The organism is Pseudomonas sp. H11T01, from assembly GCF_048515765.1.
Lineage (GTDB): Bacteria > Pseudomonadota > Gammaproteobacteria > Pseudomonadales > Pseudomonadaceae > Aquipseudomonas.
The window spans coordinates 57,672-112,908 of sequence record NZ_JBLYED010000006.1 but is presented as its reverse complement, the minus strand read 5'-3'; the positions used below and the strand labels follow the sequence as shown (position 1 = coordinate 112,908).

The 55,237-nt window shown below is 55.9% G+C and carries 53 protein-coding genes, 3 tRNA genes and 1 pseudogene (2 of these 57 only partly in view); 29 read left to right on the top strand and 28 right to left on the bottom strand.

The features are described from left to right. The 5 genes from ACN1C3_RS09995 to ACN1C3_RS09975 all read left to right on the top strand — a co-directional run. Positions 1–1,214 carry the 3' portion of an FAD-dependent oxidoreductase gene (locus ACN1C3_RS09995; protein WP_419115647.1) on the top strand. It extends 178 nt beyond the left edge of the window, so only the last 1,214 of its 1,392 coding nucleotides appear in the window; the start codon falls outside the window, past its left edge; the stop codon is at positions 1,212–1,214. Next, entirely contained in the window at positions 1,211–2,365 is a 1,155-nt protein-coding gene (locus ACN1C3_RS09990; protein WP_419115646.1) for an NAD(P)/FAD-dependent oxidoreductase, read from the top strand. Before ACN1C3_RS09995 ends, ACN1C3_RS09990 begins: the two co-directional genes overlap by 4 nt. After that, complete coding sequence (gene argE / locus ACN1C3_RS09985; RefSeq protein ID WP_419115645.1) at positions 2,362–3,519, top strand: acetylornithine deacetylase; 1,158 nt, start codon at positions 2,362–2,364, stop codon at positions 3,517–3,519. The genes ACN1C3_RS09990 and argE overlap by 4 nt, the downstream gene beginning before the upstream one ends. A 284-nt stretch (positions 3,520–3,803) precedes the next feature. Beyond that, positions 3,804–5,261, top strand: coding sequence for an NAD-dependent succinate-semialdehyde dehydrogenase (locus tag ACN1C3_RS09980; RefSeq protein WP_419115644.1), 1,458 nt, complete (start codon positions 3,804–3,806; stop codon positions 5,259–5,261). A 40-nt stretch (positions 5,262–5,301) separates the two neighbouring features. Beyond that, a complete protein-coding gene (locus ACN1C3_RS09975) occupies positions 5,302–6,381 on the top strand; it encodes a tartrate dehydrogenase (RefSeq protein WP_419115643.1) in 1,080 nt (359 codons plus the stop codon). Positions 6,382–6,533: 152 nt separating this feature from the next. Here the strand turns inward: ACN1C3_RS09975 and ACN1C3_RS09970 are convergent, their stop codons facing one another. Beyond that, the gene (locus ACN1C3_RS09970; protein ID WP_419115642.1) at positions 6,534–7,460 is read right to left on the bottom strand and encodes a 2-hydroxyacid dehydrogenase; all 927 of its coding nucleotides are present in this window, start codon (positions 7,458–7,460) and stop codon (positions 6,534–6,536) included. A gap of 284 nt (positions 7,461–7,744) precedes the next feature. Between ACN1C3_RS09970 and gabT the strand changes: the two genes are divergently transcribed. The 3 genes from gabT to ACN1C3_RS09955 all read left to right on the top strand — a co-directional run bounded on the left by gabT (position 7,745) and on the right by ACN1C3_RS09955 (position 10,325). Next, positions 7,745–9,037, top strand: a complete 1,293-nt coding sequence (gabT, locus tag ACN1C3_RS09965) for a 4-aminobutyrate--2-oxoglutarate transaminase (protein ID WP_419115641.1) — start codon at positions 7,745–7,747, stop codon at positions 9,035–9,037. Positions 9,038–9,133: 96 nt separating this feature from the next. Beyond that, positions 9,134–9,790, top strand: a complete 657-nt coding sequence (locus ACN1C3_RS09960) for an HAD family hydrolase (RefSeq protein ID WP_419115640.1) — start codon at positions 9,134–9,136, stop codon at positions 9,788–9,790. A gap of 46 nt (positions 9,791–9,836) precedes the next feature. Further along, entirely contained in the window at positions 9,837–10,325 is a 489-nt protein-coding gene (locus ACN1C3_RS09955) for an Lrp/AsnC family transcriptional regulator (protein WP_419115639.1), read from the top strand. Between the two features lie 58 nt (positions 10,326–10,383). On the opposite strand, the gene alr is transcribed toward ACN1C3_RS09955, so the two are convergent. Next, positions 10,384–11,622: an alanine racemase gene (gene alr, locus ACN1C3_RS09950; RefSeq protein ID WP_419115638.1), complete on the bottom strand. Its 1,239-nt coding sequence runs from the start codon at positions 11,620–11,622 to the stop codon at positions 10,384–10,386. 191 nt (positions 11,623–11,813) lie between these two features. Further along, the gene (locus tag ACN1C3_RS09945) at positions 11,814–12,695 is read right to left on the bottom strand and encodes a LysR family transcriptional regulator (protein ID WP_419115637.1); all 882 of its coding nucleotides are present in this window, start codon (positions 12,693–12,695) and stop codon (positions 11,814–11,816) included. Positions 12,696–12,849: 154 nt separating this feature from the next. Here ACN1C3_RS09945 and ACN1C3_RS09940 point away from each other — a divergent pair, with 154 nt between their 5' ends. After that, on the top strand, positions 12,850–13,623 hold the full coding sequence (locus ACN1C3_RS09940) for an SDR family NAD(P)-dependent oxidoreductase (RefSeq protein WP_419115636.1): 774 nt from the start codon (positions 12,850–12,852) through the stop codon (positions 13,621–13,623). A 44-nt stretch (positions 13,624–13,667) separates the two neighbouring features. After that, positions 13,668–14,987 carry an MFS transporter gene (locus tag ACN1C3_RS09935; RefSeq protein WP_419115635.1) on the top strand — a complete coding sequence of 440 codons (1,320 nt, stop codon included), beginning with the start codon at positions 13,668–13,670 and terminating at the stop codon, positions 14,985–14,987. 6 nt (positions 14,988–14,993) lie between these two features. On the opposite strand, the gene ACN1C3_RS09930 is transcribed toward ACN1C3_RS09935, so the two are convergent. Next, positions 14,994–15,218 (bottom strand): hypothetical protein, encoded by a 225-nt coding sequence (locus ACN1C3_RS09930; protein ID WP_419115634.1) that lies wholly within the window; start codon positions 15,216–15,218, stop codon positions 14,994–14,996. Positions 15,219–15,447: 229 nt separating this feature from the next. Between ACN1C3_RS09930 and ACN1C3_RS09925 the strand changes: the two genes are divergently transcribed. Together ACN1C3_RS09925 and ACN1C3_RS09920 are read left to right on the top strand one after the other, a co-directional pair. Continuing rightward, entirely contained in the window at positions 15,448–16,083 is a 636-nt protein-coding gene (locus tag ACN1C3_RS09925) for a hypothetical protein (protein WP_419115633.1), read from the top strand. 58 nt (positions 16,084–16,141) lie between these two features. Beyond that, entirely contained in the window at positions 16,142–16,780 is a 639-nt protein-coding gene (locus ACN1C3_RS09920) for a helix-turn-helix transcriptional regulator (RefSeq protein WP_419115632.1), read from the top strand. Positions 16,781–16,830: 50 nt separating this feature from the next. On the opposite strand, the gene ACN1C3_RS09915 is transcribed toward ACN1C3_RS09920, so the two are convergent. Continuing rightward, complete coding sequence (locus ACN1C3_RS09915) at positions 16,831–18,300, bottom strand: MFS transporter (RefSeq protein ID WP_419115631.1); 1,470 nt, start codon at positions 18,298–18,300, stop codon at positions 16,831–16,833. 142 nt (positions 18,301–18,442) lie between these two features. Between ACN1C3_RS09915 and ACN1C3_RS09910 the strand changes: the two are divergent. The 4 genes and pseudogenes from ACN1C3_RS09910 to ACN1C3_RS09895 all read left to right on the top strand — a co-directional run bounded on the left by ACN1C3_RS09910 (position 18,443) and on the right by ACN1C3_RS09895 (position 21,521). Then, a pseudogene (locus tag ACN1C3_RS09910) lies at positions 18,443–19,355 on the top strand (LysR family transcriptional regulator). A gap of 334 nt (positions 19,356–19,689) precedes the next feature. Beyond that, positions 19,690–19,763, top strand: a tRNA-Cys gene (locus ACN1C3_RS09905). Between the two features lie 194 nt (positions 19,764–19,957). Continuing rightward, positions 19,958–20,044: transfer RNA gene (locus ACN1C3_RS09900), tRNA-Leu, on the top strand. Between the two features lie 160 nt (positions 20,045–20,204). Continuing rightward, a complete protein-coding gene (locus tag ACN1C3_RS09895; protein WP_151213678.1) occupies positions 20,205–21,521 on the top strand; it encodes a tyrosine-type recombinase/integrase in 1,317 nt (438 codons plus the stop codon). A 194-nt stretch (positions 21,522–21,715) separates the two neighbouring features. Here the strand turns inward: ACN1C3_RS09895 and ACN1C3_RS09890 are convergent, their stop codons facing one another. Together ACN1C3_RS09890 and ACN1C3_RS09885 are read right to left on the bottom strand one after the other, a co-directional pair. Then, complete coding sequence (locus ACN1C3_RS09890; RefSeq protein ID WP_057395677.1) at positions 21,716–21,907, bottom strand: hypothetical protein; 192 nt, start codon at positions 21,905–21,907, stop codon at positions 21,716–21,718. A 196-nt stretch (positions 21,908–22,103) separates the two neighbouring features. Continuing rightward, positions 22,104–22,571: a hypothetical protein gene (locus ACN1C3_RS09885; RefSeq protein ID WP_419115630.1), complete on the bottom strand. Its 468-nt coding sequence runs from the start codon at positions 22,569–22,571 to the stop codon at positions 22,104–22,106. Positions 22,572–23,678: 1,107 nt separating this feature from the next. Here ACN1C3_RS09885 and ACN1C3_RS09880 point away from each other — a divergent pair. The 3 genes from ACN1C3_RS09880 (at position 23,679) to ACN1C3_RS09870 (ending at position 25,560) form a co-directional block, all read left to right on the top strand. Beyond that, positions 23,679–24,611 carry an integrase domain-containing protein gene (locus ACN1C3_RS09880; protein WP_057395675.1) on the top strand — a complete coding sequence of 311 codons (933 nt, stop codon included), beginning with the start codon at positions 23,679–23,681 and terminating at the stop codon, positions 24,609–24,611. Then, complete coding sequence (locus tag ACN1C3_RS09875; RefSeq protein ID WP_057395674.1) at positions 24,608–24,895, top strand: hypothetical protein; 288 nt, start codon at positions 24,608–24,610, stop codon at positions 24,893–24,895. Before ACN1C3_RS09880 ends, ACN1C3_RS09875 begins: the two co-directional genes overlap by 4 nt. Positions 24,896–24,963: 68 nt before the next feature. Beyond that, complete coding sequence (locus ACN1C3_RS09870) at positions 24,964–25,560, top strand: hypothetical protein (protein WP_419115629.1); 597 nt, start codon at positions 24,964–24,966, stop codon at positions 25,558–25,560. A gap of 383 nt (positions 25,561–25,943) precedes the next feature. Here ACN1C3_RS09870 and trfA read toward each other — a convergent pair whose 3' ends face one another. The 3 genes from trfA to ACN1C3_RS09855 form a co-directional block, all read right to left on the bottom strand. Continuing rightward, positions 25,944–26,723 carry a plasmid replication initiator TrfA gene (gene trfA / locus ACN1C3_RS09865; protein WP_419115830.1) on the bottom strand — a complete coding sequence of 260 codons (780 nt, stop codon included), beginning with the start codon at positions 26,721–26,723 and terminating at the stop codon, positions 25,944–25,946. Between the two features lie 226 nt (positions 26,724–26,949). Next, complete coding sequence (locus ACN1C3_RS09860; protein WP_419115628.1) at positions 26,950–27,531, bottom strand: NAD(P)H-dependent oxidoreductase; 582 nt, start codon at positions 27,529–27,531, stop codon at positions 26,950–26,952. Between the two features lie 87 nt (positions 27,532–27,618). Then, positions 27,619–28,200, bottom strand: coding sequence for a TetR/AcrR family transcriptional regulator (locus tag ACN1C3_RS09855; protein ID WP_419115627.1), 582 nt, complete (start codon positions 28,198–28,200; stop codon positions 27,619–27,621). A gap of 283 nt (positions 28,201–28,483) precedes the next feature. Between ACN1C3_RS09855 and ACN1C3_RS09850 the strand changes: the two genes are divergently transcribed. Next, the gene (locus ACN1C3_RS09850) at positions 28,484–29,575 is read left to right on the top strand and encodes an IS630 family transposase (protein WP_419115626.1); all 1,092 of its coding nucleotides are present in this window, start codon (positions 28,484–28,486) and stop codon (positions 29,573–29,575) included. 58 nt (positions 29,576–29,633) lie between these two features. Here ACN1C3_RS09850 and ACN1C3_RS09845 read toward each other — a convergent pair whose 3' ends face one another. The 3 genes from ACN1C3_RS09845 to ACN1C3_RS09835 all read right to left on the bottom strand — a co-directional run bounded on the left by ACN1C3_RS09845 (position 29,634) and on the right by ACN1C3_RS09835 (position 30,956). Next, positions 29,634–29,855: a helix-turn-helix transcriptional regulator gene (locus ACN1C3_RS09845; RefSeq protein ID WP_057395672.1), complete on the bottom strand. Its 222-nt coding sequence runs from the start codon at positions 29,853–29,855 to the stop codon at positions 29,634–29,636. An 80-nt stretch (positions 29,856–29,935) separates the two neighbouring features. Continuing rightward, on the bottom strand, positions 29,936–30,646 hold the full coding sequence (locus ACN1C3_RS09840) for a hypothetical protein (RefSeq protein WP_057395671.1): 711 nt from the start codon (positions 30,644–30,646) through the stop codon (positions 29,936–29,938). Positions 30,647–30,791: 145 nt separating this feature from the next. Further along, a complete protein-coding gene (locus ACN1C3_RS09835; protein WP_419115625.1) occupies positions 30,792–30,956 on the bottom strand; it encodes a hypothetical protein in 165 nt (54 codons plus the stop codon). A gap of 344 nt (positions 30,957–31,300) precedes the next feature. On the opposite strand from ACN1C3_RS09835, the gene ACN1C3_RS09830 reads away from it, so the two are divergent. Both ACN1C3_RS09830 and ACN1C3_RS09825 read left to right on the top strand, forming a co-directional pair. Then, positions 31,301–31,409, top strand: a tRNA-Pro gene (locus ACN1C3_RS09830). A 440-nt stretch (positions 31,410–31,849) separates the two neighbouring features. Further along, positions 31,850–32,194 (top strand): dsDNA nuclease domain-containing protein, encoded by a 345-nt coding sequence (locus ACN1C3_RS09825; protein ID WP_419115624.1) that lies wholly within the window; start codon positions 31,850–31,852, stop codon positions 32,192–32,194. Between the two features lie 110 nt (positions 32,195–32,304). Here ACN1C3_RS09825 and ACN1C3_RS09820 read toward each other — a convergent pair whose 3' ends face one another. Then, a complete protein-coding gene (locus ACN1C3_RS09820) occupies positions 32,305–33,072 on the bottom strand; it encodes an SDR family NAD(P)-dependent oxidoreductase (RefSeq protein WP_419115829.1) in 768 nt (255 codons plus the stop codon). A 110-nt stretch (positions 33,073–33,182) separates the two neighbouring features. On the opposite strand from ACN1C3_RS09820, the gene ACN1C3_RS09815 reads away from it, so the two are divergent. Then, complete coding sequence (locus ACN1C3_RS09815; protein WP_419115623.1) at positions 33,183–34,079, top strand: LysR family transcriptional regulator; 897 nt, start codon at positions 33,183–33,185, stop codon at positions 34,077–34,079. A gap of 68 nt (positions 34,080–34,147) precedes the next feature. Here ACN1C3_RS09815 and ACN1C3_RS09810 read toward each other — a convergent pair whose 3' ends face one another. Both ACN1C3_RS09810 and ACN1C3_RS09805 read right to left on the bottom strand, forming a co-directional pair. After that, positions 34,148–34,906, bottom strand: coding sequence for a RibD family protein (locus ACN1C3_RS09810; protein WP_419115622.1), 759 nt, complete (start codon positions 34,904–34,906; stop codon positions 34,148–34,150). 48 nt (positions 34,907–34,954) lie between these two features. Further along, positions 34,955–35,635, bottom strand: a complete 681-nt coding sequence (locus ACN1C3_RS09805; protein ID WP_419115621.1) for a class I SAM-dependent methyltransferase — start codon at positions 35,633–35,635, stop codon at positions 34,955–34,957. 600 nt (positions 35,636–36,235) lie between these two features. Here ACN1C3_RS09805 and ACN1C3_RS09800 point away from each other — a divergent pair. Further along, positions 36,236–36,721 (top strand): carboxymuconolactone decarboxylase family protein, encoded by a 486-nt coding sequence (locus tag ACN1C3_RS09800; RefSeq protein WP_419115620.1) that lies wholly within the window; start codon positions 36,236–36,238, stop codon positions 36,719–36,721. 45 nt (positions 36,722–36,766) lie between these two features. On the opposite strand, the gene ACN1C3_RS09795 is transcribed toward ACN1C3_RS09800, so the two are convergent. Then, entirely contained in the window at positions 36,767–37,681 is a 915-nt protein-coding gene (locus tag ACN1C3_RS09795) for a LysR family transcriptional regulator (protein WP_419115619.1), read from the bottom strand. Positions 37,682–38,349: 668 nt separating this feature from the next. Between ACN1C3_RS09795 and ACN1C3_RS09790 the strand changes: the two genes are divergently transcribed. Further along, positions 38,350–39,378 carry an alpha/beta hydrolase gene (locus ACN1C3_RS09790; RefSeq protein ID WP_419115618.1) on the top strand — a complete coding sequence of 343 codons (1,029 nt, stop codon included), beginning with the start codon at positions 38,350–38,352 and terminating at the stop codon, positions 39,376–39,378. A 169-nt stretch (positions 39,379–39,547) separates the two neighbouring features. Here the strand turns inward: ACN1C3_RS09790 and ACN1C3_RS09785 are convergent, their stop codons facing one another. The 6 genes from ACN1C3_RS09785 to ACN1C3_RS09760 all read right to left on the bottom strand — a co-directional run bounded on the left by ACN1C3_RS09785 (position 39,548) and on the right by ACN1C3_RS09760 (position 46,694). After that, positions 39,548–40,453, bottom strand: coding sequence for a LysR family transcriptional regulator (locus ACN1C3_RS09785; protein ID WP_419115617.1), 906 nt, complete (start codon positions 40,451–40,453; stop codon positions 39,548–39,550). A gap of 115 nt (positions 40,454–40,568) precedes the next feature. After that, the gene (locus ACN1C3_RS09780; RefSeq protein ID WP_419115616.1) at positions 40,569–41,480 is read right to left on the bottom strand and encodes a LysR family transcriptional regulator; all 912 of its coding nucleotides are present in this window, start codon (positions 41,478–41,480) and stop codon (positions 40,569–40,571) included. Between the two features lie 70 nt (positions 41,481–41,550). Beyond that, entirely contained in the window at positions 41,551–42,159 is a 609-nt protein-coding gene (ttdB, locus tag ACN1C3_RS09775) for a L(+)-tartrate dehydratase subunit beta (protein ID WP_419115615.1), read from the bottom strand. Continuing rightward, on the bottom strand, positions 42,156–43,055 hold the full coding sequence (ttdA, locus tag ACN1C3_RS09770; RefSeq protein ID WP_419115614.1) for a L(+)-tartrate dehydratase subunit alpha: 900 nt from the start codon (positions 43,053–43,055) through the stop codon (positions 42,156–42,158). Before ttdA ends, ttdB begins: the two co-directional genes overlap by 4 nt. A gap of 148 nt (positions 43,056–43,203) precedes the next feature. Then, complete coding sequence (locus ACN1C3_RS09765; protein ID WP_419115613.1) at positions 43,204–44,535, bottom strand: carbohydrate porin; 1,332 nt, start codon at positions 44,533–44,535, stop codon at positions 43,204–43,206. Between the two features lie 1,073 nt (positions 44,536–45,608). Continuing rightward, the gene (locus ACN1C3_RS09760; protein ID WP_419115612.1) at positions 45,609–46,694 is read right to left on the bottom strand and encodes an AbrB family transcriptional regulator; all 1,086 of its coding nucleotides are present in this window, start codon (positions 46,692–46,694) and stop codon (positions 45,609–45,611) included. A 127-nt stretch (positions 46,695–46,821) separates the two neighbouring features. Between ACN1C3_RS09760 and ACN1C3_RS09755 the strand changes: the two genes are divergently transcribed. Beyond that, a complete protein-coding gene (locus tag ACN1C3_RS09755; protein ID WP_419115611.1) occupies positions 46,822–47,718 on the top strand; it encodes a LysR family transcriptional regulator in 897 nt (298 codons plus the stop codon). Between the two features lie 36 nt (positions 47,719–47,754). On the opposite strand, the gene ACN1C3_RS09750 is transcribed toward ACN1C3_RS09755, so the two are convergent. Both ACN1C3_RS09750 and ACN1C3_RS09745 read right to left on the bottom strand, forming a co-directional pair. After that, positions 47,755–48,948, bottom strand: a complete 1,194-nt coding sequence (locus ACN1C3_RS09750; RefSeq protein ID WP_419115610.1) for an MFS transporter — start codon at positions 48,946–48,948, stop codon at positions 47,755–47,757. Between the two features lie 250 nt (positions 48,949–49,198). Further along, positions 49,199–50,092, bottom strand: a complete 894-nt coding sequence (locus tag ACN1C3_RS09745) for a LysR family transcriptional regulator (RefSeq protein WP_419115609.1) — start codon at positions 50,090–50,092, stop codon at positions 49,199–49,201. A 190-nt stretch (positions 50,093–50,282) separates the two neighbouring features. On the opposite strand from ACN1C3_RS09745, the gene ACN1C3_RS09740 reads away from it, so the two are divergent. From ACN1C3_RS09740 to ACN1C3_RS09730, 3 genes are all read left to right on the top strand, one after another. Then, entirely contained in the window at positions 50,283–50,957 is a 675-nt protein-coding gene (locus tag ACN1C3_RS09740) for an NADPH-dependent F420 reductase (protein ID WP_419115608.1), read from the top strand. A gap of 176 nt (positions 50,958–51,133) precedes the next feature. Continuing rightward, positions 51,134–52,189, top strand: a complete 1,056-nt coding sequence (locus ACN1C3_RS09735; RefSeq protein ID WP_419115607.1) for a tartrate dehydrogenase — start codon at positions 51,134–51,136, stop codon at positions 52,187–52,189. Between the two features lie 252 nt (positions 52,190–52,441). Beyond that, positions 52,442–52,780: an SDR family NAD(P)-dependent oxidoreductase gene (locus ACN1C3_RS09730; RefSeq protein ID WP_419115828.1), complete on the top strand. Its 339-nt coding sequence runs from the start codon at positions 52,442–52,444 to the stop codon at positions 52,778–52,780. 146 nt (positions 52,781–52,926) lie between these two features. On the opposite strand, the gene ACN1C3_RS09725 is transcribed toward ACN1C3_RS09730, so the two are convergent. The 3 genes from ACN1C3_RS09725 to ACN1C3_RS09715 all read right to left on the bottom strand — a co-directional run. Further along, a complete protein-coding gene (locus ACN1C3_RS09725) occupies positions 52,927–53,703 on the bottom strand; it encodes a glucose 1-dehydrogenase (RefSeq protein ID WP_048392950.1) in 777 nt (258 codons plus the stop codon). Between the two features lie 103 nt (positions 53,704–53,806). Beyond that, positions 53,807–55,039 carry an ABC transporter permease subunit gene (locus ACN1C3_RS09720; protein ID WP_419115606.1) on the bottom strand — a complete coding sequence of 411 codons (1,233 nt, stop codon included), beginning with the start codon at positions 55,037–55,039 and terminating at the stop codon, positions 53,807–53,809. A gap of 33 nt (positions 55,040–55,072) precedes the next feature. After that, a protein-coding gene (locus ACN1C3_RS09715; RefSeq protein ID WP_419115605.1) for a sugar ABC transporter ATP-binding protein crosses the window boundary here: on the bottom strand, positions 55,073–55,237 show its end. It continues 1,368 nt past the right edge of the window; 165 of the gene's 1,533 nt are visible here — the last part of the coding sequence; its start codon lies beyond the right edge, outside the window; its stop codon occupies positions 55,073–55,075.

Genomic DNA, 55,237 nt, shown 5'->3' with positions numbered 1-55,237 from the left:
CCACGCTTTACGGCACCGAGGCCGGCAAGGCCAAAGCGCTGCACCAAAGCTTCGACCGATTGCGCGGGCAGATCGACTACCGTGCGGACACCCTGGTGTGGAACCTGACTCCGGGGCAACTGTGCTGCGTCAGTCAGGGTAAACACTCGACCGTGGAGTACGACGCGCTGATCCTCTGTACCGGCGCCACCGACCGCTTGATGCCGATCGAAGGCTGGCAGTTGGCGGGTACTTACAGCTTGGGCGGGGCGCAGATCGCACTCAAGGCGCAGGCGGTGTCCATCGGCCATAGCGTGGTGTTTATGGGCAGCGGACCGCTGCTCTATCTAGTAGCCAGCCAATACCTCAAGGCCGGGGCCAAAGTGGCGGCAGTGCTCGATACCTCGCCGCTGAGCAAACGGATCGGGGCCTTGCCAAAACTGCTCGCCCGTCCCGGCTTGCTGTACACCGGGATGAAATTGCTGGCGCAGCTCTATCGGGCGAAGATCCCGGTGCATTTGGGCATCGAACCTCTGCAAGTGCAGGGAGATGCTGCCAGCGGCGTCAGTGGCGTGCGCGTGCGCACGGCCCGTGGGGATACCTTGCAGGTCGACTGCGATGCACTTGCCCTGGGTTATCACTTGCGTCCGGAAACTCAATTGGCGGATCTGGCCGGTTGTCGTTTGCGTTTCGATGAGGTGTCGAGCCAGTGGTTGCTGGCGACCGATGAAGAGGGACGAACCACGGTCAACGGCGTGTATGCCGCCGGCGACGGTTCGAAAATTCGTGGCGCCGATGCCGCCGAACACGCGGGACGGCTGGTTGCGCTGGCACTGCTACAGGATCTGCAACAGCCGGTGGATGCCGGGCTGCAGGCCGAGCAGCGTCGCGCCCTGGCGGTGATGGATGAGTTTCGCCTTGGGCTGGCCCAGGCGTTTCCCTGGCCGTCGGCCCAGGCCAAAGCACTGCCTGATTCGGCCATCGTCTGTCGCTGCGAAATGATCAGCGCCGGTGAGTTGCGCCGCACCGTCAGCGAAAAAGGCGCCTGCGAAGTCAACCGGGCCAAGGCCTTCAGCCGCGTCGGCATGGGCCGTTGCCAAGGGCGTTATTGCTCCCAGGCCGGGGCCGAGGTGATTGCCGCCGCTGCGGGTGTCGATGTGCAACAGGTGGGCCGACAACGCGGCCAGGCGCCGGTCAAACCCCTTTCGATGCTCACCGAGGAGGTGTCGTCATGACTGCACAAAAAGCCGATGTGGTGATTGTCGGCGGCGGCCTGATGGGCTCGGCGGCGGCGTTTTTCCTGCGCCAGCGCGGGCAGTCGGTGATCCTGCTCGAGCGCGACCAGATCGGCCAGTACGCCAGTGGGGTGAACTTCGGCAACGTCCGGCGCCAAGGGCGTTTCCTGGGGCAGCTGGAATTGGCCAATCGTTCCTGGGCGTTATGGAAACGCCTGCCGGAATTGATCGATGATGACCTCGAATTCATTGCCAGCGGGCATATGCGAGTGTGCTACCGCGAGGACGAAATCCCTGAGCTGGAGGCCTATGCCGCGGCTCCCGAAGCCCAGCAACTGGACTTGCAGATCTACCGTGGTCAGGAACTGCACAAGCGCTTTCCGTTCCTCGGCCCGGACGTCAAGGGCGGTTCCTATGCGCCTCATGATGGTCACGCCAATCCACGCCTCGCGGCACCGGCGTTCGCTCGGGCAGCACGTCGCGCTGGCGCGCGGATCGAAGAGCAAACCGAAGTGGCCGAGGTACAGAAGGTCGGTGGGGAGTTTCGCGTGATCACCACCGACGGTCGCCAGTTCAGCGCCGAGCGTCTGCTGATTACCGCCGGCGCCTGGGGCCAGAAACTCTCGGCGCAGTTTGGCGAACCGGTGCCGCTGGACACTCATGGTCCGCAAATGGCCGTCACTGAACCGGTGCCCTATGCCTTGCCGACGGTGATCGGCGTGTACACCAAAATTCCCGAGGAGGTGATCTATTTCCGTCAGATCCCTCGCGGCAACATCGTCATTGGCGGCGGCTACCGCAGCAAACCGGACATGACCACGCGCCGGGCCCAGGTCGAGCCGCGCAGCATCCTCAACCAGATTCAGCAGATGCGCCGTTTACTGCCCGGTGTCGGCAACTTGAACATCATCCGGGTCTGGAGCGGCATCGAAGGTTACCTCCCGGACTCCCTGCCCGTGATGGGCCCCAGCGGCACGGTCGATGGCCTGTTCTACGCCTTCGGCTTCTGTGGTCACGGCTTCCAGCTGGGCCCGGGAGTCGGGGATGTGATGGCCGAACTGATCAGCACCGGCAGCACCAGCACCTCGATTGAGCCGTTCTCTATCCGCCGGTTCGCCACTTCATCCGAGCAACGGAGCAAGGCTTCATGAAACCCCGTGTACTGGAAATCCTCAAACGCTTGATTGCCTTCGATACCGTCTCTTCGGAGTCGAACCTGGCATTGATCGACTATGTGCGCGAGCTGCTGCTGACCAAGGGCATCGAGTCGTTGATCGTCAAGGACGAAAGCGGCCACAAAGCCAATCTGTTTGCCAGCACCGGTCCTCGTGAGTTGCCCGGAATTCTGCTGTCCGGGCATACCGACGTGGTGCCGGCGGCCGGTCAGGCGTGGACCGTCCCGGCGTTTCAGGCGACGGTGCGGGACGGACGGATTTACGGCCGTGGCAGCTGCGACATGAAGGGCTTTATCGCCCTGGCCATCGACGCCATGCTGGATGCCGCGGACAGCCCCTTGAGCCGACCGCTGCAACTGGCCTTGTCCCATGACGAAGAGACCGGTTGTGTCGGCGTGCGGCGTTTGCTCGACGTGTTGCACCTGGCGCCGCTGCGACCGTTTTTGTGCCTGATCGGCGAGCCGACACAGATGCAGTTCGTCCTCGGACACAAAGGCAAAGGGTCTTACCGCACCTTCTGTCGCGGCCAGGAAGCTCATTCGTCCTTGGCGCCGCTGTCGGTCAACGCCATTCACGTGGCCTGCGATTTCATCGCCGCGCTGCGTCAGAGCCAGCAGCACTTGAAAGAGCAGGGCGCTCAGGATGCGGACTACGACATTCCTTACAGCACCGTGCATGTCGGGCAAATCGTCGGCGGCAAGGCCCTGAACATCGTCCCGAACCTGTGCACCCTGGACTTTGAGGTGCGCAATTTGCCGGCTGACGACCTGGATCAGTTTCTGGAACAGATGCGCGAGCGTGCAGAGGTGATCGTGCGCGAGGCCAAGCGTTTGTCCAGCGTGGCGGCCATCGAGATTGAAACTTTGAACGTCTACCCGGGGCTGGAAACGCATCCGAGCGTCGAAGCGGTGCGCTTTTTGAAGAACTTTGCGCCGCCGGGTACAGGCAATGCGAAAGTGTCCTTCGGTACCGAGGGCGGTTTGTTCAATCAGCGTCTGGATGTGCCGGTGGTGGTCTGCGGGCCAGGCTCGATCGAACAGGCGCACAAGCCTGACGAGTTTATCGAGATCAGTCAGATGGACGCCGGGGAGCGGTTTCTTGAGGGGTTGTTGGGTTCCCTGAAGTTGTAGAACTGTGGTGTTGATAGGTTCCAGGGCAAACAGAGATCATGTGGGAGCGAGCTTGCTCGCGATAGCGGACTGTCAGTCACATCAATGTCGGATGTAAGTCCCTCATCGCGAGCAAGCTCGCTCCCACAGGGTTCTGTGTTTGTCTGAAAGAGCATAAAACCCCTCAGTAGAGCCTGCCGTCCCACGGCGATTTTCAGCATCCGACGCTGCTGTTCTGGCGCTTTCAGCATCCTCGTTCGTGGCGCCTGCTTAGACTGGCAGTTGTCTCGGATCAGGACTCGACCATGCTCAAGAATCGTTTGAAAGACCCCAGCCTGCTGGTAGAACTCGCCTATATCGATGGGCAGTGGATGGGCGCCGACAACGCCGCGACACTGGACGTTATCGACCCGGCCAGCGGCGAATGCCTGGCCCGGGTTCCGGCCATGCAAGGCAGCGAAACCCGACGCGCCATCGAAGCGGCCGAGCGGGCCTGGCCCGCCTGGCGAGCCCGTCCCGCGGCCGAACGTGCTGCGCTGCTGGAACGCTGGTATCAGGCCATGCTCGATAACCTCGACGACCTGGCGCTGATCATGACCTGCGAACAAGGCAAACCGCTGAATGAAGCCAAAGGCGAAATTCGTTACGGCGCCGGGTTCGTCAAATGGTTCGCTGAAGAAGCCCGGCGGGTCTACGGCGAGACCATGCCGGCCCCCAGCGGCGACCGCCGACTGCTGACCCTTAAACAACCGGTCGGGGTTTGCGCTGCCATCACCCCGTGGAACTTCCCCAACGCGATGATCACCCGCAAATGCGCGCCGGCTCTGGCTGCGGGCTGCCCGATCATCGTCAAACCTTCGGACCTGACGCCGCTGTCGGCGCTGGCGCTGGCGGTGTTGGCCGAGCGCGTCGGCATCCCGGCCGGGGTGTTCAACGTGCTGACCGGGATGCCGACGGGGATCGGCGAAGAGCTGACCAGCAACCCGACGGTGCGCAAGATTTCCTTCACCGGTTCAACAGCGGTTGGCCGGTTGCTGATGCGTCAGAGCGCCGAACACATCAAGCGCTTGAGTCTGGAGCTGGGCGGTAATGCGCCGTTCATTGTGTTCGACGATGCGGACCTTGAGCAGGCGGTGGCGGGCATCATGCTCAGCAAGTTTCGCAACGCCGGACAGACCTGCGTCTGCGCCAACCGCATTCTGGTGCAGGACGGGATTTACGAACGTTTTGCTCAGCGGCTGGTGGAGGAGGTGGGCAAGCTCAAGGTCGGCAACGGCCTGGACGCTGACGTAACCATCGGCCCGCTGATCAATCCGGCGGCGGTGAGCAAGGTCGCCCGACATATCGACGATGCCCTGAGCCAGGGCGCGCAGTTGCTCTGTGGCGGTATTCCCGAGGGCGACAGCCAGTTCGTCCAGCCGACGGTGCTCGGCGACACCCATGCCGGGATGTTGTTGGCCAACGAAGAAACCTTCGGCCCGGTGGCGCCGCTGATGCGTTTTACCGATGAGGCGCAGGCGCTGGCCTTGGCCAACGCTACCCCTTATGGCCTGGGCGCCTACTATTTCACTCAGGATTTGCGCCGTTCATGGCGTTTCGGCGAGGCGCTGGAGTTCGGCATGGTCGGCCTCAACACCGGAATCATCTCCATGGAAGTCGCACCGTTCGGCGGAATCAAGCAGTCGGGCCTGGGCCGCGAGGGCTCCAAGTACGGTCTGGATGAATACCTTGAAGTCAAAGCCTTCCATATCGGTGGGCTGTGACCCGGCCGCTGATTAAGCAGACAGTGAAGAGGCAAAACCCATGAGCAAGACATTCAGGATCGCCGCGATTGCCGGCGATGGCATCGGCAAGGAAGTATTGCCCGAGGGTTTGCGGGTACTGGAGCAGGCCGCGAAAAAATGGCAACTGGACCTGAGTATCGAGATCCTCGATTGGGCTCATTGCGATTACTACCTGGAGCACGGGCAAATGATGCCCGATGACTGGTTCGAACAACTGAAAGGCTTCGACGCGATCTACTTCGGTGCGGTGGGCTGGCCGGACAAGGTGCCGGATCATATTTCTCTGTGGGGGTCGCTGCTCAAGTTCCGCCGCGACTTTGACCAGTACGTGAACATCCGTCCGGTGCGACTGTTTCCGGGTGTGCCGTGTCCGTTGGCTGGGCGTAAGCCTGGCGATATCGATTTCGTGGTGATCCGCGAGAACACCGAGGGCGAGTATTCCTCGGTGGGCGGCAAGATGTTCGAGGGCACCGAGCATGAGTTCGTGCTGCAAGAGTCGGTGTTCACCCGCCGTGGCGTGGACCGGATTCTCAAGTTCGCCTTCGAACTGGCCCAGACCCGTCCGCGCAAACGCTTGACCGCGGCGACCAAGTCCAACGGAATTTCCATCAGCATGCCTTACTGGGATGAACGCACCGCGTTGATGGCCGAGCAATACCCGGACATCACCTGGGACAAGCAGCACATCGATATTCTGTGCGCGCGTTTCGTGTTGCAACCGGACCGTTTTGATGTGGTGGTGGCGTCCAACCTGTTCGGGGACATCCTTTCCGATCTGGGCCCGGCCTGCGCTGGCACCATCGGCATTGCGCCCTCGGCCAACCTCGATCCGGAGCGGCGCTTCCCGTCGCTGTTCGAGCCGGTGCATGGGTCAGCCCCGGATATTTACGGACGCAACATCGCCAACCCGATTGCGATGATCTGGTCCGGGGCCTTGATGCTGGAGTTTCTCGGTAACGGTGATGAACGTTATCGCGCGGCCCACGACGGCATTCTCAAGGCTATCGAACAGGTGATTGCGCAAGGGCCGATCACGCCTGATCTGGGTGGGCAGGGCTCGACTCAGGATGTCGGCAAGGCGATTGCCGAGGCGCTTTGAATCAACTCTCATGACACCACCAAACTAGTGTGGGAGCGGGCTTGCTCGCGATGAGGGACTGATATTCAACATTGATGTTGACTTACCGTCCGCTATCGCGAGCAAGCCCGCTCCCACATTGGATGTTCTTTGCATTCAAAATTGTGCGCTTGTCAGTAACCCAACGGTCGATCAACCTCGCCAAGCATCGGCTCACCCCTTTGATGTCGGCGGATATTCTCCAGCAACACCCCAAACGCACTCTCCGGTTGAGTCATCGCGGCGATATGCGGGGTCAGCAGAATCTGCGGGTGATGCCAAAAAGGATGATCGGCCGGCGCCGGTTCTTTCTGCAACACATCGAGCACCGCTCCGCTGATCTGCCCGTCGGCCAACGCTTCCAGCAAATCACTTTCCACCAGATGTCCACCGCGACCCATGTTGATCAGCGCCGCGCCACGGGGCAATTGCTGGAACAGGTTTCGGTCGAGAATGCCCTGGGTTTGTTCGGTCAACGGCAACACGCACAACAGGATGTCGCACTGGCCGAGGAAGGCCGGAAGTTGCTCGGTGCCGGCATAGCATTTCACTCCCTCTATTTGATGTGCGCTGCGTGCCCAACCAGACAATGAAAAACCCAGGGTCTGTAAGGTGGCAAGTATCTGCTGTGCCTGCATGCCCAGGCCCATGACGCCGACCCGGCGTTTGGCGGCGGGTTGCAGCATGTGCGCTTGCCAGCAGCGTGCGGCCTGTTGCTGGCGATAACGGAGCATGTCCCGGTGCAGGCTGAGCACGGCAAAACTGGCGTATTCACACATGCCGCGGGTAATGCCGGGGTCAAGTAAGCGCACCACCGGCAAGCTCGCCGGCAAGCGGCCGAGGTCCAGTTGATCGACTCCCGCCGACAACGCAAACAGCACCTGCACGTTGGGCAACAGAACGTCGAGATTGTCCGGCGCCTGCCAGGCTGCCAGATAGCGAATGTCCCGCGGATCACCGATGTCCGGCCACGCGCGCCATTCGATATCCGGAGCCTGTTCGGCGAACAAGGCTTTCCACTGTTCGCCGCGCACAGGGTCAGCTTTATAGAGCAAGGCCATGGGCATTTCCTGAAGTGAAGGAGGGGCTATCCATCATGCCCCAATGGCAGAGCAGGATCTGTCGAAAGGGCCGGGGTAAACGCTTTGCATCAGGGTGTATGGACGATTGACCGGCAGATTCGATGGGGTTGCCGAAGGCTGATGGATTCTGCCGTTTTCCCGGGTGAAAACAGTCGATCCGAATTTCTCAGAGGCCAAGTTCGGCGTAGATCGTTTCGCTGAAGGCTTAACCTGAACAGCATCGCAGCCACCTCCCGGCTGCCAGACTGACGATGGGAAACGCCATGAATAGCAAAGTCGACGAAACACCTCATTTGCTCCGTCAGCGCGATCAGTTCGTGCCACGGGGCGTGGTCACGGCTCATCCGTTGGTGATTGATCGAGCCCTGGGCTCCGAGTTGTGGGACGTGGACGGTACGCGCTACCTGGACTTCGTCGGCGGTATCGGCGTGTTGAACATCGGGCACAATCATCCGAAGGTGGTCGCGGCCGTACAGGCCCAGCTGCAAAAGGTCTCCCATGCCTGTTTTCAGGTGGTCGCCTACCAGCCCTACCTCGACCTGGCACAGCGCTTGTGTGAATTGGTGGGTGGTAAAGAAGCCTATAAAGCGGCGCTGTTCACCTCCGGTGCCGAGGCTGTGGAAAATGCGGTGAAAATTGCCCGCGCCCACACCAATCGCCCGGCGGTCATCGCCTTTCGTGGCGGGTTCCATGGCCGCACTTTGCTCGGCACGACCCTGACCGGCATGAGCCAACCGTATAAACAGAACTTCGGCCCGTTCGCGCCCGAGGTGTTCCATACCCCGTACCCGAATGCCTATCGCGGTGTCAGCAGTGAGATGGCGTTGCAATCGCTCAACGAATTGCTAGCCACCCAAGTCGCGCCAGACCGCGTCGCCGCGATCATCGTCGAGCCGGTGCAAGGTGACGGTGGTTTTCTCTCGGCACCGCCCGAGTTCCTTCAGGCGCTGCGGGCGCTGACGGAAAAGCATGGCATCGTGCTGATTCTCGATGAAATTCAGACCGGCTTTGGTCGTACCGGTAAATGGTTCGGTTTCCAGCACGCCGGGATCCAGCCAGACCTGGTCACTGTCGCCAAAAGTCTGGCCGGTGGTTTGCCGTTATCCGGTGTGGTCGGCAAGGCCGAGATCATGGACGCCCCGTTGCCCGGCGGGCTCGGTGGTACTTATGGTGGTAACGCTCTGGCGTGCGCGGCCGCGTTGGCGGTGATCGAGGCCTACGAACAGGAACAGCTGCTGGCCCGTGGCGAGGTGTTGGGCGAGCGGTTGCGTCAGGGGCTGTTGCGCTTGCAAGCGCGTTACCCGCGCATTGGCGATGTGCGTGGCACCGGCTTTATGTTGGCGATCGAGCTGATCAAGGATGATGCGGCCCGCAGCCCTGATGCTGAACTAACGCAACAACTGATCGATCAGGCCCGGGTGGGCGGTCTGCTGGTGATCAAATGCGGGGTTTATCGCAACGTGCTACGTTTTCTGGCACCTCTGGTCACCCAAGAGGAACAGATCGATGAAGCGCTGGACATTCTCGAGGCGGCGCTGGCACGAGTCTTGAACTGAGCTCAGGCCTCGGTCGGCGCAACGCAGCAAGGCGCCGGCCGTGAGCACTTTTGGAGCATGGATTGATGGGATGCATCATTGGAGGCTGTACACGCCATGGGCCTGACTGATTATCGTGCACTGCTGATCGATTGCGACGAAGTCCTGGTCGATCGGGATTCTGGTGTCTGGGCGGCGTTGCAGCCGTTGCTCGAAAACCGCCCCGGTGCGCCGGGAAAAGATCAAATACTGACCGAATATAACGAGGTGGTGCGCGCGCTCTATCCGCGCTTCGCCGAACTGGGCTTCAGTGGGCTGCTGTGTTTCGCTCATCGCCAGTTGGCCGAGCGCCTGGGGCTCAAGGCCAGTTGGGAGGAGGGTATGAGCTTTGCCCGCTCGGTAGCCAGCTGGTCGCTGTTCGAAGATGCGCCGGGCGCGATGCTGTACCTGCGCAAGTTCTATCGGTTGCTGGTCTCTGTCGATCGCGATGCCGAGGATCGGGGTCAGCTGTGTGAGCGTTTGGGGATCATGCCCGACGACTTGCTTTCCCGCGCCAGCAACCCATTGGAGGATCGCGACTGGCTGTTGGCCAACGATCTGGAACCCAAGGATATCCTGCTGGTTTCAAGGCCAGGGGCCGAGCCACCGGTAGCCGCCGGCTTGTGTTTGATCTGCCGTAGCCACCCCAAACATCCTCAGCCGTGCTCGGCGGATTTTTGTATCAACAGCATGGCGGACCTGGTCGCTCAACATCAGCTGTCTTTACGGCGCTGATTTTGCTAGAAAGATTGCCTATCTGAACGGCGGCAAGAGGTACGCAATGGAAGGGTTAGTCAAACTGGACCGGATTGACATCAGCATCCTGGTTGAGCTGCAAAAAGACGGCCGCATGACCAACGTCAGTCTGGCCGACGCTGTGGGACTGTCGGCCAGCCCCTGCCTGCAACGGGTCAAACGACTCGAGTCGGCGGGGTACATTTCCAGCTATAAAGCTCACCTCAATCTGGCCAAGATCACTGATTCGGTCACGGTGTTTACCGAGATAACCCTCAGCGATCACAAACGCGAAGACTTTGCCAAATTCGAATCCAATATCCGCCTGGTCGATGAGGTGCTCGAATGCCATCTGATCAGTGGTGGCTACGATTATCTGGTGCGTTTCATGACCCGCAGCATCCAGCATTACCAGGAAGTGGTCGAAAGCCTGCTGGATAAAAACATCGGCATTTCCAAGTACTTCAGCTACATCGTCATCAAATCGCCGGTCATGAAAGACGGCGTTCCGCTGCGCAAGCTGTTGCGCCACTGAACAATAGCGCGACGAGAGTGAATCGCCGCGCATCAATGCCTTGCCCGCTTATCGACCGCTATTGGCCTTTGAGTATTTTCGGGTTGGAGTTGCCCCAGATCGTGTAGAGGTCCGCCAGCAAGGCGCCGTTGATGGTCTCAAGTTCGGTCTGGGTAATCTCGTCATCACCCTGTTTGCCATACAGAACGACTTCATCACCGGCCTTGACGCCCGGAATGCCGCTGACGTCGACCATCAGCGTATTCATGGTGACCTTGCCGATGACCGGCGCGCGCTGACCGTGAATCAGCACCGAGGCTTTGTTGGAGAATGCTCGTCGATAACCGTCGGAGTAACCGGCCGGTATGTTGGCGATCAACGAGTCTTTGCTCAGGGTATAGGTCCGGTCGTAGCTAATGGTGCTGCCCGCCGGGTAGGCGTTGACCGCAGCGACCCGCGACTTGAACTGCATGACCCGTTGAAACTCGTTATGCCCGCCCACCGGGTAGCCATAGAGCGCAGCCCCCGGGCGAACCATATCCAGCCAACCCTCGGGCACCTCAAGGGTGGTGAAGGTGTTGGCGCAGTGCAGGGTGATCCGGCTGCGGTCCAGTTTGGCGTGCTCGATCAGCCAGCCGGATTGTTCCTTGAATTTCGCCAGTCCCTTGAGAACATCCTCTCGTTCTTCGACCGGGAAGTGGGTCATGATCCCGACGATGTTCAGGTGCTTCAACCGAGTCAGCTCCACTGCCTGTTGTTGCCCCTCAACCGTGCTCATTTCCAGGCCGTTGCGGCTCATGCCCGCCGAATTCAGCGCCAGGTGAACCGGCAGTTTCACGCCCTTGCGGGTGGCCAGTTCGTTGAGCTGGCGTGCAACCTCCAGGTTACCGACCAGTTCTTCGATGTTGTAGCGCAGTGCATTCTCCACTTCACCCACGGTGGCACTGCGCAAACGCATCAGACGACCCTTGAAACCTTTCGCCCGTGCAATACGCGCCTCTTCGTTGCTTGCCACGCCGATACAGGTGACGCCCATCCTGATGGCCGAAGGAATCAACAGGGCGATGCCGTTGCCATAGGCGTCGGCTTTCATCACCGCGCACATTTGGCTTTTGCCCGCCAGCCGTTGCTGGAGTTTGGTGATATTTCCTTCGAAAGCGGCCTGATCGATCTCCAGCCAGGTATTGCTCTGGGCCGATCGACTATCGGCGCGCGGGTGTTCGGGTGTGGGGTCGAGTAAAGGGGCGGCGTTGACCACGGGCATCATTGCCGTAAAAGCCAGAGCGAGCGTCAGCGTGCTGAGCATAAAACGCGGCATATCGAGTCTTCCATTCAAGATGAGGAGAGCCCCATGCACGGATGGATCTGGTATCAGCCAGGTCCATTTGGCATCGAGCGAACAGCCGCTAAATTTTTATGCAAAGACGTCGATTGTTTATGTTGTGTTGATTGGCCGGCACAGCGGATCACGCTGTTGATAGGGCCTGGACGGCGTTGACGTCAGTGGGCTCAGGAAAAAAATAACTCACTCATCACATTGAACACCGTGGTCTTGACCGCGGTGTTCAGATCAACCCAGGCCAGCCCGGTGGTTGCTCGGTAGTTCCCAAGCGCCAGCGGTTTGGAAATGACATTCGCAGGCAGCGCGCGACCGGCGTGGGAAGGCAGTAACCCGACGCCAAGTCCGGCCGAAACCAGCGCGAGCATGGTGGTGAATTCGCCCAGTTCCGAAGCGATTTCCAGCTGAGCGCCATGACTGCCCAGCGCCTGCAACAGCTCATCGTAAAATCCGGGGGCGTATCGTCGAGCCAATATGAAGACGGGTACTTGAGCGAGATCTGTCGGGTGCACGGTTTCGCGCGAAGCCAGCGGATGGTTCATCGGCAAGGCAACGATAAACGTCTCACGCAAGACCACTCGGGTCTGAATGCCGGCGTTGATCGCTGGCAAGCGCATCAAGCCGAAATCGAGCTGCCCGTTTTTCAATGCCGCAGCTTGATCCGGGCCCGGCATATCCTTGAGTTCCAGCTCAATCCGCGGGAACCGCTCGTGCACCGAGCGGATCAATGTGGGCAATAATTCCGGCAGTACGGACGATACAAACCCCAGGCGCACTCGACCTATTTCCCCTCGGCCCGAAGCCCGAGCCACATCCGCCGCATGGGCTGATTGATGCAATGTCGCGCGAGCCTCAGGCAAGAAGATTGCCCCGACCTCAGTCAGCGTGACCGAGTGCCTATTGCGCTCGAACAGTCGGACGCCTAACTCTTCCTCCAGCATCTTTATCTGCATGCTCAGTGCCGGCTGAACGATGGAGAGTCGTTGCGCCGCGCGACCGAAATGAAGCTCCTCCGCCAAGGTGACGAATGAACGTAAGTGTTTGATTTCCATATAAACGCTCCAGGGTTAAGCACCGCCTTATGTTGGTGATCATAGTAATTGATCACCAGATCAGCAATGACGATTGGACGCTGCTCAAGACCTGGGTTGAAGTGACGCCAAGGCCCGCGAAAAAAAACAATGGGGCGGTTTTATGGAGAACAGCATGTCATCTCAAACCAGTAGCTTCCAGCTGGATGGGCGTAGAGCCTTGATCACCGGCGCCTGCAAGGGCATCGGACTTGAACTGGCCCGAGGCTTGGGTGCCGCCGGCGCAACCGTGGTGATCAACGATCGCAATGCAGGGAAAGCCCGACTCATCGCGGGTCAATTGCGCGAAGCCGGGATTGGCGCAGAAGTCGCGGTATTTGACGTCACGGATCGCCCCGGACTTTTTGAAGCGATCAATGCATTCGAGGCGCAAACCGGCGCCATCGACATTCTGGTGAACAATGCCGGCATCCAGCGTCGTGCACCGCTGGAAGACTTTGACGCCAACGATTGGCACGATCTGATGCGCGTCAATCTGGACGGGGTTTTCCATGTTTCCCAAGCGGTGGCTCGGCACATGATTGCTCGTCGTCGCGGCAAGATTATCAATATCTGCTCGGTTCAGAGCGAGCTGGCCCGCCCGACTATCGCGCCTTATGCAGCGTCCAAAGGCGCCGTGAAAATGCTCACCAAAGGCATGTGCGCGGAATGGGCGCGCCATGGCATTCAGGCCAATGGCCTTGCTCCTGGCTACTTTGCGACCGAGATGAATCGGGCGCTGGTCGATGACCAGGCGTTCTCCGAATGGTTGTGCAAACGCACGCCGGCGGGGCGCTGGGGCAGGGTAGAGGAGCTTTGCGGCGCCGCCGTATTTCTGGCGTCGAGCGCCTCCGACTTCATCAACGGTCAAACGATCTTTGTGGATGGAGGATTGACCAGCGTCGTTTGACTGCAGCACCCGTACCTGAAAAAAACAAAAACAAGGGGATATCCATGAGCAATCTCAAAGACACACGGCTGCCGATAACCGACATTGGCGGGCAGGGCGAGACCGATGCGAGTCAGCGGTCAACAGCAGAAGGTTTTGCACCCAAACGCTGGCTTTATCTGATCCCGCTGATTTTCATTACCTACAGCCTCGCCTATCTGGACCGCGCCAACTACGGCTTCGCCAGCGCAGCAGGTATCGAGCAGGACCTGGGCATTACCAAGAGCACCTCCTCGTTGATCGGGGCGTTGTTCTTTCTGGGCTACTTTTTCTTTCAGGTTCCGGGCGCCCTCTACGCGCAGAAATACAGCGTGCGCAAACTGGTGTTCTGGAGCCTGATTCTGTGGGGCTTGTGCGCCATGGCGACCGGACTGGTCACCAATATCCCGATGTTGATGGTGATTAGGGTGTCGCTGGGGATTGTCGAGGCGGCGGTGATGCCGGCGATGCTGATTTTCATCAGTAACTGGTTTACTCGCAAGGAACGCTCGCGAGCCAATACCTTTCTGGTTCTGGGCAACCCGATCACCGTGCTATGGATGTCAGTGGTCTCGGGTTATTTGATCCATGCCTGGGGCTGGCGCGAGATGTTTTTGATCGAGGGCGCGCCGGCGGTTCTGTGGGCCTTTGTCTGGTGGCGGCTGGCGCGGGACAAACCCGAGCACGTCAGCTGGCTGACCCGACAGGAGAAAAGCCAACTGGCCGCGACGCTGGCAAACGAACAAAAAGGCATGAAGGCGGTCCGCAATTATCGTCAGGCATTCACCAGTCCCGTGGTCATCCAGCTCTGCTGTGTGCACGCGCTGTGGAGCGTCGGCGTTTATGGCTTCATCATGTGGCTGCCGACCATCATCAAACAGGCGGCTGCCGCAGACATTGTCACGGTCGGCTGGTTGAGCGCGGTTCCCTATGTCGCTGCCGTCGCTGCCATGCTCGCAGTGTCCTGGGCATCGGATAAGTCGCAGCAGCGCAAACACTTTATCTGGCCACTTCTGGCACTGGGGGCTCTGGCGTTCTTCTGTTCGTACTTGCTGGGTTCGACCCATTTCTGGCTGTCATTCGCGCTGCTGACCATTGCAGGCGCCGCTATGTACGCACCCTACGGACCGTTTTTCGCGCTCATCCCCGAGATTTTGCCGGCCAATGTGTTCGGCGGCGCCATTGGCCTGATCAATGCGTGCGGGGCATTAGGCGCCTTTATCGGCTCGTGGATCGTCGGGTATTTGATCGGCCTTACCGGTAATCCCGGAGCTGCCTACATTTTCATGACCGTAGGCATGCTCTCATCGGCGCTGCTCATGGCTTGGGTGAAGGTGCGGCAATGATCGAGCTCAATCGACTTCAGACATCTCATCCTCCATCAACTCTAGAATTGCCGAGGAGATGAATTCGAGATTCCGGTCCAGCAAGCTGAGATCCTGTCGGGCCTTTTCCGCGACTTTCATGCACCCTGCGGCTTCAATCGCGTACGAGAGTTCTTCAACGGCGGCGGCAATCGCCAGCTGATTCTGATGAAGTTTGTACAGCAGGGTGCTGAGTGAGTTCTTTATTGGCATGACGTGGCTCCCTTCCAGCGCTGCGTCGCTCGGCAATGCCATCGAATACTACCCGCAACGGCGCGCTCCAATAACTCAAAATTTATGCTGCCAGAGTTAAATCTTTTTCATCTTATTCGGGGATAACCTCGGTCAGGTGACGTCTCGACGAGAGGTATGTTTTTAATATTGACATAAATGTATGTCAAAACTACTTTTATTGAACCATCCCTCATTCGAGTCTCCCGTCATGAACATTAGAACGCTGGGTTTTTTGCTGTTTACACTGTGTGTTCAACCGGTTTGGAGCTACGCCGCTCAAAGCCCGGCGCCGGTCCCGGCAGCGCAGGATGCTGCGCTGACCACTCGACTGGCACTGCGCGATCTGTGGGTGGAGCACATTTTCTGGATCAGAAACTACGTTGTCGCCAACCAGCAAGGGAATCGCGCGCAAGCCGATACGGCGGTGACTCAAGTGGTGGCCAACGCCACGTCGATCGCCAATAGCCTTGCACCCTTATACGGCCAGCCCGCGGCCGATCAGTTATTGAAACTGCTCGCCGGGCATTGGGGGGCGGTGAAACATTACAGCGATGCCTCTGTCGCCAAGGACACCAAGGGGAAAAATGCCGCTGTTGAAGAGCTGACCACTAACGCCAAAGCGCTGGCTCACTTCCTGGCCTCCGCCAATCCCAACTTGCCGGAAGCGACATTGGTCGCCATGCTCAGCGCTCACGGCGGGCACCACATCGCTCAAATAGATCAGTTGGGCAAAAAGGACTATGCCGCTGAAGCCAAGAATTGGGCAGCAATGCGCGAACATATGCTGGTCCTTGCGGACACCTTGGGTGCAGCATTGGTCAAACAGTTTCCGGACAAGTTTTGACGTTAGGCGGGGCGCGCAAGCGCCCCTTTTTTTGGTAACAGTGGTGAGGTCGCACACAATGCTTCAGGGGATGGGTCGTACGCAGCAGGATCTTTTGTCAGCGCTGTTGTACCAGCCGGCGGGCATGAGTATTGATGATCTGGCGAGTCACCTCGACGTGACGCGTACTGCCATTCGTCAACACCTGACTGCGCTGGAGCGGGACGGACTGATCCTGCGTGGCGAAACCCGACCCACTGGCCGACGCCCTCAACAGCTGTTCCAGCTCACCACTGCAGGCCGGGAGTTGTTCCCCCGGCAGTATCAGTTGCTGGCCGACCTGTTGATTGGCGAGGTCGCCGACATCATCGGTCACGACAATCTGGCCAGATTGATGCGCAGCCTCGGTCAGAAAATGGCCGCGGGAATGGAGCAAACGGTGGTAAACGACGAGCAGATCGTCAGCCACATGAATCAGGCCGGCTATGAATCCGAGGTGTTTTTCCGTTCCTCAGGCGAGCAGGAAATAGTCGCCCACAACTGTGTGTTCCATCATTTGGCCAAAACCCACCCTGAAGTCTGCGAACTGGATCTGGCACTCATCGGCGCGCTGGGTGGCGGCGAGGTGGAACACCTCGAGTGCATGGTGCGCGAGGGTGAGGTCTGCCGTTTTCACGTGAACCGAACGCCGCCGGTTTCAAGTGATGCTGAGGATTGAGGCGACCTCATCCGGTACGACGCCGAGAGGTTGCTGCAATCGGAAGAGACTCATGTCGGATGTGAGAGCGAGGAGCGCGCTGCCAGAGCGCGGCTTCCAAGGGCGATGGCGAGCGCGGCGGCGATCAGAACCAGCGCGACTGCGAACGTGATCCGCATACCGCTGGCAATGGCCTCGGGACGCGCCGTGGTGATGTCGATCGTCCCCGATGCGAGCACGAACACCGCGCCCAAAGCGGATGCACCGGTGATGAGCCCCAGATTTCGCGACAGGTTGAGCATGCCGGAGATGACACCCCGTTGGTCCGGGCGAATATCGCTCATGACCGCGGTGTTGTTGGCCGTCTGGAACAGTGCATAGCTGATGGTGATGACGACAATGGGGGCGATGTAGCCAAAGATGCCGAGCGCCTCCGGTATCACCGATAGCATGAGGCAACCGGCCGCCATTCCGATGAGCCCGAATAGGGTCATACGTTGAGCGCCAAAACGGTCGGCAATGCGACCTGCGGGCACCCCTGTCAGCGCAGCGGCAAACGGCCCGACCGACAAGACCAGTCCAACAAGCGCGGCGTCAAGCCCGAGCGCATGGGAGAGATAGAAGGGCCCGACCACCAGCGTCGCCATCATCACCGTCGAGACGAGCGCGCTCATGGCGAGGCTCCCGCCCAGCACCGGTTCGCGGAACATCGCCAATCGAATCAACGGTGAGGCAACTCTTGCTTCGACGAGCACGAAGAGGACGGCGCCGAAGAAAGCAGCCAACAGCAGGGCCATGTTGAGCGGACCGAAACTGCCGCGCCCAATGGTCATGGCGAGCGCATAAGCCGCGAGCGTCAGAGCCAGCAGCAGCGTGCCCACGGAGTCGAAGCCGGCACGATTGGTCTTCGGTGCCTGGAGATTGGCCTTCGGCGTGGGGCGATCGGCGGGCAGGTAGCGATGGGCGAGAAGAAACGTCAGGATACCCAGCGGTACGGTGATGAAGAAGATGGCCTGCCAGCCGAGTCCGGCGATCAGAACACCGCCAAGCGACGGCCCCATAGCGGTGCCCGTCGCGGACATCGTCCCGAGCAACCCCATGGCGCTTCCGGTCTTTGCCTTGGGAACCGTCTCGCCGACAAAGGCCATGGTCAGGGCCATCATGATGGCCGCGCCGAGGCCTTGCAGCCCCCGGGCGGCAATCAGCAGCCAGAGCGTGGGCGCCAAGCTGCAAAGGGCAGAGGCCACCGTGAACAAAAAGATTCCGGCGAGTAGCAGCCGCCGACGGCCGATGATGTCACCGAGCCGTCCGACGCTGACGATCAGGGTGGTGATGGCAAGGAGATAAGCGAGGACGATCCACTGGACTTCCTGGAAGGAGGCGTTGAACGCCTGTGCCAACGTCGGCAAGCCAACATTGGCGATGCTGGTGCCGAGCGAGGACAGCAACATGGATAGCGAGAGGCTGGTGAGCGCCCACCGCACTGTCCGTTGCGCACTGGCTGCTAGTGCCTCATCTCGTCCTGCAATGATTGGCTTCATCGTGACCCTCTTTTTCTGACGGCTCCCGAAATGGAGCTGTCAGAAATTTACTCCTGGGCATAACATGGCGGAAGGCGCACCATTTGCACTGTATTCGTGCGTTTAACGCCACATCACAATCACGCCATGCCAGAGGCGATGCATGTCGACACCTGATCTCAACTTGCTGATCACCCTGGATGTACTGCTCGCAGAAGGCAGCGTTGCGCGCGCAGCAGAGCGGTTGCGGCTTAGCCCGTCGGCGATGAGTCGAGCACTGGCGCGATTGCGTGAAACGACGGGCGATCCGCTGTTGGTCAGAGCCGGACGCGGTCTGGTTCCCACCCCCCCGAGCGCTGGAGCTGCGCGAGCGGGTCAGCCAGCTCGTGCAGGACGCAGAAGCGGTTCTACGTCCTGCGCAAACGCTCAACCTTAAACAGTTGGTCCGAACGTTCACGCTGCGCACCAGTGACGGCTTTGTGGAGAACTTCGCAGCGGACCTCATTGGGCGCGTTAGCGAACAAGCGCCTGGCGTACGCCTGCGCTTCGTGCACAAGCCAGATAAAGACAGCACGCCACTTCGCGACGGGACCGTCGATCTGGAAACAGGTGTCGTGGGCAAGACCGCTGGCCCGGAAGTGCTTACGCAGGCATTGTTCCGAGACCGTTTCATTGGCGTCGTGCGGGTGGGGCACCCGCTGAGCCTGGGCGAGATCACACCCTCCCGTTATGCGGCTGGCAGGCACATCAGCGTCTCCCGGCGGGGGCTCGACAAGGGTCCTATTGATGAAGCCCTGGAGCCGCTCGAGCTTGAGCGGGAGATAGTGACCATCGTCCCAGGCTTTTCGACCGCGCTGGCGCTCGCCCGGGCCACCGACCTGATCGCCAGTGTTCCCGAACGGCACACCGCAAACCTGCGCGTCGGAATGCACAGCTTTTCTCTTCCGTTCTCCCTGCCGACGTTCACGGTCTCATTGCTCTGGCATCCACGGCTGGATGCCGATCTGGCGCATCGCTGGTTGCGTGGTTGCCTTCGGGACGTTTGCGCGCAGCAGCGCATCGATTCGTCTATATAGGCAAGAGCTGTCGAGGACTGAAGGTGTTGACGAGCCTGTGATCGATACTTCGTTTCAGCAGGTGCTGTCGGAGTAGCCACGGCGGTTTATGGAAGTGGTTGAAGCCATTGTTTTTTCCTGCACTGGACAGCGAATCGGTGAATTGCGAGGAGAGTTAAATCTTTTAGAATTCAGGGGGTTGCCAAGTCCTGTGTTCTTCTCCATAATGCCGCCCATCGCTGAAGCGCTTGGCAACAAGCGGCTTGCAGGATAAGGGTTTGGGTCGTTAGCTTGGCTTCCGTATCCGCTCCAGTTTGTATACGGTTGATGTTGTTACATGACATCGGGCGTTTGAGGCCGAGTAGCAAAATGGTTATGCAGCGGATTGCAAATCCGCCTACGCCGGTTCGATTCCGACCTCGGCCTCCACTATAAATAGGCTCCGTAGATCACTGATTTACGGAGCTTTTTTATTTGAGCTTCACCGCAAGATTTTGTCTGGAGTTTGACGTCAGCAAACTTGCTTCGCAGGGAAGGGATGTATATATTTCCTCCCTTGCTGCACAAGCGCCAGAATTGCTTAAGCGTTATTAAAGCGTTCCAGGTCGCTTCACCGCGCTACCGCCCGAATGGCGAAACTGGTAGACGCATGGGACTTAAAATCCCCCGTTCGTAAGGACGTGCCGGTTCGACTCCGGCTTCGGGCACCAATAGTATGGTTTCAGATGTTCCCGTAAACAACTGAAGCCTAGAGAAACCGGCCTTATAGCCGGTTTTTTTGTGTCTGAATATCCCCGTATGTTCCTGTACAGCCCCACGATTTAGGTATACGTTTAGGTATATATCGGTTCGATATCGAGGCGTATACCTATGGCGCGCACCGTAACCCCCCTTACTGACCCCAAATGCGAGGCCGCCAAGCCCCGCGCAAAGGACTACACCCTGTTCGACGGGCAAGGGCTTTTTTTGCTTGTAAAGGCTACCGGCACCAAGGTCTGGCGCTTCAAGTATAAAAAGCCAAGCGGTAAGCCCGGTCTGGCTACGTTCGGCAACTACCCGGCTCTCACTCTGAAAGCCGCCCGTGCACGTCGAGCCGAGGCACTTGAGTTGCTTGCGCATGACCAAGACCCCATCGAGAGCGCTAAGCAAGCAAAGATCGAGGCGGCCAGTGAGGCGGGGCATATCTTTGAGACGGTGGCCCGGGAATGGCACGCCAGCATGGCCGGTAAATGGTCGAAGGATCACGCGGTCAGGGTGCTGAAAGAGATTGAGGTCGATCTTTTCCCCATGCTGGGAAAACGCCCCGTATCCGACCTGAAAACCCGCGACCTGCTGGTCTGTCTGAAGGCGGTAGAGAAACGCGGCGCGCTTGATCTGGTTGGGCGACTGCGCCAGCGCATCGCCGGAATCATGCGAATCGCCGTACAGCACAATTTGATCGAATACAACCCGGCGCTTGATCTGGTGGGGGGGACTGCCACCCGCAAGACCAAACACCGCCCGGCCTTGCCCCTTGAGCGGTTGCCGGAGTTGTTGCAACGCTGCGAGGCAGACACCGGACGACCGCTCACCTGTCTTGCTGTAAGCCTTGCTTTACTGGTGTTCATTCGTTCTAGTGAGCTGCGCTTTGCCCGCTGGTCTGAGTTCGACTTTACCCGGAGTATGTGGACGATTCCCGGCGAACGGGCACCAATCGAGGGTGTCAAGAGGTCGCACCGAGGAGCCAAGATGGGGACTCCGCACCTTGTCCCGTTGTCACGCCAGACGCTGGAAGTACTAGACCAGATACGCCGGCTTAGCGGGCGTTTTGATCTGGTGCTGCCAGGCGATCACTACCACTGGCGGCCAATGTCGGAGAACACCGTAAACAAGACACTGCGCCGCATGGGGTACGACACCAAGATAGAGATTTGCGGGCACGGTTTCCGAACTATGGCCTGTTCTGCGTTGGTCGAGTCCGGCCTATGGTCGCGTGACGCGGTCGAACGGCAAATGAGCCACCAAGAGCGCAACGGCGTGCGCGCTGCCTATATCCACAAGGCTGAGCACCTGGAAGAGCGCCGACTGATGATGACGTGGTGGGCTGACTACTTGGACGCCAACCGGGAAGAGCACATTACGCCCTACGAGTTTGCGCATAAGGTCGGTGCTGACGAGCTCAGAGCTCTAGGGGCGGTGGGCACGTGATAACGCCTGACATGCTGTCGATCATTTCCAGATGGGCACGCCAGGCCAATACATGAACACAGGTACCCTTGGAGCTCGGTTCTCCAGTGCCAGTCGCTTAGCACTTTGGTAAGCACCCACAGCAAAGGCCTTAAATAATCAACTGATTGTAACGTAGCGCCGAAATGGTGGGGTTCCTTTCGGGTCGTTACGGATTACTCGCCTGCCGCGTTACGCTGTGCTTCGACGGCCTCATTGAGCCCTATCATCAGCATGATCATATCTATACGCCAATCATCCTTTAGCCGCTCGGCTTTTAAGGGGTCATCCGTCACCATGGCGTGCATATATAACTCATTGGCACGCCCCAGGGTCTCTAGCAGCATGGGGGGGATTTCGATCATCATTTAAGAGGTTCCTTTCTGTTTCACGGCGGTTGCCCAACTGCACCACCAAATTCCGTAAGGCGCCGTCCTGGATGTGGCAAATCACCCGGTAATCGCCAACGCGATAACGCCACAACTCACCCAGTTGGCCAGTGAGGGCGTTAACGGTCCTACCTACCGCAGTCGATTAAGCCGAGCGTTATTCAGCAGCGCGCGCTCAAAAATTGGAGTCCGCGGAAAATGGGGAACAACCACTGTTGCCGCAGTTGTCCATGTCGGAAAAGCTCGAGCTGGAAAAATCGAATGAGGATCCATCAAAAGCATGTAAGTCCATTCCCATGGGGTTCCCCATCACGTCAATGAGCCCATCAACCATTGGCAACCCAGTGGCCGGATTTATTGAGTAGAGCCCCATACCCATCGAGTCCCCTGCACAGTCCGCCATTGCAATCGATTCGCTGCTCATCAGGTCATCCTCAACCGTGTAGAAGGCGGCCGTATTCAGCAACGATGCTGTCGACATGACTCTTGCGTCCTCATACCAGGAGCGCTCAGCGGCGACGCCCAGGTCATCATGCACTATCACTGCCTGACCCCGTGTGGGATAAATTACGGTTGTATATACCGCTGCTGGTCGACTCAGAGCGGACCGGACAGCGGTGATGAGATTATTCACGATATTCAAGAGCAGCTCCTCCGACTTAGAGGTTTCAGGGTGCCCTACGGGATTCGGGTTTCAAGAGGCAACCCGCAAATTTTTTTCACTCTGGCTTGAGCAGCCCGAAGACCTTGCTCGACAAGCCATCCTGATAAAGAGCTCTTACCGGACATCGAGGTACGACGTTGTCCTGGAAAAAATATTAACGATCTGAGGTCAGTCACAGCGAGCTTTTCCTCAGCAGCTTGTCCTTGAAAAACCCAGCTCTGGACGCTCTTAACCCGATTGGCTATGCTGCCACAGCACGTAGCGAAATCAGTGATTCCCCTACGCAAGGGTTGCTGAACCCTCTAAACAAACAGCCTAAAAACCAAGCCCTTGTGGCTTTAAAAGCATTGAAAGAACCTTAAGCAGTACCTAAACCAGCGTCACCCAACCTTATTCAAAGCGCTGCACCTAAATAGATTTAGCCGACTCGAATCGGCGCTAAAACTTGAAAATCCGCGGTTTTCACAGCGGATCAAAAAATCAAAAACGATCCCTCCACGGCCGAGTTGCGTCTTTTTTTCGTGGTGTGGCTCCCCTTCTTAAGCGCTTACGCGCCTGGTCTTCGGCAGACCGGAACGATATTTCCATCGCTGCAAAGCAGGCTGAATCTGAAGAGATGCGTGTCGTCACCTCTTCATCTCGTCAGCGGCATGTCATCGCCCGAGCGTCCGTCGGACTCGTCCTGCTTTACATCCGTCTCTGTGCCTCACAGAGACGGATGTCGCCAGCCCCCACCCGCGCTAGACGCGGGATATTGCGCGTTCATGCCTAACAGCGTGAAAGCGCGTGAAGCTCCAAAAAAAACATAAAAAACCAGTCCTGACGGCAGTCGCGGATCGAGAGGGCCCCCAGTTTCAGTGGGAGCTCTAGCTGGACCAGCACTCGAAGAATGCCGAATCAAGGTTCTCAGGAAAGTACGGGAAGAAGTGCAGCGCCCGCCCCAAAGCTGCCCCTGCTCACGGTTGCCTCGAACGTATCGAGTGCGAGTAAAACTTACCGAATCCCTGTGGTCCTGAGCAGACAACCACCCGAGCCACACCCTCCAGGGCCGTGGCCCGACCCTTTTCACTCCAGGAGGAACCTGCCATGTCTCGTAACTATGGTTTAGGCAGCCGCAACATAGCCTCGGCGGCCCGTATTGCCCTCGACCGAGCCGCCCAACGCGGCGAGCTGTCGTTTTCCAGTGTGGCCACCCTGTCTGAGCGCTTTACCCAGTTTGCCGATGCCGCCCGCGCGCAAGGCATCGGTCGGATGGAACGCATCAGTCCGGAATTGGTGCAGGCCTACGGTCAGCAACTCGCCGCGCAAGTCGAACGCGGCGAGTTATCACCCGCTTATGCGCAGAACCTGGTGAGTGCGATTAACACAGTCATGCACCAGGTGTGCGACTGGTCGAGTGTCAGTCCGACCAAGGCCTGTGGCATCGCCCAGCGCTGCGCGGTGCGCGACACTCCGCCGTTAGGGGTGGATCGAAACGTGCTTGAGCGCGGTCTTGAGCAACTGCGTGGTGATGACCAGCTGCGGGCGGCCGCGGTGGCCGATTTGGCGCGAGAACTGGGCCTGCGCAGCAAAGAAGCCGCGCTGTTGAATGCCCATAAGGCGCTGCAGGACGCCCGTGAACGCGGCCTGGTGACGATTGTTGACGGCACGAAGGGTGGACGCCCACGAACGGTCCCTGTGCTCCAGGAGCAGCAGCTGAGCGCCTTGGCGAACGCCGCCACCTTGCAGGGGGCAGGCCGCTCGTTGATTCCCGTCGAGCAGAACTGGAAACAGTTTCGCGAAAACACCCTGCGCCAAGGACGTGGGCCTCTGCAGCAGGCCGGCATTACCGGCTACCACGACTTGCGCGCCGCCTACGCCTGCGAGCGCTACCAGCAACTCACCGGTCACCCCGCGCCGGTGATTGCCGGTGGAATTGTCGACAAAGACCAGGATCGAGTAGCACGCGAGCAAATCAGCGCTGAGCTGGGCCATGGCCGCATTGATGTGGTCGCGGAATACATCGGAGGTCGAGGATGAAGCTGCTCGAAGAAGTCGAAAACCTCAGTCGCGGCTACGTACGGAAGGGCGGTAAGGATAACCGTCGCCAGCAGCGGGCCCGCATGCTCGCCTTGGCCGCGTTCTGTGCTGCAGATGGCGCCCATTCGCTGGTCCAAGTCGGTGCTGGCCATGTCATTCGCTATTGGCGCTCTACTCGCCACCTCAGTGATGCGACCCGCTACAACCATTGGCGGGCGTTTTGTGTGTTGTGGACGCTGTGCGGAAAATCGGGAGAGCCACCTAAGCCGCATGGAAAAAACTGACGACATCATCAAGTTGTTGATGGTTTCTCATGTGGGAATATTCTAATTAAATTTTAAGGAGCTGTGTTATGGCTGATTTAGAGCTTTGTGGTGTGAATGCTGTAAGTGAACCATTGCCAGGCGAGGTGGCCTCAAAAAAATACTTAGGGAGGCTTTCTCCGGCACCAAGTTTTGTTCACTACGGTGTTATGAATTTTGTCCCTATGTCAGTAATGCAGATAACTGTTGAGCTCAAAAAATGTTGTGATCAACGTGGTATTTTTATAATGCATTATTTGTCTGTTGGCGATGGGACGTTGAATTTTAGGTTTACTTCAAATTTTTGTCTGACGTTTGAAGATGGTTACCCTAGGCTTTATGCAGTAGATTATTCTGGGGGGATGGCTCCTTACCTGATGAGTAAAATATATTGGATAAAATTTTTACCCTTGCTTTTTTCTGAAGTAGGCGGTGCGATGGTCGGTTTTCCGAAAGAGAGGGAGGGCGAAATCATTGAGGTGTTTCACCAGCTAAGGAAATCCTGGAGAGCGTCCAGAAGTATTCCTGATGCTCATTATAAAATTGCTCATTTTCTTAATCGATCCCGTCGGATGGCTAAGCCTTTTCCTCAGTTGAAAAGAAAAAGTATTTTTGTGCGCTTGTTTAGGTTTCTTTTAAGAGGGTGAGAAAATTATATAGGTGATCCTTGGTTGCCCGCATTTTTGAGCGAATTGAGTCTTGAAGGGCATCGGGTAGGACTTACGTTGGTGCTGGCGATCTTGACGCTAAGGGCGATTGCGTCCGTTTAAAGTGAACGGACACAATCGTCCTTATTACCCTGGGTCGGAAGGGCTGTTCGCCATCTGCTTACAGTTTAGCTATAGACGTCGCTGATTAATAAATGATTATAGATGATTAGAGTGTAAGCCGTTTTTTCTGAGAGCCCCGTCGTTTCCTGGTTGCGGAGTGCCGAAGTGGCTGAGTGGCTACTTGCTGTAACGGTGTTTTCTACCTGCCGCGACGTAGTGAGATACCTACTGTGACGGTATCTTTACCCGCTACGACGGTACTAAATACCTGCTGTAACGGTATTTTTATCGCTCTGACGCTTAGCCAGATGACGGAATTGTGCTTTGCTTGGAGTCTTTTTAACTTTCACTAGGTCACCCTGGATTTTATAGTCAAAAAGCTCGTTGTGGGCGTGACAAGCCTCTTTCAGTGCGCCCAGAGCGTCCTTTAATTGCTGGCGAAATTTCGATTGGTAAGTCGAGTTGCTTCCAGATAGAAGGTGGAGTGTTTCGACTCTTACTGGATAAGGAATGGCGTGGCTCGAGTAATACCCGTGCAACCACTGCGCAAGAAATTTTCCATTTAGATAATGTCTAACCTTCCAATCAATTCTAGTAAATTGGTCCGATTCGAACATTTTGCTAAGGGATGGGTTGAGGCGGATTATGGACTTTCCGCTAATTTCGTCGCGTAGTACTTCATTTATAAGGCTGCCCTTATAGTAAATATTATTTTCAATCTTAATATCTAATGCGCTTGCGCTGAGACGGCTAAGACGACATTTGAGAACCTTTCGATTGGCTCCTGTGTCTGTTTTATTCAAGAGTTTTAATAATTTATATGTGCTAATTGTGCAATCTTGACCAAGGGGTTGAGTTCGGGCTATATGCAATAGGTTTTCCCACAGATCAAGATCCCCTTGGTCCAATTGCACTCCAGTGTAGAGGATCATGGTGTTTGCTTGAGAGAATACTCTTTCTCGCTCAAAATAGCGTCGATTGCCTTTGCCTATTGCGCCAAATAAAGCGGAGCGCAACGCAATATTAGGTACCTCGCGGATATTCTCGAATTTGGAAGGAGGTTGGTACTCTTTCGGTAGTGAGGTTGGCGGGGGGCTAGATTTTTAGTCCTTCCCTTAGCCAGGGCTTTGGCTGCAACAGCTTCCACCCTAGTGGCCCGTTTATTTAATTCATTTATCTATTAAAATTTTTTAGCCGACTGTTTTTTGGTTATTTAGATTAACGAATTACACGAACGGGCAACTAGTGGTTAATAGAGGAAACCGCTCAGAAATGGCTGGCCAGATGCGCATCGAAACGCGCGAAGTCACTTTCGATTTGCGCATTCTTCATGACATCGTAAGCCCAGAATGTTGGTACCTTTTCAAGGCCGATCCACTTGAAGTTCAGATCTATCGGTAGCAACAAGTCATCTTCGCTGCGACCTGCAAAGTACTTCTCATCTGGGTCGTTGAAAGCTTCTTGCGGGGCGTTGGCCGTGACGGACAGCATGTATCGACCTTTCAAGAGTCCGCCCAAGCCGTAGTTCTTCTTGGGCGACTCAGAACTACGACCGTCGTAGTACGACATTTCACCCATCATGCCGGCACCCCACACGTCGTCGGTATATTTTTTGAAAGACCAAGGCATGCCCATCCAGTTCAGTGGCATCTGAAGCAACACCACATCGGCCCATTTGAACTTCTCGATTTCGGCCGCCACGTCATAGGTTTCTTCGGTTGCCGTCTTCTGAACCTCCCAGCCCTTGGCGAGGAAGTACGTCTCTGCGCGTTCAACCAGGCTGGCGTTCAGTTGACCCGCAGAATACGGGTACTTGTGATGGCCGTTGAGGATGAATACTTTCGTCATTACAGTGCTCCTAGGTGATTGCCTGGGTTATGTCGATCAGGGGTAGAAATATTATGTAGCTACGACTACAGAATTGGGTAAAAAAAATCAACCAAAGAGTTCAATGTAGGACTCAACGGCCGCGATGATATCCGCTTGGCTAACGCCACTTGCCGCCTGAGTCGCAATTCCAGCTACGACCATACTGGTGAGCCTAGCCATGTGCGCCGGGTCACCTGGAAGAGTTTCGTCTTTCGCGAGCGCGGCTTGTTCGAACCTACGCTTGATTACCGTGGTCATGGCCTCTCGAGCTTGTCGCAAGTCATTTCGCAGGTGTGCGGAATTGTCGCTGGAGACAAGTGCTCCTTGTACCAGCAAGCATCCCCGCGCAGTGGGATGCGTGGTAACAGCAACCGCGAATCCCAGCAGAAGATGACGCACCGCATCACGCGCCGTCGGCTCGTTCATGGACTGCTGAATCGCGGCCCGCGAGTGTGCTACGTAGCGTTCTAACGCACATCGAAAAAGCCCTTCTTTGCTCCCGAATGCAGCATAGAAACTGGGTGGACTGATGCCCATACTTTTCGCCAGCTCTGCGAACGACGCCCCTTCATAGCCTTTTTCGGTGAACAGGATCAAAGCTGCATCAATAGCAACATCAATATCAAACTGGCGAGGTCGACCGGCCATGAGACTTACCTTCATGCTCAATTTTTTTCAATATATAGCTGCGACTACATAATTGCAAGCGATCTGTCCCGAGATGATGGATCGGCATTGTGTTGGTCGATATATTCCCGAATCGAACGTTTGAGATCAGCCACACTGGCATGGGCGCCGCGCCTTATCCATTGCTCGGTGATATGACTGAAAAAGCGCTCAACCAGGTTCAACCTAGTGTAATGAATGGTTAATTCATTTATCTACAAATAACGATATGCTATGCAGCCAATGTCATGGATTGGTGATAGGCATGCCTCGGCCAGCAGCTTTCTTCGCTCTAACGCCTTCTGATCTCACTACCCTTCAAGACTGGTTGAGGAAGAGTACCCTCAGACAAAGCCTTGCCGAGCGGGCGAGCATACTGCTGTTACTGGCTGAGGGATTGACACCCAAGGCCGTCAGCAACCAGTTGCAGATCACGCCACCGACGGTATTCAAATGGCGAAAACGCTATCTGGAGGCCGGAATTGAGGGGCTCAAAGATCTACCTCGCAGCGGCCAGCCACTCAAACTCGGCCCTGAGAAAATCAATGAAATCCTCACACTGACCACCCAGCGCGTGCCGCAAGAGGCCACTCACTGGAGCCTTCGTTTGATGGCCAAGTATGCACGGGTCAGCACCTGGCAGGTTCAACGGGTCTGGGCGGCTGCCGACCTCAAACCTCATCGTCTGAAGACCTTTAAAATCAGCAACGACCCTCATTTCGCCGATAAGGTGGTCGATGTGGTCGGGCTCTATCTGAATCCGCCGGATAAAGCTTTGGTGCTGTCGGTGGACGAGAAAACCCAGATCCAGGCGCTGGATCGCACTCAGCCGATGTTGCCGCTACGCCCTGGTCAAATCGAACGTCGCACGCATGATTACAAGCGTCATGGAACCGCGAGTCTGTACGCGGCTTTCGACATCATGACGGGGCAGGTGATTGGTCGGATTACCCAGCGACATCGAGCCAGGGAGTTTCTGGCTTTTCTGCAACAGATCGACCGCACCACGCCGACCGGATTGGATCTGCATGTGATCCTGGATAACAGCTCGACCCACAAGACCGCTGCTATCAAGCAATGGCTGGAAAAACACCCGCGTTTCAAATTGCACTTTACCCCGACCAGCGCGTCCTGGCTGAACGCTGTGGAGGGCTGGTTCGCGCAACTGGAAAGACGAGCGTTATACCGGGGCGCCTTCACCAGCGTGGCCGATTTGAAAGCGGCTATTCGTCAATTTATCGAGGCTCATAATGAGCACTCGGCCAAGCCATTTAAATGGAGCAAAACGGCTGAGGCCATCATCAGCTCGGTACATAAGGCAAATCTGAGCGCGACGATAAATAAATTAACGAATTAGCCATTCAGGCCACTAGCTAGGTTACCCCCTCGCGGGAGTTTTTTATCATCGATAGTGTTCATTGTTTAGAAGCATCGCGTTGGGCGATACGGCTTGCAATCCAAGCCTCAACTTCAGCTACAACGTAGTAGGTGGCAGCTTGTCTGGTGTTACCGTCCTTGATGGGCTTTGGAAAGCTTTCGTCTTTTTTTCTGAGCTTGTCCAGGCCCGATCGGGAAAGGTCGAGTTGTGCGCAGAGGTTGGTTTGGCGGATCAGTACTTTGCTGGTGTCAAGATGCATTTGAGCGTCTCCCTAGTGTTGACGCTCGTTACGTTATGCATCCGGAATTGATTGCACACTACTGTCAGGGGGGGTGAAATTCACTTTTCGTGTTTGCTCACCGAGCGCTTTTCGTAGTCTGGAAGCCGTCCACGCTCAGCCTCATTGAGGCCACTGCATAGGAAACTGCATTCTGGGAGCTCGACGAAATCAGGGATTGTCCAAAGTTCATCTGAGGAGAATCGGGGTTCTTTGGCATTTTTACTAGAAACCTTTGGAGCTATCTTAACTAACTCTTTCGCTATACTAAGTTGTTGGAGATATGAATCTGAGTCGTGCTCTGCCGTGTCGTTGATTATTATGTAAGCTGCCCATAAGTGCACAGCTGGTTTATAGGCTGTCCATGCACGCCGTATCGAGCTCTCTGAAGAAGATATTTTACCCATGACTTTGTTTTGAGCGTGCTCGAAAAAGCTGTCCCCTAGGAACATTGCCTTGTTGACGCTGGCGTCTTCGCCACTGCAGTGAAGTTTAACTAGATTAAGAAATATCTCAGCGGCGACGCATGCTTGTTTTACAATATGCTCAGTTATTTCAGGGGCGCTGACAGTACTATTTTCGAGTAGATCTTGGAGGATCTCAGCAGGTATCAGGTGGCTGTCTTCTTGTGATTGTTTTAGCGTGTACTCCGCCATTTTTCTTGCAAGATATGCACTTCTCTTAGGGGCGTCTTCAGGAAATAGCATATATGCGGTTATTTCGTATGGTAGAAACGCACTGTCATAAGGTGCATGGAACTCCATGATTGGCATACTGTGGCGCTCCATCTTATTGCCGGTGGGTCACGTTCACGATTTTGTCAAATTCAGTGCAACGTGTGGGGGCTAGCGGGCGTTTTTTACCTGCCAGCAGTTACTCCGGTGTCATCATCACCGCGAGTGTCATCTTGATGAATTCCTAGTTGCGGTCGATCGCATCCAGGGCGCCGCGCACGTTTTCGGCGACATCTACGGCTCCCCGCTGCTCGACCCAGTTCGTGAGTTCCATGATGGCAGCTTCTAGAGCGAGTTGATTTTCGTTGATCTTGAACAGCAGGGAAGGGATTAGGTCAGAGTTGGGCATCGGGAATCCTCCATGGTGATTTCAGCGTAGCAGCAGAAATTGAGTGGAAGTGTGGGCTTGCAGATCGGCAGAACGACTTGGAAAGAGTTAGACAACCCGAGTGGTTCCCGGAGATTCCAGAGGGGGGCGGAAATGGTCGAAAAGATGCGGAAACGATCAGGGGAGTGGCGACCGAGCGCGCCAAACCCCAGAAACGACAGAGCCCCGAATAATCAGGGCTTTGCACATGCAGTAGAGAGTGTGGTTGAGGCGGCTTATCGCCGTGGAGACCTTTTCGGCAAGCGGCAAATGTTAATGGATCACTGGTCACGATTTGTATGCGGCATACAGGAAGTACAAGACAGTGGGACGGCTACCAATTGAGGTACAGCTTCTTACTCCTGTTGATGTCGGTCGGTTGTTACTAGCACGGGGTGCTAGGGGTCGAGTGTTCGAATCACTCCGTCCCGACCATATTTTTCAATGACTTAGCCAAATCTTCACCGATTGGGCTTTTTCATGTCTGAAAAATTCTCCCACATTTACTCCCACGGATATCATGGATCTTGGCGGCGCTGGCATCTGAGAGGCATATTCGTATTCTAGCTCTGTCGCCTGCGCCTGAAGCTTACATGCCGCAAGTCGAGCGACCTTCAACAAATATTGTGGGCTTTCAGCGTGTGCCTGCTGTTTAGTAGTCTGAAAGTCGGGCTATGCGATCAGAATAGGACAGGATAGATTTGAGGAGACAAAGGTGTGATGCGCTGCCGCATAACTCCTGCGATCGATGAACAGGGAAGAAAAAAGGCTTTGATAAAACCAAAGTGAGGAACATCGGTGAGTGTCATTAATTCGATCAACAGGATCGCCAAAAAGCACCTGAATCACATAGACGAGATGTTTCTCCGTAGGGGTTGCTTGACGGTAGGGCTGACACTTCTCTACTGCAGAAGTCACTGCTATGTGACTGCCGTCCTGGAAAAGCTCTGTTCCGAATGGTCACCAAGCGCGATACCGCCAAAGCTTTGAGTTGCTTCAAGCTAGAGCTTGAAAAGCGAACTCAGCCTGACCTTGCGACCAGCCGTGGGACAGCCCTTGCTAAGAAGTTTAAGAAAACACGATCACCCATGGGGCGTGACTTTTGCTATTGGGCGGATAATTTTGTGTGGCAAATCTGTGGCGATGTGGACGCGCTGGAGTCGGTGAATCTGCGTAACCTGTTGCGCGGCCTACGAGCAGACGCGCGGTGTATTCACTAAGCTACCATCGCTGTAAGCCACCGTCTGCCCAGCCGCTGACAAATATGTTCGTTGACGCTGCACGCAAGTGGAGAGTGCAGGCACCTGCCATCTCCACCGCTACCGTTGGCTCAGAGGAGCAGGCCACCCGACGCCTCTATGCGTTGCCCGGTAATCCAGCCGGTACCTTCGCCAAGCAGTGCAGCGACTACAGAACCGATGTCATCCGGGCGCGCATTACGACCTAGTGCGGTCATGCCGGCAAATTGCGCGTTCAGGGCCGAGTCATCGCGCAGAGCGCCTCCGCCGAAGTCTGTTTCCGTCGCGCCCGGCGCGATAGCGTTAACGCTGATCCTCCGCGAACCTAACTCTATGGCCATATAGCGCGTCAGCACGTCGACGCCAGCTTTCGCTGCGGCGTAGGCGGCGTAGCCGCTTACTGTGAAGCGGGTCAAACCTGACGAGGTGTTAAGAATGCGTCCGCCATCCTCTATCAGCGGAAGCAATTTTTGGGTCAAAAAGAACGTGCCTTTGAGATGAGTGTTGATCATGAGGTCGAACTCTTGCTCGGTGGTGTCGGCAACCGTCGCGTATGTACCACCACCTGCGTTGTTGATCAAGTAGTCGAATCGATCGCGCTGCCACTTTTGCTGCAGCGTGGTTTTCACGTCGTATGCGAAGTCGGCAAACGTACCTGCATCGCCGACATCAAGGGGCAAGGCTACGGCGCGACGACCCAAGGCTTCGATTTCGTTTACAACTGCCGCCGCTGCGTCCGCACTACTCAGATAGGTAATGATTACATCAACGCCATTTTCGGCGAGTTTCAAGGCATTACTCCGTCCAATTCCGCGGCTGGCACCAGTAATAAGGGCTATGCGATCTGATTTTTTAGTCATCGTCATACAGTTCTCGGAAAAGATTCGGAGGTCAGACTTTACGGTTCTGAAAAGCTCGAATAAAGTCGGGAAAAATTAACGTTCTGTTCATCTATAGAGAACAATCGACGATGGAACTGAATGATTTGCGGGTTTTTTGCCGCGTTGCCCAATTGGCCAGTTTTACCAAAGCGGCCGAGCAGCTCGGTGTTGCCAAGAGCCGAGTTTCTGCCATTGTGCGGTCGCTGGAGGCCGATGTGGGTAGCCGGCTATTGCAACGCAACACCCGCAGTGTTCGGCTGACGCCTGATGGCGAGCTGTTTTTCGAGCGCTGCAGAGAACTGCTGGTGGAGTCAGATCAATTGCAGGGGATGTTTCGGCCTGCTGCCGGAGTTTTGCAAGGTAGGGTACGCCTCGACATGCCGAGCTTATTTGGACAGGAGTTGGTCTTGCCGCACCTGCAGGATTTACTGTCTGCACATCCGTTGCTTGACCTCAGAATCAGTATCAACGACCGCCGGGTGGACATGATACAGGAGGGTGTCGATTGCCTGATCAGGATAGGCCCGCTGCCGGATTCGGATTTGGTCGCACGAAAACTAGGCACAATGAGGGCCTGTAATTTAGCCAGCCCCGCGTACCTGCGACAGTATGGTGTGCCGACTTCACTCGCTGACCTCGCTGGTCATCGTATTATTCACTACGCAAATAACTTGCGTAGTGAAGAGGCTGCTTGGCGCTATGCTCTCGATGGCGAGGTCCAGTCGGTACCGATGGTCAGTGCACTCGCCATAAATAGTGGCTCACTCCTGCTGGCGGCCTGCAGAAGCGGGTTGGGAATCATGCAGGTGTCCGTACCAGCAAGCCAGCGCCTGATCAATAGCGGGGAACTGGTTGAGGTACTGCCAGAGTTCAGGCCGCCCCCGATACAGGCGTCGTTGCTTCTCCCTCACCGCAGACACGTTGCTCCGCGCGTGGAAGCAGTGCTGAACTGGCTCATTCAGGTTACTCGGCCCCATATGCAATAACGAGCTTCTTAAGGGGCTGGAAAGGTAGGCCCTCGCGCGATTAGATCCTGAAACGAGCGCTCCCGCCGTTAGAGGCTTGCCGTTGCCGCGAGTGTCATGTGCGCGATGGCCTCTTTCTCTACGAGGTACCTGGCCCAGATGAAACCATCCTCAATCGTTTGCGTACTGATATGGCGCAGGGACTGGCCGGACGCAGGACGTTCGTCCGACTGGCCGTGGTATTCAAATATGCTCGGCACCCCGCTCAAACCATCGATTCCTGGGTAAATCAAAAGGCTGATTTCATCGATCAGACGGGCCTTCAAAAAGGTCCCATTGATCACGCCGCCACCTTCGAGTAACAGGGTCTTCAATCCAAATTGGGCGCCAAGCATCGCTAATGCTTGCTTAAGGTTTTCACAATGAGGGCCTGCGAAAAGATAGGAAATGCCCTGGTTTTGCAACTCCTGCAAATAGGCATCCGATACCGAGTCGTCGAGGATGGAGATAATCCGATGCCCGTTATCAATGGTGTTCGTCTGGTAGTGCAGCTTTCCGGAGGGGTCAATCACGATCGCTACCGGATCCCCTGGTTCATGCGCGATGTGGTGGTCGCGCAATTCACCGCTATCTCTCGTCACAAGCGGTGTCCGTGAGCAAATGCCATCAAATGCTTCCATGGTCTTTCGACCTATGATGAAACCGTCTCCGCCCAGGCGGGCGGCAATTCGCTCGTAATGGTTGCTAATCGTTTGCTCACTGTCTCCGTTGGGTAGAGATGTCCATCGGGAAGACACGAGGCGGCCATCCACGGAGCTGATCATGTGGCATATGATTCGAGGGGGCATGAACTGTAAATTCCATCAAGATTGAATAAGCGGCCGATAGCCATCCTGTTATTTTTTGCGCAATACATACACTCGCCACATGGCGTAGAGCGGTATGAAGTCCAGGGATTTCTGAACACGCAAACCGGCTTGTTCAAACTCTGCCTCGACAGTAGTAGCCGGTAACACGAACCGATTTTGGTAACCGTCCTGTTCTCCTTTGTTGCAACGACGCACTTCGGCACGCTTGCGTTTCCAAGCCTTGAAGTTGCCGTCCACCCATAGCGAGATAATTACGCTATCGCGGGTAACACGCTGAAATTCACGCAGTATCACCAGCCTGTGCTCGGGGGCGCCGATGTGGTGCATCAAGCGCATGCAGAATATGTTGTCGACCGCGTTTTCCGGCAAATCGATAGCAAAGGCAGAGGTCTGCAACGGGCGAACCCGTTTCACCACATCCGCCGGTTGGGCGACAGTTGCGACCTTCAACATCGACGCAGAATTGTCTGCGCCAATGATCACGCGACCGGGCTTTTGCGCTAGTAACGGCCAGAAACGCCCGGCCCCACATGGCAAGTCCAGCACCAGGCCAGGCTCACCAGCTGCGGTCAACGCACTACGTGCCAATTGCTCGTCGCGTTTATGGGATAAACGGCGGGCCAGATTGTCCTGATGCTTGAGTAAATAATTCTGCGCGTGCTCATCGTCGTATTTTTCGGAAAATTCAAGCTTGATCGGATCAGGCATCAACGGGGCTCCATTTATTTCTATTGTGGGTGTGCCGTGTATCTGCGCGTCTGTGGGAGCTTTCAGGTCATTGAAAAAACCTTATTTGAATTTTACGACTGGGATGACGGAGAGCTAGCTGCATGGATCGCATATAACCATGAGCTGGATTGAAGAGTGGGTACCGACAGCATTTATGCTTTGCAGGTGAGATTGATAAGTCTCATTCATGGCTTCAATCGCTGCGACGTATTTCAGTTTTACTGTCAGCTGGTACCTTCTGGCTAGGAATCATTTTGGGGGCGTCAGCTTTGGAAGAAGGGCTGTTTGTCACTTAGGCGACGAAGCAAGGCAAAGAGGTCTGAGGGATGAAAAGAACGGTTTGGCAGTTGGGGGTCGGCACACTGCTTTTAACCTTCGGGTTTTCCCCGGACGGAGCAGGCCCGACGTCGGCCTTGGCCGAACCGAATGCCGTGACGTTTCCACCGCTTGATCAACTTGAGCATTACACGGCTGTGCGACGCGGCGTGACCAGGGAGCACATGCTCACTAGCCAGGCTGCGCTTGATGCCCTTCAAGCGCGCCAATCTGTCCCTACTGGGTCACATGTCGTCTTGGTGGATGTCCGAGACCATCAATCACTTGGCTTACTACACGGGATGGGGCAATGCCACAGCGACTATCCTGATCGCCAAGGATGTTTTCGCAACCCGCGGGATTAGGGGCGATCAACTTGCACCCGTTTCGCCAAAGCTGTTACCTATTGATCAGGCCACTGAAGACGCTCGTCTTGCTCAAGTCGACAATTTAGTGGGGCCGGTGGCACCAGGCTTAGTGGAATACACCACCAAAGCGCTGTTTCGGGACCTTTGGCCGCGGCCGGGCCTGGCACCAAGGGATCGCAGCTTGATCACCGTCAGTTCGCTGGTCGCGAACGGGCAGGTCGCGCAAGTCACCTTCCACCTCAATCGAGCAATGGATCACGGCCTTACGCAGGCAGAAGCCTCCGAAATGCCTACCCAAGTGGCGTTCTATGCAGGTTGGCCAAACGCCTTTTCAGCCGTACCGGTATTCAAAGAGGTCTTCACCAAGCGTCAGAAGACTTGAGGCCTGCCGCTTAGCCGCCCCGATATGGATTGAGGGCGGCGTCTTTCAGGGTATAGCGCCCATGGGGTCAAGTTCGCGAATCAGGTCGATGAGCAATCTCAGCCCCACAGGCAGTTGTCGAGAACTCGAATAATAGATGTGAAACCCAGGGTCGACATGAGTCCAGTCCTCGAGCACTCGCCGCAACGATCCGTCTGCAATTTGCGACGCGACGACAGCGGCGGGAACGTACATCAAACCCGCTCCACGGTTCACTAACGCGAGGCCGATACGGGTTTCGTCGAGTGTGATGGCGCCGGGAACATCAATCTCCAATTGCTGCCCATTTTTTGTGAACTGCCAGTGGTAGATGCGCGCGTTGCCCAAGCGGATACGCAGGCAGCGGTGCCGTTTCAAATCGTCCGGATGTTTCGGGATTCCAAAACTTTGGAAGTATTGCGCAGCGCCCACCACTGCCCAGGCGATATCCGGCGAGAGGCGCTGTGCAATCATGTCCTCTGGAACGGTGCCGCCAAAACGGATTCCGGCGTCGTGGCCATCACCGATGATGTCGACCATTTTATTTGTCACGGTCAAGTCAATCTCGATATCGGGGTAGCGCTCGATAAAAACTGGCAGAACTGGCCCCAACAGTAACTTCGCTCCGTCGCTCAAAACGTTCAGACGGATACGCCCGGCAGGCTCGTCGCGCAGGCGATTTAGCGCCTCCAGCGCTTGACCGATATCATTTACCGGGGTGCTAATCAGCCCTTGCAGCTCTTCACCGGCGGAAGTCAAGGTCACGCTACGCGTGGTCCGATTCAACAATCGAACACCCAGCCTCGACTCCAGACCCTTCATGGCATGGCTAAGGGCCGATGCGCTTATGCCAACTTCAAGTCCCGCCCGGCTAAAGCTTTGATGGCGAGCTATGGCAAGGAAATAGACGATATCCGCCAGGTTCGCGCGGCTGAGCTGCATCTTTATGACTCCATGAAAACACTATCTGGCGATCGACTCGGTTAGTCCACATATCAAACGCTCCAATCCTTTTGAGTTAAGCAGCGTTGCATTGGGCCGCTTATTGGGGAAATAACCGCTGGCGCAGAATATCGGCACTCTCCAGTACTTCATAGTCCGTCGGATATGATTAGCGAAGAGGCACGGCAGTGGCGAACGACAGCTTCTTTCGTCAGCGCCGCGCCGCGGCCCACCGATCATGAGGCTCCCCTAGTAGTGCGGCCACAGAAGCACCAGTTAATGGTTTAGTCTTCGGCCTGAATATTTGCATTATTCTGTTACATTGATGCTTGGGGCTGGTGCTCTGATTTAGGCCTCGTTCACGTGGCGGACTATGTGAGCCGGTGATACCTCCCGCATTCTGTGGCGATTCCTTGGGGGGCAACCAGGAGAATGATCTGCCCTTGAGCCCCCATTCCACCGATACCTCAGCGCATATTGATCTGTTTTATGCATAGGTGCATTCAGTTTCATGTTGTGTTTTCCGAGGATGCGTCAATTACATTTACATCCACGAAATGATCCTTTGTGGGCGTGGTCGATGCCATGAGCGGCCGCTGAATAGAAAAGGCGAAGTATCAGTCGTTATGGATGTCTCCCTGCTGGTTTCATGATTAAGGACCAAAACTATGAAGAAGTTATTTTTATCGCTGGCCTTGCTGGTCAGTTCGTTCACCGCAATAGGCGCCGATATGTCCAACGGCGCGGACAACTTTTACAAGAGTGATAGGGTGACTGAGCAGAAGGTCTCCTTCAATAATCAGTACAAGATGAAAGTCGTCGGGAATTTGTTTGTTCCGAAGAATTTAAATAAGGCTAACAAAAATCCTGCGATTATTATTGGCCATCCTATGGGGGCGGTCAAAGAGCAAAGCTCAAACCTTTACGCTCAGAAGCTCGCTGAACAAGGCTTTGTGACCCTGGCGATAGATCAGTCGTTCTGGGGGGAAAGCGAGGGCCAGCCACGCAACGCCGTGGCACCGGATATTTACTCCGAAGCGTTCAGCGCGGCGGTCGATTATCTGGGCACCCAATCGTTCATTGATCGTAACCGTATCGGCGTCCTTGGGATCTGTGGCAGCGGCAGCTTCGTCATCAGTGCAGCAAAGATCGACCCGCGGATGAGGGCGATTGCGACCGTCAGCATGTATGACATGGGCGCGGCCAACCGCGACGCCCTCAAGCACTCGCAGACCCTTGAACAACGCAAGCAGATCATTGCAGAAGCGGCTGAGCAGCGTTATGCAGAGTTCACCGGTGGTGAGACCAAGTACACCAGCGGGACGGTACACAAGCTAGACGCTAACACCCATCCGATCCAGCGTGAGTTCTACGATTTCTATCGCACGCCACGCGGTGAGTTCACCCCGGCCGGGTCTTCGCCTGATTTGACGACGCATCCAACGCTGACCAGCAACGTGAAGTTCATGAACTTCTACCCCTTCAACGACATTGCATCGATTTCGCCTCGCCCAATGCTGTTCATCGCTGGCTCTGAAGCGCACTCACTGGAATTCAGCCAAGAAGCTTTCAAACTGGCTGGTCAGCCCAAGGAACTGGTCATCGTGCCAGGCGCAGGACATGTGGACCTCTACGATCGGGTGAACCTCATTCCGTTCGACAAACTGACTTCTTTCTTCCGGGCCAACCTGAACTAACCCACCTTTGAAGCCGCAACTTCCTGGGCTCTCCAGAACGTTGCGGCTTCAAGTCTGAACGTAGGTTGTAGCGCGCATCGCTCGACTTGCGCTTCCTAGGACGTTCATCCCTTGAGTCTTCATGACTCCTTCAGGCCCTGCACGCTGTGCAGGGCCTTTTTTTTATTTGTTATGACTCGTGTCGCAAGGCGGCGATCAATAACGCCATAGCCCCTGAAGGTTGCCGACGGCTTGGGTAATACAGGTGAAGTCCTGTCCATAGCGGGCACCAGTCTTTCAGTACCGGAATCAGGTGCCCGGCCGTAACGTAGGGCTCCGCGATGTCTTCAGGCACATAGGCGATACCCAAGCCGGCGATCGCAGCGTCGAGGCAATCATAAATACTGTTATAAATTAGCTGTCCATCAACCCGTACATTCAGCTGTCGGCCGTCTTTCTCAAACTCCCACGGCCACAACCCGCCATGGGTGGGAAGCCGCAGATTGATGCAGTTTTGCTGCATCAGGTCCTCCGGCTTCTCAGGTTCCGAGCGGTTGGCGAAGTAACGTCTGGTGCCCACGGCAGTAAATCGCATGTCAGGACCGATACGCACGGCAATCATATCTTGGGCCACCGACTCACCCAATCGAACGCCAGCATCGAAACGATCCGCCGCGATGTCGATGAGTCCATTGTCAGCGAATAGCTCAACCTTGATACCCGGGTATTTCGGTAGGAATTTTTTCAGCTTTGGGAATATGACCGATCGGATAGGATGGTCCGATGCCGTTATTCGAATCGTCCCGGTGGGGCTTTCCCCCAATTCTGAAAGCGCCAGTAATTCAGCGTCGATCTCTTCAAATCGGGGACCAATAGTTGCCAGTAGCCTTTTACCGGCTTCCGTGGGCGAGACAGAGCGTGAGTTGCGTGCAAGCAAGCGCGTGCCTAGATTTCGCTCGAGCGAGCTAACAGCATGGCTAACCGCAGACTGAGATAAACCGAGATGCGCTGCCGCTCGAGTAAAACTTTTTTCCCGGGCGACGGCGATCAAGGCCATTAGTCCGCCAAAGGACTGTTTAAGGATGTCGTCTTGCATGGCTTCGATAATCTTTGTGGAGGCGCAGGAACAATAACATTCCGGTGCATTGTTCGCAGAGCTTACAGCGGAGGCCGCGCAATGTGCTGAGATGATCGTGGTGAGGGCAGTAGGGCTATTCCCGATCTTCGATGTGGTCGATCTGTTTGAAGCGTTCAATCAGAAAGTCGATCAGGTGCCGGACTCGTGCCGAGAGATGCAGTTGCTGCGGATATACTGCGTAGACGTCAGCATGGGTGGGCATATGGTTTTCCAGTACGAGGCGCAGTCGTCCGCTACGCACGTAACGAGCGATATCCCATTCGGCTCGGAGCAATAACCCATAGCCTTCCAAGGCCCAGTTCAGGGCAACCTCGCCGTCATTGCAGCATAGGGCACCGTGTACCTTGATGTTTTCCGTGCGGTCGCCGTTAGCGAATCTCCACACGCCATAGGGCGATTCATTCTGACGAATAAAGATGCAGTTGTGGTGTTGCAGGTCCGTCAGTTTTTGCGGCGTTCCGTACTTTTCGAGATAGATCGGGGAGGCGCAAAGCAGGCGGCGGTTGGACGCGATTTTACGTGCATGGAAGGCAGCGTCTGGCAATGTGCCGAAGCGAATGCCCAAATCAAAGCCGTGGGTGGCCAGGTCCAAAGGATGGTCGCTGATCTCTAGCTGAATTTCCACTTCTGGGTAGAGAGCATAGAAAGCGGCCAAGGCGGGTCCGATATGGCGGCGGCCGAACCCAAGCGATGCATTCACCCGTATCAGCCCCTTGGGCGTAGCGCGACGGCTGCTGACAAGTTGTTCTACCTCGTCGATCTGCGTCAGGATGCGGGCGATGTGGGTGTAATACAGCTCACCTTCTGCGGTGAGGCTCATCGAGCGGGTGGTGCGATTGACCAGCCGCACCCCCAGCCTTTTCTCCAGCGTCGAAAGCCTTTTGCTGATCGCCGGTGGGGTAACGCCCAACTCTCGGGCAGTCGCGACAAGGCTGCCCTGTTTGGCTAACAGGTGAAAAAAAGCCAAGTCCTGAGCATTGTTCATTCTTGACCCCCAAGTGCCTTTTCATGAAAGAACGGCCGCGACGGCGTTAAGTCGCGGCCGCTCCACCAGGTCACTTGATGAAGCGCACCTGGCTATTGATTTTCTCGATGATTGCACCTTTGCGTTCGTTAAAGCGTGCTTTGTTCTGCTCGAAAAGGTTATTGCCTTTGGTGTCGATGGAGATGATCAGCGGGCCGAACTCACGGACCCGGTTAACCCAAAGGGTTTCTGGCATGCCGAGGTCCTGCCACTCAGCCCGCTCGATTTCCTCGACCTTGGTGGCCGCAAGCACCGCGCAACCGCCGGGGAAAACCGCATGTACTGCCTTGTTCTCCAGGCAACCTGCGGTGGTTTCGGGGCCCATGCCACCTTTGCCAATAATCATCTTGACGCCGGTTTCCTCGATGAATTGCTTCTCGAATTTTTCCATTCGCATGCTGGTAGTCGGCCCGATGGACACCATCTCGAAACTGCCATCGTCCTTTTTGCGCACGATGGGGCCAGCATGGAAGATTGCACCACCGCGCAAGTCAACGGGCAGCTCACGCTTAAGCTCGATGAGGCGACGGTGAGCCACGTCGCGGCAGGTGACCAATTGACCAGTCAGGTAAACCACGTCGCCGACATTAAGCTCTACGAGATCTTCATCCTTGATAGGAGTGTTGAGAACTTTAATCACAGTACTACTCCTTCATGGGAGAGGATGTCGTAGGACAGGTCGGCATTGATACGAATTTTGCCGCGGCGGTGTGCCCAGCAGCCGGTGGATACCGCCACGCCGATGGTTGATGGGTGCCGGGCTGAAGACTCGATGTTCACACCCATCACGCTGCTATTACCGGTCAGGCCCTGTGGGCCAATGCCGACCTCATTAAGGCCCTCTTCAAGAAGCCTTTCCATCAAAGCGGCATTTTCGTTGGGGTGGCTGGAGTCCACCGGCCGGAGGATCGCCCGCTTGGATAAACGAGCAGCAGTTTCCACTGAGGTGGAGACGCCGACGCCAACCAGCAGGGGCGGGCAAGCGTTCACACCGCGAGAGGTAATGACGTCGAAAACGAATTCCGTTACGCCTTCGTAGCCTTGGCCTGGCATCAATACCTTGGCGGAGCCCGGTAGTGTGCAACCGCCGCCTGCCATGTAGACATCAATCATTGCGTAATCGGCGTCCGGAATAATTTCCCAGTCAAGCCACGGAATTTTGGAACCCGTATTGGTCCCTGTGTTCTTTTCGACAAAAGTCTCTACGGCGTTATGACGTAGCGGGCCTTTGATGGTTGCTTCCAGGGTTGCATTTTCCAGGATGTTTTCAAGCTCCCCCAGCAGCGGGAATTTTGCACCTGCTGCGATGAAATACTGAATGACGCCGGTGTCCTGGCAGCTCGGTCGGTCGAGCTTGTCGGCATAGTCCTGGTTCTCCGCCATCGAGTCGTAGACGGCGATGGCCAGCGGATTGGTTTCCGCCGCGCGCAGTTGGGCGGTCTTCTTTTTCACGTCGGTCGGCAAGCGCTTACCAATATAGGCAGTAAACTTGGCCATGACGTCGGTCAACGATTCAACGGCTAATTCTTTATCCACTTCTATCTTCCTCATCTCATCACAAGGCTTATTAATTGTATGTCTGACAGGCCTGTTGAAAACGCCTGGCTATATCGTAGGTTGGTTGGCTGAGAGTTAAGCCAGCGCGTTGCGCTGGTTAACTCTTTCATTTGTTCGCGGGTTTGGATTACAGGCTGGTCTCAAACTTCAAACCTGCGACCCACGCATCCTTGACTTCACTGACACCGCCAGGGTTGCCAACAAACTGGAGGTTGGGGCGCACGGTCAGCCATTTGGTCACGCCAAACCCGTAATAAATTTCCATGTTGGTTTCCGAACCTTGCGTTGGCGTGAAACGAGGGTCGTCATAATCGTTGACGCCCGCCAAGTCGTTCAGCTGTTGCTGATGATTTTTAAATCGTTCATTGACGTGGATATTGGAGATGCCGATGCCGATCTCGTCATTCGGCCGGGATTTGAACGGCGCCGTGTAGTAAACGCCTGCCTGCACATGATGATCAATCATGCTGGTGGCCTTGTCATGTACAGTGGCATAGGCAAATACCGACAGCCCACGAGCTGCGAAGTCCGGGTCTTTCCAGACTTGCTGTTGCGCAGCAATCCATGCGCCATGTTTGCTGTCTCGGGATTTGGCTACACCATTTTCTTCAGTGTTTACATCGTTTGCGTTACGGCTGCTGTAATACGCACCCAGGCGATATTCCCCTGGCAGACCTGCGGCCCCCAGCGCCGTGGTATGGACCAACTCGATGGGCACCAAGGTTCCTTTATTGCCGCTGCCGCTGAGTTTGAAGCCGTTACCAATTTCCAGATAGGAGGGGTTCTGCTCATATGCGCCAATTTGCGCATATGTATTGTCGGTCAATGCAACCTTTACGCGGCCTGCCCACTGAGTGATTGGCCAGTTATAAATGATATCGCCGGCCCAGTTTCCGGCCTGCGCCCCGCAGAACGCGAGGTTTTGGAATTTGCAGGGAAAGCTTCCGAAGTCCTCACCAAACCCCATACGGCCCAGCTTGATATCCAGCCCACCCTCAAAGAACTTTTGACGGTACCAAAGTTGCGTAAGGCGCCAGGTCTGGCCTCGGCCGTACACTTCTTGAACCTGGCTGATTCCACCCACACGCGGGTCTACGATTGCGTCATTCGTGAGGTTGCGCCCGTTCCTATCCGTAATTGCGAGTTGGAAATCTGCACCTTGCCAGCCAAGAATTTTCTGAAGATCTAGGTTACTCATCAACGCCAGTTGATCGGTATAACGTGCCGTGGTGTGCGAATCATAGCCCCCGGCAAGATTCGTCGCGGCGTCGCCCGTGTAGAGCACGTTAAAGGTATAACCTTTTTCCAGTAGTTCTGTGCGTAGGCCGCCCCAGTCTCCCAGCATCCAGGGCGACTCGGGATTAAAGGCTTCTTGCGCCTGACTGCTGGTTGCTCCGCAAAGCAGCAGCAGTGCCAGTGATATTTTGTTCCGGGTAGTGCGGTTCGAGTGAGTAATCATCTTGATCTCTGCTTTTGTTTTTGTTGGTCAGATAATTGAGCGCAGCCCGCTATCGACCGAACACTGAGTAACGGCCTAAGGGTGTTGTGCAATGGCATTGGGTAAGTACGACGCGTCTAGGGTTTATCGGCTATGGCAACCTCTAATGTTGTTCAGTTGAATATCTTTGAGGGCGAAGCGCTTAACTAAGCAGGCTTCGGAGGGCAGGAGGGAGACTCTAAGGGGGCTTGCTCTGGCGAGGCAGGGCGCAACAGCTCACATAAGGCAGCAGAAAGCGCGCACATATTTACATTGGCCATGGAGCAACTCACCTGTTCTGATTGTTATGGAGATGATTCATCGTGACTTCGTTATAAATAAATATGAACTTTCACGCGGTGCTGGCTATCGCGTAATTGAAAATTTCTGGATCAGAGCCTGACAGCCCGAGTTCAGCTGGATTCGCGCTCATGAATCCTTGATGGTTGGTCAAGAGTGGAGCGGATCAGGTGGCTGAGGGCATGTGCCCAAGCAGCATTGCTCGCTTTGCTCGGCATGATGGCTGTCACCTGCCAATCCGCTTAGTCATGTTGTGGCAAATATGCACATGGTGGGATTTTTAGTCAACAACCTGTTTTTTGTTGATTTTATGTTTTCAAAGGGCTGGTCGTGATTAATTCTGACCATTAAGACAAGTTAGTTATTTAACTATCTGAAAAATATCAATAAATTCAAAATAAAAATTTATAATCCTGAGGCTGTAAGCCAAGAGAGGTGCATTTATTTTTTTGTAAAAAATCTAATTGTGGGATTTGTTTGACGATTTTGATGGTTGTTTTTCGGGCCAGGCCAAGCCAGACCAGGCGCGGCGTGTCTCACGCATGGATGTTTATTCGATGGGCACGACTTGTCAGGCCTGGGAGCCGCAGGCCTGAAGGGCAATGCTTGGTGCATAGCAAAATGGAGCTTCGATGGATTTCGAAGAGCGATAGATGAGCGGCGGCCTCAAGGCCGCCGTCTATTGAGGGAGACGGGAGAGGAGAGCAACGGATACGTGGCGTCTGCGCTGGAGGTTTTTGCGGTGGAGTTCAAGCCTATAAAGTTGTTTGACGGTGACTGGCCAAGCGAATAATCAACCGCGCCACAAAAGCTCCCGTCAGGATGACCGCAAACAGCCTTAGGGTCTGCATGGCCAACACCAGTCCCACATCGGAATGCGTGTCCACAGCGATGATCGCCATGGTATCGAGCCCTCCTGGGCTGGTGGCCAGGTAAATCGAGAGGAAGTCCTTGTCCAACACCGCCGCCAACAGCCAAGCAGACAATGCGCACAGCGCGATCATCATCACCGCCCCCAGTATCATCACCGGCAAGCGGCGCCAGACGTATTTGACGGTCGGTCGATCAAAGCGCAGGCCAACGTAGCAACCAATTGTGCTGTAGGCGGTAGCGAGTAACCAATTGGGCAGGGTGATATGCAACAGGCCACTGATCTGTAAGGCACCGCCCAACATTAAAGGCATCAGCAGCGCACCGGCCGGCAATCGATTTCCCAAGGCCATACCGACCAGCAGGGTGACGATTGTAAGTCCTAGATTCAGTAAGCCGAAGCTTTGTATCGCGACGTCTGTAGCATGAACCTCGCTTCCTCCGACCCGCGCCTCCAGCAAGTTGCTCACCAGCGCACCGATCATCACCACGCACACCACCCGTACATATTGCATGGTGGCGACCACTCGGGAATCGGCGCCATTTTCATCAGCCATCGAGACTATCGCGGAGGCCGCGCCTGGAGATGTACCCCAAGCTGCGGTGCTGGCTGGGATACCCATCCACACCAATGCAAGCCCCACCAGCGCGCTAAGGCTGACCGTCACCACGGTAGCAAACAGCATCATCGGCCAGGACTGTGCTATTGAAACGAGTACCGCCAGTGTCATCGAATGAGCGACAAGAATGCCTATGCAGCCTTGGCCAAGCTTAAAGGCGTATCGGTGCAGTCGAATGCTCGCCCCGCATACACCGAATACGATGGCAACCAGCATAGGCCCCAGGAATTGGCCGGCGGGGACCTCTAGAAACTTCAGCAACTGACCGCCCGCTCCGGCCAATAGCGCAAGCGCCAACCATTGGAGCGGCACGGGGTAGACGTGTAGGGAAAATCTGGCAGAAGAAGACAAGAGTCGTACTCCAAATGCTGGTCGCTCGAGGGCGTGGCATCGGTATCGATGTGCTGAAATTATTGATACCTGATTTGATAAAGTCTATTTTCTAATATCGATTGATTGATAACTTTGGTTGATGGATATGGACCTGCGTGATCTTGCCTATTTTGAAACCATTGCCGAGTTGGGCCATCTGGGCCGGGCTGCGCAAAAGCTCAACCGCAGCCAGCCTGCGCTGACTAAAAGCATCCAGCGGCTTGAGGAGTCTCTGGGGACCCGGCTGTTCGAGCGCGACGGCCGGCGGATCAAGCTCACGCCAGTGGGTGAGCTGCTGAAGGTGCGTGGCAAGCAGCTGCAGCAAAGCGTTGCCGAAACCCAGCGAGAGATACGTGATTTTGCCAACGGTGTGATGGGCAATATCCGCCTGGGCTGCGCCGCCTCCATGGCTGATCACCTGCTTCCGCACCTGACCGCGACACTGCTTTCGCGTGCGCCGCAGATCACCTTGAACCTGGTGATCGGCCAAGACGATTTACTACGCGAATCACTTTTTTCCGGACGACTGGACATGGTGATTTGCCCGCAATACGAAGCGGATCCGCTATTGGAGTTTCATGCCTTGTTTGACGACGAGGCGGTGGTGGTCGCCAGCCGTCATCATCCATTGTTCAGCGCCAGTTATGAGTTACGCGATTTGTGCCAGTACCAATGGGTGCTGCCGGCCTCCACCGTGCCAGCCCGGCGCTGGATAGACAATGTGTTCCAGTCCAGAGATCTACCTTTACCCCAGGTACAGATCGAAACCACCTCGATCTCTTTGTTGCCACGCCTGATTGGTGAAACCAACCTGTTGAGCTTTCTGGCCAGGGAGACCCTCGAAGACGTCAAGGGAGTGACGCACCTTCGTGAGGTGAGGCTTAAGGAGACCACGATGAAACGCACTATCGTCGTATTCGTTCGCACGGGCGCCTATTTGTCGCCGGCCGCGCAAATGCTGCTGAGTGTGCTTAAAGGTGATGGAACCTCTTTATTGGGGTAGCGGATGCACGGTAGCCGCTTGGGTCGAGAGGGGCCATCAAGCAGGCGTGGACTGGGTAAGCCGCTCACCATTTCCAACCACCAGTGCTGCCAGGATGAGCAGTACGCTACCGCCGATTAGAGGAGCTGCCACCGATACATGATCCAGTAAGCTCCCACCGAAAGCGCCACCGACCATGATCGCCATCTGAATAGCTGCAACCATCAGCCCGCCGCCGGTTTCTGGCTCATCGCTCACCTCTTTGGCCAGCCAGGTCGACCAGCATACCGGGATGGCCGAGTACAACATCCCCCAGCCAAACATCATGATGGCGGCGGCCGCGAAAATATATCCCAGCTCGGCCAGAGCCACCGTCATGAAAGCCAGGGCCACTGGCAACCAGCGTAACAATTGGAAGAGGAACTGTTTTTCCAGCAGTCGACTGACGAGGTATGTACCTCCGAAACCGGCGATACCCAGGCTTAAGAGTAAAACCGACAGTTGGGTCGAGTCGACGCCAGTGATTTGCTCGAGAAAGGGCCGCAAGTAGGTGAATGCGGTAAACGTACCACCGAACGTCAGCATGGCGGCCAGCAAACCGAACATTACATTCCGGCGTTTCAGTACCCCGAACAGCCTGGAAAGGGGAATGGTTTTTTCTGACTGCATCTCGGGCAAGCTTTTGTATTGCCAGATCACGTTAATGATGACAATCGGCACCAGCGCAGCGAACACGAAGCGCCACCCCAAATGGCCTCCCACGTAAGCCCCAATCGGCGCGGCAAATGCAGCGGCCACTGAATGTCCCATGTAAATCATGCCCAAGGCTTTAGGTACCGCATCCTCCGGGACTATCCGTAGGACAGTGGCAGTGGATAAAGCCCAGAAACCGCCGATGGCGACCCCCAGGAAGGCTCGGGCAATCATCAACCAGGTGAAGCCCGGCGCCAGAGCGATGACCACCAGCGAAACGAGCATCAGTAGGGTCATTGAAATCAGGACATGACGTCGATCGAAGCGTCCTGCGATAGAGGCGATGCAAAGGCTTGCCACCACCGCAAAGAAACCGGAAATGGAAATCGCCTGTCCAGCCATCCCTTGAGAGGTATGAAGGTCGTTAGCGATTGGAGTCAGAAGACTCACCGGCATGAACTCTGCCGCGATCAACAGAGCGACGCAGAGTGTCAAAGACCCCACGGCGCTCCAGATCCGGCTGTCAACCTGGGCCGAAGTGAAAGTTGAGGTAGTCATCGTTGTTCCCATGAAATAGCCAATACACAATGCCCCAGACAATTGGGGCACTGCGCAAATGGAAAATGGATGCAAGGAATAAAAACACCAGGGACTGACCCGGCGGGCGATGGGTAACGGTCTCATCGCGACTTGCTTGAGGTGGAATGATAGGGTGCTAAGGATGATCTGTAATGATCAGAAATCCGAAAGCACCTATGAATGCTGGCGAATAATGCAGCTGCGAAAAAGAAGCTCAGTGCACTGACGGTTAACCTGGATACCGTAGTTCATCGATCAGGACCTGCATCGCCCGGGACTTTTCGCGTTCGCTGGAGTAGTACAGATGCAGCCCCGGGAATGTTCTCCACCAGGTTTCCATGACAGGGATTAAATTGCCTGCATCGATATGGGGTTGGGCGATATCCTGCGGAACGTAGGCCAGCCCAAAACCCGATACGGCGGCATTCAGAATCTGATTGATGCCGTTGAATATGAGTTTGCCTCTGACTCTCGTATTAACTTCCTGGCCGTCCTTTTCCAGCTCCCACGCGTACAGGCCACCACGCGTAGGCAGGCGCATATTTATGCACTCATGCCCTTGGAGATCCTGAGGTTTGACCGGTACGTCACGGGTTTCCATGTAGGACGGTGCGCCCACCATGACAAAGCGCATGTCGGGTGCGATACGAACGGCTTCGATCCCGTTCGCCAGTCCGTCCCCGAGACGAACGCCAAAGTCGAAGTGGTCGGCCACAATGTCCGTCAATCCATAGTCGATTGACACTTCTACACTGATTTGCGGGTACTTCGGCAGGACTCGGGCCAACTTCGGCCAGAGCACAGTATCGATGACATGGTCGGTCGCCGTGATGCGAATATTACCGGCGGGGGTGTCGCCGAGCTCGGTCACAGCAATCAGTTCGGCCTTGATTTCCCTCAGTCGGGGTTCTACAGACTGAAGCAGGCGTTCCCCAGCCTCGGTGACGGATACGCTGCGGGTCGTTCGCGTGAGAAGGCGAACGCCGACCCGAGCTTCCAATCTCTGGATGCTATGACTGAGCATCGATTGAGAGATTCCCAGTTGGGAGGCCGCCCGCGTGAAACTCTGCTCCCGAGCGACGGCAATAAGCGCCAGAAGGTCGCTGTAGTGTTCCTTTGCCATTCATCAATTCTCTGCATGGAAGCGGGTACTGTATCAGCTAAAGCATTTGATCAAAGGTTTGAAGTCCAACAGTGTCATAACAACTGTGGTGCGGTATTGATCAATACTGATCATACCTTCATTCGCTGCCGAGCCTTCCTCTTGTTGCCATCCGGGTTTCTAATGGGGCCGAATTCACAGGAGACCTATCATGAAAATCGGAATTCTTGGCTCCGGCCGAATGGGCAGTCATCTGGGCACGGTGTTCGCTAAGGTTGGCCATGAGGTCAGCTTCAGTTACTCGCGTAGTCAGCAGAAAATTATCGATTTAGCCGCGTCGACTGGCAAGAACGCACGAGCGAGCACGCCGGCAGAGGCTGCGCGTGACGCTGATTTGGTCCTGCTGGCCGTGCATTGGCTTCAGGTGCCTGACGTGCTTGGCCAGGTTGGGGACCTGAACGGGAAGATAGTCATGACCTGTTGCAACCCTTTAAACGCAGAGGACACTGAGCTCGTCATCGGCCACACGATGTCCGGTGCGGAAACGCTGGCACAGATGATTCCAGGCGCTCATGTTGTCGCGGCCTTCCAGTCGACGCCCAGCGAGCTATTGTTCGATGTGTTCGCGGCTAGAGGCGAGGCGCTGCGCCCCAGTTTAATCTTCTGTGGCGATGACGCAGCCAGCAAAGCCCAGGCTGCTGGCCTCATCAGTCAGGTGGGATTCGATCCTGTGGACGCAGGGGCTCTGAAAATTGCCCGTTACATCGAGCCCTTCGGAATGCTTTCTGGTGTGTTGGCCTACGAAACGGACCAGGGGCCGGACTGGGCGTATCGCTTTGGGCGTTTCGACAGGCTATTCAAAGGCACTTCCCGCATTGGGAAGTAGCATCACTTGCACCTACCAGTACCACGTCCACATGTTGATTAGTAACTCAAGGTTATGTATGTAGTGATTTTGAGTCGACTCTGCTTCTTTTTGCGCTCCATATAATTTGCTCACGACCCCGTCTTGCCATTCCGGTGTGGCGGGCTGCAAGAGCCAAAATAAGAGCGGAGATGAAAATGAGCGCGTACAAGATTGCTGCAGTTCCCGGTGATGGCATTGGTGTTGAAGTCATTGCAGCGGGCGTCGAGGTGCTCGAGGCACTGTCGAAAAAATCCGGTTTCGATTTGCATTTCAAACACTTCGATTGGAACTCGGATAACTACCTGAAAAACGGTTACTACATTCCTGAGCATGGCCTTGAGGAATTGAAAACCTTCGACGCCATCTTCTTTGGCGCTGTCGGTGCGCTTAATGTGCCGGACCACATTTCTCTCTGGGGCCTGCGCCTGCCGATTTGCCAAGGCTTTGACCAGTACGCCAACGTGCGTCCAGCCCGTGTGTTGCCAGGGGTAAAAAGCCCGCTGATCAACGGCGACCAAATCGATTGGGTAGTGGTCAGGGAAAACTCTGAAGGCGAGTACTCCGGCAATGGCGGTCGTGTCCACCGTGGTTTGCCAGAAGAAGTGGCAACTGAAGTATCCGTCTTCACGCGGGCCGGCGTTGAACGCATCCATCGCTTTGCCTTCCAGCTGGCGCAGAGCCGTCCCCGTAAGCACCTGACCATGGTCACCAAGTCGAATGCCCAGCGTCACGGCATGGTGTTGTGGGACGAGATTTTCTACGAAGTTGCCAAAGATTTTCCGGACGTAAAAATCGACAAAGAACTGGTCGATGCCGTGACTACTCGCATGGTTCTCAAACCATCGACCTTGGATGTCATTGTGGCGACCAATCTGCACGCCGACATTCTGTCCGATCTGGCCGCGGCATTGTCCGGTAGCCTGGGCATCGCTCCGACGGCTAACCTTAATCCTTCACGCAAGTTTCCATCAATGTTCGAACCGATCCATGGTTCTGCCTTCGACATCACTGGCAAAGGCGTGGCCAACCCGATTGCAACGTTCTGGACGGCAGCGATGATGCTTGAGCATCTAGGTGAAGTGGACGCCGCCAACCGCTTGATGTCGGCCATCGAAGCGGTGACTGAAAGCGGTCTGCATACACCTGATCTCGGTGGTAAAGCCACCACCAGGCAGATCACTGATGCGGTACTTGAGCTGATCAATCGCTGAGTTTCTCTGCTGGTAAAACTGCAGCCTAACGCCAAGGGCGGATCATCGATCCGCCCTTGGCGTATCCTCGGTTTGATTTATACGCTGGTCGCTCAAGCGTTCAACCACGCTCTCATGAAGTTAATGAACGCGCGCAGTTTCCGTGGAGCGTGGCACGGCCAGGGTAGGAGAGATAAAACGAGACGGGCCACCAAGGCTTGAGCAGCCGATCTCCAGGGGCTGTTGCCTACCACGCAAGCTGCTGCTCAGGTCATGAAGGCTGGTCGGTCATCGATAGTAAATATCAGCTTAGACTTGGCTCACAGTCCTTACCCACAGGTGCATGTGTATTGCGCGACTAAAGGTGCGGTCAATACATTGACCCGGTCTCTCGGCATGGAATTAGGTCCCCGAGGTATTCGCGTGGTAGGCATCGCGCCAGGGTTTGTCCGCACGGAAGGCAATGCGGAGTCAGCTCGAGAAATGGACGAGTTCTTTATCGCCAAAACCCCACTGGGACGCGTTGGTAAGCCCGCGGATATCGCTGCGGCGGTAGCGTTTGCGGTTTCAAACGATGCAGGCTGGGAGGCGGGGGGCCACGGTCGAGGTTAGTGGCGGTATGATTTTCTGAACGCTTGAGTCTCGCCTGGCGCGGACATCTTTGGAATTATGGCGAAAATAACGCAGGGCCATGAATTACGTCGCTGCCGAACCATAAGGCCCGGCAGCGAAAATCTCAACGGGACGGTGGGCAGGTTTCAGATCCCCGCAGTCTGACCGCCGTCAATGACCATGGCATGGCCTGTGACGAAGCCTGCCTGTTCGGAGCAGAGCCACAGTACGGTATTGGCAATTTCCTCGGGACGACCCATGCGGCCAATCGGTTCCTGTGCAATCACGCGGGCGCGGCCTTGCTCGGTATCGCCAGTGAAGCGAGAAATCATGTCGGTATCAATGATCCCAGGGCACAGGGCATTCACTCGAATACCTTGGGACGCATGTTCCAGAGCCGCGCATTTACTGATGGCGGTGACGCCGTATTTTGAAGCGCAGTAAGCCGATTGCCCTTGGATCGCCAGTACCCCGGCTCCAGAGGATGTGTTCACGATCGCACCGCCTCCATTCGTCAGCATGATGTCGATCTGGTGCTTCATGCACAGATAAACACTCTTCAAGTTTACCGCGAGCACGCGGTCCCAGAGATCTTCGTCGATATCTTTGAGCTTGTTCACGGGTTGCTCGATACCGGCGTTATTGAAGGCGCAGTCAAGCCCTCCGAAAGTCGCCACGGTTTTGTCCAGGGCCGCTTTGATGCCTTTGCTGCTCGTCACATCGCAGGGGATGGTGAGGACGCGACCGCCGAAGGCTTCGATGAGTGCGGCGGTTTCCTGGAGGCCTTTTTCCGAAATGTCTACAGCTGTAACGCTGGCACCAGCTTTGGCGAATGCGATGGCCGTGGCGCGGCCGATGCCGCTACCGGCGCCGGTAACAAATGCCACTTTGCCGGTGTAGGTCCCTGCGGTAGATAGGGTCATGGTGCTGTCCTCTTGATTTGCTTTTACTGAAGGGTTCGAGCAGAGATTGGGCCGGTACCTCGGCTACTGTTACAGCAGCGAGGAACCGGTCCCGGTCGTTGGGTCACTTGGATTTGGCTTTGCTTCGGCTGTTGCCCACGGTGTAAAGCGCGGCGGCACCGATGAGCACGATGCCCTCGATCAACCCTTGATAATTCGCACCCAGATTCAAGATGTTGAAGCCGTTGGTGAGCGAGTAAAGCAGCAGCGCCCCTGCCAAGGTTTTAATGACACTGCCGGCACCGCCAAACAGCGAGGTGCCGCCCAGGATTGCCGCCGCGATAACAGCCAATTCGGCACCACTCAAGGCAGCGGGATTGATGGAGCGCAGGCGGCTCGCAAAAAGGATCCCGGCAAAGCCCGCCGCAGCGCTGCACAACACGAAAGCGACCAACTTGTAACGTACGACATTGATACCGGAAAGGCGGGCGGCTTCAGCATTGCCACCGACTGCGTACAGACGTCGACCTACCATGGTGAAGCTCAGCGTCACCCAGACGATGGTGGTGAAAATCGCCATGTAAATCACCGGTTTTGGCAGCATGATTTTGCCACCTGCTGCCCAACTCATTGCCAGCAGGCAGAGGCCACCCAAGGCCATTCCGAACATGGCAGGTGTAAATGGGCTTGCCGCTTTGCGTGCCCGCACCGCTTGCAGAATACTGATGCCCAGCAACACGGCACCCAGGAGGATTGCAATCACGCCAGCATCCAGGCGCCCCGACTCGAACGCTTTCATGGCTTCGATGACTTCGGGTTTTTCCACTGACAGAGATTGGCCATCAGTGAAGATCAAAACGGCGCCGCGCAGCGCGGTCATGGTGCCGAGGGTGACGATAAAAGCGTTGATACCCACAAATTGCACGATCGACCCGTTCAGCAGGCCGGCGCAAATGGCAACCGTCATTGCAAAGGCGGACGCGGGCCAGAAACCCAGCTGATCGGCGAAACCGATAAGAACCGCGGCCGATAGAGCCGCGACTGACGCGACTGACAAATCGAAATTGCCACTGATCAATATGACTGTCATGGCCACGGCCATGATGGCGATCAGTGAAGACTGATAGACGATATTGGTAATGTTCAAAACGCTGAGGTAGTTGGATTTACCCAGGTAGGTCGTGATGCAGGAAAGGCCCACCAGCAATAATAGCAAAGCATAGTAAACCCCCATTTCACGCAGGCTGAAGAGGCGTCGCCAATCAACCTGACGATACACAGGCGCGAGTGGCGGCGGTGTGACATTTTGACTGGCGAGCCGCACCGGTTTGATTTTTGGTTGAGCTGTTGTACGCATTTTTTTTATCTCTATAGCTAAATTATCCATTGCTCAGTGACCTCTGCTTTCAGGAGTAATGCACTTACCGCCAGCGAGCAGGAGCAGTTCATGTTCCGATGTTTCATGGACGGGGCGCTCGGCTACGCAGCATCCATCGCGCATGACAATGATGCGATCGCTGACAGCGAGCAGTTCTTCGAATTCTGACGACACGAC

What these genes read in the sequence shown, in the direction of transcription:
- ACN1C3_RS09990 (WP_419115646.1), top strand. Translation starts at nt 1,211, where the DNA reads ATGACTGCACAAAAAGCCGATGTGGTGATTGTCGGCGGCGGCCTGATG.
- argE (WP_419115645.1), top strand. Translation starts at nt 2,362, where the DNA reads ATGAAACCCCGTGTACTGGAAATCCTCAAACGCTTGATTGCCTTCGAT.
- ACN1C3_RS09980 (WP_419115644.1), top strand. Translation starts at nt 3,804, where the DNA reads ATGCTCAAGAATCGTTTGAAAGACCCCAGCCTGCTGGTAGAACTCGCC.
- ACN1C3_RS09975 (WP_419115643.1), top strand. Translation starts at nt 5,302, where the DNA reads ATGAGCAAGACATTCAGGATCGCCGCGATTGCCGGCGATGGCATCGGC.
- ACN1C3_RS09970 (WP_419115642.1), bottom strand. Translation starts at nt 7,460, where the DNA reads ATGGCCTTGCTCTATAAAGCTGACCCTGTGCGCGGCGAACAGTGGAAA.
- gabT (WP_419115641.1), top strand. Translation starts at nt 7,745, where the DNA reads ATGAATAGCAAAGTCGACGAAACACCTCATTTGCTCCGTCAGCGCGAT.
- ACN1C3_RS09960 (WP_419115640.1), top strand. Translation starts at nt 9,134, where the DNA reads ATGGGCCTGACTGATTATCGTGCACTGCTGATCGATTGCGACGAAGTC.
- ACN1C3_RS09955 (WP_419115639.1), top strand. Translation starts at nt 9,837, where the DNA reads ATGGAAGGGTTAGTCAAACTGGACCGGATTGACATCAGCATCCTGGTT.
- alr (WP_419115638.1), bottom strand. Translation starts at nt 11,622, where the DNA reads ATGCCGCGTTTTATGCTCAGCACGCTGACGCTCGCTCTGGCTTTTACG.
- ACN1C3_RS09945 (WP_419115637.1), bottom strand. Translation starts at nt 12,695, where the DNA reads ATGGAAATCAAACACTTACGTTCATTCGTCACCTTGGCGGAGGAGCTT.
- ACN1C3_RS09940 (WP_419115636.1), top strand. Translation starts at nt 12,850, where the DNA reads ATGTCATCTCAAACCAGTAGCTTCCAGCTGGATGGGCGTAGAGCCTTG.
- ACN1C3_RS09935 (WP_419115635.1), top strand. Translation starts at nt 13,668, where the DNA reads ATGAGCAATCTCAAAGACACACGGCTGCCGATAACCGACATTGGCGGG.
- ACN1C3_RS09930 (WP_419115634.1), bottom strand. Translation starts at nt 15,218, where the DNA reads ATGCCAATAAAGAACTCACTCAGCACCCTGCTGTACAAACTTCATCAG.
- ACN1C3_RS09925 (WP_419115633.1), top strand. Translation starts at nt 15,448, where the DNA reads ATGAACATTAGAACGCTGGGTTTTTTGCTGTTTACACTGTGTGTTCAA.
- ACN1C3_RS09920 (WP_419115632.1), top strand. Translation starts at nt 16,142, where the DNA reads ATGCTTCAGGGGATGGGTCGTACGCAGCAGGATCTTTTGTCAGCGCTG.
- ACN1C3_RS09915 (WP_419115631.1), bottom strand. Translation starts at nt 18,300, where the DNA reads ATGAAGCCAATCATTGCAGGACGAGATGAGGCACTAGCAGCCAGTGCG.
- ACN1C3_RS09895 (WP_151213678.1), top strand. Translation starts at nt 20,205, where the DNA reads ATGGCGCGCACCGTAACCCCCCTTACTGACCCCAAATGCGAGGCCGCC.
- ACN1C3_RS09890 (WP_057395677.1), bottom strand. Translation starts at nt 21,907, where the DNA reads ATGATGATCGAAATCCCCCCCATGCTGCTAGAGACCCTGGGGCGTGCC.
- ACN1C3_RS09880 (WP_057395675.1), top strand. Translation starts at nt 23,679, where the DNA reads ATGTCTCGTAACTATGGTTTAGGCAGCCGCAACATAGCCTCGGCGGCC.
- ACN1C3_RS09875 (WP_057395674.1), top strand. Translation starts at nt 24,608, where the DNA reads ATGAAGCTGCTCGAAGAAGTCGAAAACCTCAGTCGCGGCTACGTACGG.
- ACN1C3_RS09870 (WP_419115629.1), top strand. Translation starts at nt 24,964, where the DNA reads ATGGCTGATTTAGAGCTTTGTGGTGTGAATGCTGTAAGTGAACCATTG.
- ACN1C3_RS09860 (WP_419115628.1), bottom strand. Translation starts at nt 27,531, where the DNA reads ATGACGAAAGTATTCATCCTCAACGGCCATCACAAGTACCCGTATTCT.
- ACN1C3_RS09855 (WP_419115627.1), bottom strand. Translation starts at nt 28,200, where the DNA reads ATGGCCGGTCGACCTCGCCAGTTTGATATTGATGTTGCTATTGATGCA.
- ACN1C3_RS09850 (WP_419115626.1), top strand. Translation starts at nt 28,484, where the DNA reads ATGCCTCGGCCAGCAGCTTTCTTCGCTCTAACGCCTTCTGATCTCACT.
- ACN1C3_RS09845 (WP_057395672.1), bottom strand. Translation starts at nt 29,855, where the DNA reads ATGCATCTTGACACCAGCAAAGTACTGATCCGCCAAACCAACCTCTGC.
- ACN1C3_RS09840 (WP_057395671.1), bottom strand. Translation starts at nt 30,646, where the DNA reads ATGCCAATCATGGAGTTCCATGCACCTTATGACAGTGCGTTTCTACCA.
- ACN1C3_RS09835 (WP_419115625.1), bottom strand. Translation starts at nt 30,956, where the DNA reads ATGCCCAACTCTGACCTAATCCCTTCCCTGCTGTTCAAGATCAACGAA.
- ACN1C3_RS09820 (WP_419115829.1), bottom strand. Translation starts at nt 33,072, where the DNA reads ATGACTAAAAAATCAGATCGCATAGCCCTTATTACTGGTGCCAGCCGC.
- ACN1C3_RS09815 (WP_419115623.1), top strand. Translation starts at nt 33,183, where the DNA reads ATGGAACTGAATGATTTGCGGGTTTTTTGCCGCGTTGCCCAATTGGCC.
- ACN1C3_RS09810 (WP_419115622.1), bottom strand. Translation starts at nt 34,906, where the DNA reads ATGCCCCCTCGAATCATATGCCACATGATCAGCTCCGTGGATGGCCGC.
- ACN1C3_RS09805 (WP_419115621.1), bottom strand. Translation starts at nt 35,635, where the DNA reads ATGCCTGATCCGATCAAGCTTGAATTTTCCGAAAAATACGACGATGAG.
- ACN1C3_RS09800 (WP_419115620.1), top strand. Translation starts at nt 36,236, where the DNA reads ATGTCCGAGACCATCAATCACTTGGCTTACTACACGGGATGGGGCAAT.
- ACN1C3_RS09795 (WP_419115619.1), bottom strand. Translation starts at nt 37,681, where the DNA reads ATGCAGCTCAGCCGCGCGAACCTGGCGGATATCGTCTATTTCCTTGCC.
- ACN1C3_RS09790 (WP_419115618.1), top strand. Translation starts at nt 38,350, where the DNA reads ATGAAGAAGTTATTTTTATCGCTGGCCTTGCTGGTCAGTTCGTTCACC.
- ACN1C3_RS09785 (WP_419115617.1), bottom strand. Translation starts at nt 40,453, where the DNA reads ATGCAAGACGACATCCTTAAACAGTCCTTTGGCGGACTAATGGCCTTG.
- ACN1C3_RS09780 (WP_419115616.1), bottom strand. Translation starts at nt 41,480, where the DNA reads ATGAACAATGCTCAGGACTTGGCTTTTTTTCACCTGTTAGCCAAACAG.
- ACN1C3_RS09765 (WP_419115613.1), bottom strand. Translation starts at nt 44,535, where the DNA reads ATGATTACTCACTCGAACCGCACTACCCGGAACAAAATATCACTGGCA.
- ACN1C3_RS09755 (WP_419115611.1), top strand. Translation starts at nt 46,822, where the DNA reads ATGGACCTGCGTGATCTTGCCTATTTTGAAACCATTGCCGAGTTGGGC.
- ACN1C3_RS09750 (WP_419115610.1), bottom strand. Translation starts at nt 48,948, where the DNA reads ATGACTACCTCAACTTTCACTTCGGCCCAGGTTGACAGCCGGATCTGG.
- ACN1C3_RS09745 (WP_419115609.1), bottom strand. Translation starts at nt 50,092, where the DNA reads ATGGCAAAGGAACACTACAGCGACCTTCTGGCGCTTATTGCCGTCGCT.
- ACN1C3_RS09740 (WP_419115608.1), top strand. Translation starts at nt 50,283, where the DNA reads ATGAAAATCGGAATTCTTGGCTCCGGCCGAATGGGCAGTCATCTGGGC.
- ACN1C3_RS09735 (WP_419115607.1), top strand. Translation starts at nt 51,134, where the DNA reads ATGAGCGCGTACAAGATTGCTGCAGTTCCCGGTGATGGCATTGGTGTT.
- ACN1C3_RS09730 (WP_419115828.1), top strand. Translation starts at nt 52,442, where the DNA reads ATGAAGGCTGGTCGGTCATCGATAGTAAATATCAGCTTAGACTTGGCT.
- ACN1C3_RS09725 (WP_048392950.1), bottom strand. Translation starts at nt 53,703, where the DNA reads ATGACCCTATCTACCGCAGGGACCTACACCGGCAAAGTGGCATTTGTT.
- ACN1C3_RS09720 (WP_419115606.1), bottom strand. Translation starts at nt 55,039, where the DNA reads ATGCGTACAACAGCTCAACCAAAAATCAAACCGGTGCGGCTCGCCAGT.